Here is a 56888-nt window from a genome sequence, read left to right as displayed (position 1 = left end):
TCCGCATCGACCGCGACGCCCAAAATGGAGCGCGCCTCGGCCTTGCTCATGGGCTCATTGGGTTGGGCCGCCCTGCCCGCCACAGGCCGGATGCGCGACTGCACGGCCAGCCAGACGCCCGCAGACGCCATGCCGCCCGCGATCAGCCAGGCTCCGCGCGCGGCGGCGAACACCGCCCCGGCCAACAGGGCGGCGCTCAATAAGGTGGCGGAGATGCGCCAGTGACCGCGCCGGGCGCGCTCGGTCTGGCGGCCCAGTCGCACCATGGCCCACAGGGCCACAGCGGCCAGACCCAACCAGATCAGGCCCATGAAGCGATCAGGCCGCCGCGTCCATGGCGGCGATGGCGTCGTCCAGACCCAGGGCCTGCATCAGGTTGCGCATCTCCTGACGCGCAGCGACGTGGGCCAGGGACACCGACACCGGACGGATGTCGTTCGACAGGTCCGCCACCGTCAGGCCGAAGGGGAAGAGTTCGCGATAGATGACCCGGTCGCGCAGGCCCGGCCCGACACGGAAACCGACCCGCTTGGCCAGCTTGGCCATGCGTGAGGCCAGACGGCGCCGGTTGCGGGCCTCGGCCACGGCCAGACGGTTGGTGACGACGATCCAGTCGATCGTCACCTGACGGCCCTCAGTGACGGCGCGATGCTTGCGCGCCTCCCAGACGCTTTCCGAATAGATGGAGGGACGGATCAGATCCAGCGTCACCGGGTCCACCTCGCCCAGCAGGTCGAAGTCGACGAAGCTGTCGTTCATGGGGGTGACGATCTGGTCTGCGCGGCCGTGCGCGGCGCGCGACAGAGCCGTGTCCCCGCCCGGCGTGTCGATGACGATGACGTCGGCGACGCCCCTCGCCTCGGCGTAGGCGGCCTCGAAACGCGCCAACTGCTCCGTCTCATCGGCCTTATGCAGGGCCTTGCCGTCGCCCATGTCCGGCACAAAGGGCAGCGGCAGATCATGGCCGTTGGCCTTGGTCCAGGCGACGCGGTTGGCGAAGAACCGCTCCAGCGAACGCTGACGCAGGTCCAGATCGATGATGGCGACCTTGCGTCCGGCGTGCAGAAGGCCGGTGACGATGTGAATGGCCAGGGTGGACTTGCCCGCCCCGCCCTTTTCATTGCCGATGACGATGACCTGAGGCTGCGCCATGTGAAATCCCACTGTGATCAGCAGGCGCGACTCATCTTCGTCCGCCGCCCGCCCATGGGCCGCAAGATCAGCCTCCGCGGGCCAATCGTCAACGAAACCTTAAGCTGAGCCTGTGGACGATCAGGCTGCGGCGCCGGATCGCGCGCACCAGGGGTCCGACGCCGCCAGGTCGCGGCACAGGGTCTGAGCCTGTTCGACGGAGGCGGCGACCTTCAGCCGGATCAGACGGCGACCGGCGACCTCCACCGCCTCATAGGCGGGTTGAAGCCCGGACAGCGCCGCCCCGCCCGGCCCTCGGCTCAGCCGCGCCCAGGCCGCGCGGGCGCCGTCTTCGCTGGAATAGGCGCCGAGTTGCACCTGGCGGACGGCGGTCGCGGGCTGCGGCGCCGCAACGACCGCAGGCGGCGTCTCGAGATCAGGGTCGTTCGTCGGCGTTGACGCAGAGGCGAGGCGAACCCTGGCTGTCACGCCCTCGCGTGCGTCCCACAGTTCGTGCGGGGTCATCAGCTCGACCTTCAACGGCGCAGCTCGCTCGCGCGGCTGATCCGGCGTGGCGGTCGGCCGGGCCTCGCCCTCGTCTTCAGCCGACACTGGAATGGAGGCCACCGACTGCGCCAGGGTCTCGAAGCGATGGGGATCGGCTTCGTTCACGCCGCAGCCCGCAAGCGTCAGCGCAGCCGCCGCAAGGGCGACGACGCGGCGCGATCGATGCAGGGCGGGCTGGGCCATGCAGCCACCCTCGCCCACCCTGTTTTGAGACGGAGTTAACGACCTGCAGTCAGCCGATGGCGCCGACGCAGCCTTCGACATCGCCCGGCGCCACATCGGCGTCGGTCAGGGCCAGGCTCCAGCCGTGGTGAGTGTTCAGGCCCCAGCGACGCGCGCCCGAACCGTCGCCCGCATCGCCGCCCGCGGTGACGACGACGCGACGGCCCTTGGGCAGGGCCGGCGGATCGATCTTGCCGACAGCCAGAGACGTCGGCGTCTCGCCGCCGTAGCCGTCGAAGACGCTGAGCATCGACCATTCGCGGCGCAGGCCGATCCACCAGGGATCGTCGCCGCTGATGGACAGGACGGCCACGCCCTTGCCCTCGGCCGCATGGGCCAGGGCGGCCTGCGGATCGAGGACCAGCTTGATGTCGGCGGCGGCGCCGAAGCGCAGGCGGGCGCCGTCGACGGCCTTGGCCGGATCGATCGGGGCCCAGACCTGGACCTGCAGGCGGCCCTGGCGGGCCAGACCCCAACCGACGATCTCGCGCCACAGATGCTCGACCGCCTCGCGGTTCTCGGGTTCGCACTGCTTCAGGATGCGGGCCTGGACGGCCTGTTCGCGGTCGGGACGCAACTTGGTGTGGGGGCCGGTCGGGGCGTCCTTGGCCTTGCCCACCTGGGCGGCGACGGACAGGCGACGTTCGAACAGTTCGAGGATCTGATCGTCCAGGCTGTCGATCTCGGCGCGCAGGGCGGCCAGCGCCTTCTGTTCGGCGCTCAGTTCAACGGTTTCGGCGGGCCAGACTTGCTGGATGGCGGATTGCGACATGGGAGATGGCTTTCGGCATGGGATTTCGATGGGGAGGTCGCGTCCCGCCGACAGAAGGTCAGGCGTGAACGCGCGTACTGGCCGCTTGGGGAGAAGCGGTCGCCAGCGAGACAGTCAGGGTCTGGTTAGAAGCCCGACGCCTCAGCCGGCGTATCGAAAGCCGTAATAGCCGTAGCCAAAATAAAAGCCGGCCACCGCGCGCGAGGTGGTTTCAAGGGTCATTTGTGCGCGCAGCGAGGACATGAATCCGGTCCAGTTTCTGGATCAGGGTTGATCCGACCGGGCCTTACAACAGCAAATTTTATGCGCGGTCAAGCCTCAGGAGCCGTGAAGAGGACAAACCGTGTGCGATTGTCGCTGAAATCCTGCAGATCGTTGCGCAGAACCGACAGCCCATAGACCTCAGCCGCGCGAGCAGGCGCAACGGCGGCGCGCGAGACGTCGCCCGCCTCGGCCACCGCAGCGGCCGCGCCCCCGGTGTCGAACACCTCGACGGCCGTGATCGCCATCTCTTTCAGGGCCTTGGAGCACTGCTGCAGGGCCACCGGGTGGCTCTCGGCCGTCTTCACGTCCGACAACCGCGCCTCGGGCACGCCCAGCAGGGCCAGACGGATCGGCCGCCAGGCGTCGCTGACCGCCACAAGTCCCGCCTCTTTCACAAGCGTAGCGGCGGGCTCGACCACGCCCACGGTCGAGTTCTCGACGGGGATCAGGGCGCAGTGGCAGTCGCCGCTCAGGACGGCGTCGATCGCGCCCTGGAAGGTCTCAAAGCCGACCGCCTCGTCCCACGGGCGCAGGTCCAGGCAGGCTTCGTGGCTGAAGGCGCCCGGCGCGCCCTGATAAGCGACGCGGCCGGGCGTTTCGTCTTCTGCCGTCATGCGGCCTCGGACCGGGCCTGCCGCCCGGCCTTGAGACGCTCGGCGACCAGGAAGGCCATCTCCAGCGCCTGATCCGCGTTGAGGCGCGGGTCGCAGTGGGTGTGATAACGGCTCGACAGGTCGTCTTCCGTCACCGCCTGGGCGCCGCCGATGCACTCGGTGACATTCTGGCCGGTCATCTCCAGGTGGACGCCGCCGGGGTGGACGCCCTCGGCCTCCGCAACATCAATAAATGTGCGGACCTCGCCCATGACGCGATCGAAGGGTCGGGTCTTGTAGCCGTTGCCGGCCTTCAGCGTATTGCCGTGCATCGGGTCGATCGACCAGATGACGCGCTTGCCCGCCGCCTTCACCGCCCGCATCAGGCCCGGCAGGCGGTCGCCCACCTTGTCGTGGCCGAAGCGGCCGATCAGGGTCAGGCGGCCCGGAATGTTGTTCGGGTTCAGGGCGTCGATCAGCGGCAGCAGGTCGTCCGCCGTCATGGTCGGCCCGCACTTGACCCCGATGGGGTTGGAGATGCCGCGCATGAACTCGATGTGGGCGCCGTCCAGCTGACGCGTCCGCTCGCCGATCCACAGCATGTGGGCCGAGGTGTCGAACCATTCGCCGGTCGAACCGTCCAGGCGCGTCAGGGCGCTCTCGACGTTCAGCAGCAAGGCTTCGTGGCTGGTGAAGACCTCGACGCGCGACAGGTCGGGATGCGTCTCGGGCGTGACGCCGACCGCCTCCATGAAGGCCAGGGCCTCGGTGATCTTGTCGGCCAGTTCGCGGTAGGCCGCGCCCGCGCCGTCGTCGGCGAAGCCCAGGGTCCAGCGATGGATGTTGTAGAGGTCGGCATAGCCCCCGCCCGCAAAGGCGCGCAGCAGGTTCAGCGTCGAGGCCGACTGGTTATAGGCGCGGATCAGGCGCTGCGGATCGGGCGTGCGCTCTTCCGGCGTGAAGCCCATGCCGTTGATGATGTCGCCGCGATAGGACGGCAGTTCGACCCCGCCGATCTCCTCGATCGGAGACGAGCGCGGCTTGGCGAACTGACCGGCGATGCGGCCGACCTTCACCACCGGCTTGCGACCGGCGAAGGTCAGCACCACCGCCATCTGCAGGATCAGGCGGAAGGTGTCGCGGATGTTGTCGGTCGAGAATTCCTTGAAGCTCTCGGCGCAGTCGCCGCCCTGCAGCAGGAAGGCGTCGCCCGCCTCGACCTGGGCCAGGTGATCGGTAAGCTTGCGCGCCTCGCCCGCAAAGACGAGGGGCGGCATCGCGCGCAGCTCGTCTTCGACGCGCGCCAACTCGGCGGCGTCCGGATAGTCCGTCGGCATATGCAGGACGGGCTTGTTTCTCCAGGATTCGGGGGTCCAGCGACTAGTCATGCCGCCAAGATAGGCTTTTCCCCCGCCCGGAACAATGAAGCTTGCGCGAAATCAGCGGATCAGCGGTTTCCATGCCTCACCCGCAGGCAGGGGCGCGAACAGGGCCTCGATCTGGGCCTCTGAAACCGAAGAAAGCTCGGCCGGCGACCACTGAGGCGCATTATCCTTGTCGATGATGACGGCGCGCACGCCTTCCTGGAAATCGTGGGTCTGCACGACACGGCCGCCCAGGGCGTATTCCATCGCCATGTTGTCGGCGAAGTCGGTCAGCGTCGCGCCCGTGCGGATCTGGCGCAGCGAGACCTTCAGCGACTGCGGCGACTTGGTCTTCAGGATGTCGAGCTGCTTCTGCGCCCACTCCGACCCCTCGCCCTGAAGGGCGGCGACGATCTCTTCCACCGTGTCGAAGGCGAACAGGCGGTCGATGGCCTCGCGGTGCGGCGCCAGCGGCGACGGCCCGGCGTCTCCGGCGGCGCGATCGGCGACCGCCTTCGGATCGGCGGGCGCGGCCCGCAGGTCGACCTTCAACGCCTCGACGGCCTCGGATGCGACGAAGTGCGTATGGATGCCCAGCGCCACCGTATCCGCCGCCTTCAGCCGCGCGCCGGTCAGCGCCAGCCAGACTCCCGTCTGGCCCGGCAGACGCGGCAGGAACCAGCCGCCGCCCACGTCGGGGAACAGGCCGATGCCGGTCTCGGGCATGGCGTAGGTGGTGCGCTCGGTGGCGATGCGGACGTCGGCGGGTTCGCTGATGCCCACGCCGCCGCCCATGACGATGCCGTCCACCACCGCCGTGATCGGCTTGGGATAGACGAACATCAGATGGTTCAGCTGATACTCGGCCTTGAAGAAGGCCTTGGCCTCCGAGGCGTCCCCTGCCCCGCTCTCGGCGATCATGCGGATGTCGCCGCCCGCGCAGAAGCCGCGCTCGCCCGCGTGGTCGATCAGCACCGACTGAACCGCGTCGTCCGCGCGCCAGGCCAGCAGCGCTTCGATCATCGTCTCGCACATGGGCCGGTTCAGGGCATGGATCGCCTTGGGCCGGTTCAGGGTGATGCGACCGACACCGTTCTCGATACGGGTGATGACCTCGAGTTCGCTCATTTCGCCAGCTCGCGCGCCACGATCACGCGCATGATCTCATTGGTGCCTTCCAGGATACGGTGAACGCGCAGGTCGCGCACGATCCGCTCCAGCGGATAGTCCTTCAGATAGCCGTAGCCGCCGTGCAGCTGCAGCGCCTGATCGGCGATCTGGAAGCAGGCGTCGGTCGTCAGGCGCTTGGCCATGGCGCACCATTTGGTCTTTTCCGGGTGGCCGGTGTCGATGGCCCAGGCGCCGCGCAGCACCATCAGGCGGGCCGCCTCAAGGTCGGTCGCCATGTCCGCCAGCTCGAACTGGGTGTTCTGGAACTGGCCGATGGCCTGGCCGAACTGCTTGCGGCCGGCGACGTATTCCTGGGCCGTCTCCAGCGCCAGACGCGCCCCGCCCAGCGAGCAGGCGGCGATGTTCAGGCGCCCGCCGTCCAGACCGGCCATGGCGTATTTGAAGCCCGCGCCTTCCTCGCCCACCAGATTGGCGACCGGCACCCGGCAGTCGTCGAAGCTGACCACGGCGGTCGGCTGGGCGTTCCAGCCCATCTTCTTCTCGTTGGCGCCGAACGACAGGCCGAGCGTGCCCGCCTCGACCACCAGGGTCGAGATGCCCTTGGGCCCCTCGCCGCCGGTGCGGACCATGACGACATAGACGTCCGACGTCCCGGCGCCCGAGATGAAAGCCTTGGCGCCGTTCAGCACATAGTGGTCGCCGTCGCGCACCGCCGTCGTCCGCAACGCCGCCGCGTCCGAGCCCGAGCCCGGCTCGGTCAGGCAGTAGCTGGCGATCTTCTCCATCCCGACCAGCGACGGCACGAAGCGCGCCCGCAGATCGTCCGAGCCGAAGCTGTCGATCATCCACGTCGCCATGTTGTGGATCGAGATGAAGGCGGCCGTCGCCACGTCGCCGCGCGACAGCTCTTCAAAGATCACCGCCGCCTCGACCCGGCCCAGACCCATGCCGCCGTGTTCCTCGCCCGTATAGATGCCGGCGAAGCCCATCTCGGCGGCGGCCTTCAGCACGTCGGCCGGGAAATGCTTGTCCTCGTCCCAGCGGGCCGAGTGCGGGGCCAGTTCGGCCTCGGCGAAGGCGCGGGCCGCGTCCTGAATGGCGCGTTGATCGTCGGTGAGGGCGAAGTCCATGAAAGCTCCCGCATTACAGCCTGCCCTCTGACGGGGCGTTCGGGGCGCTTCTAACGGCTGGCGGAGCGCGCGTCACCCCGTCCCCGCCGAGGGATGGCCACGTGTGGACAGTTCGCCTTTTGCCTCTCCCCGCGCTTTGTTTTAAGCCGCGCGCATGACCATGCCCTTCCAGCCCGCCGCCTTCCCCTACGCCCGCCCGCGTCGCCTGCGTTCGCAGCCGTGGGTGCGCCGTCTGGTCGCCGAGACGACGCTGACGCCCGCCGATCTGATCTGGCCGCTGATCGTCCATGACGGCGACGAGGACCGCCAGCCGGTCGCCTCCATGCCCGGCGTCTTTCGCCTGTCGCCCAAGGAGGCCGCCAAGGCCGCCGTCGAGGCGCGCGATCTGGGCATTCCGATGGTGGCCCTGTTCCCGAACGTGAACGACGGGCTGAAGGACAATGTCGCCACCGCCGCCACCGACCCGGACGGCCTGATCCCCGACTGCATCCGCGCCATCAAGGACGCCGCGCCCGAGATCGGCGTCATGACCGACGTGGCGCTGGACTGCTACACCGACCACGGCCACGACGGGGTTCTGGAAAACGGCCGCATCGTCAATGATCCGACGCTGGAGCGGCTGGCCGAACAGGCCTTCATCCACGCCCACGCGGGCGCCGACGCCGTGGCGCCGTCCGACATGATGGACGGCCGCGTCCAGGCCATCCGCGAGGCGCTGGAAGCCAACGGACTGAGCGATGCGCTGATCATCAGCTATGCGGCCAAATACGCCTCGGCCTTCTACGGCCCGTATCGCGACGCGGTGGGTTCGTCCAAGTCGCTGACCGGCGACAAGAAGACCTATCAGATGGACTTCGCCAACGCCGAGGAGGCCCTGCGCGAAGTGGCGATGGACCTGTCGGAAGGCGCCGACGCCCTGATCGTCAAGCCGGGCCTGCCCTATCTCGATATCGTCCGACTGGTGTCGCAGACGTTCAAGGTGCCGACCTTCGCCTATCAGGTGTCGGGCGAGTACGCGATGATGCAGGCCGCCTTCGCCAACGGCTGGCTGGACCCGGACCGCGCCATCCTGGAAAGCCTGCACGCCTTCAAGCGCGCGGGGGCGTCGGGCGTCATCAGCTATTTCGCGCCGCAAGCCGCGCGGATGATGGGCTGATCTTTTCCTTCTCCCCTTGTGGGAGAAGGTGGCTCGCGTAGCGAGACGGATGAGGGGTTGCTGGACATAGGCCGACGCCAGCCCCCCCTTTCATTTCAGATTTCGGAGAGACCCCTCATCCGAGCCCTTCGGGCCCACCTTCTCCCACAAGGGGAGAAGGATCAGGCGGTGGGATCGACCGCTTTGCCGTATTTGCCCCGGAAATAGGTCAGCGCGTCGCCCGGCCGCGTGTCGAACGCCTCGACCCGGCCGACGATGACCAGATGGTCGCCCATGACGATGCGGTCGTGCGTCCGACAGGTCAGCCGCGTCACCGCGTTGAGCAGACGCGGCGGCTCTGGATCGTCGACCGCGAACTCATCGTCCGACAGGCGGCAGACGCCCCAGGCGAAACGGTCGGACATGGCCTTGTCCTCGACCGGCAGCATATGCACGGCAAACCGATCCGCCCCGGCGAAGGCGTCGTGGCGGTCGGACTTGATGTCCATGCACCACAGCACCAGCGGCGGCTCCAGCGAGACGGAGGTGAAGCTGTTCACCGTGATCCCCAGCGGCCCGTCGACCGTATGGGCCGTGACCACGCACACCCCCGTCGCGAACCCGCCCAGCGCCCGGCGATAGGCGCGAGGATCGAAATCGGCGGCAGGTGAAGCGGACGCGTCGGACATGGCCCTCAGCTAGGCCGTGAAGCCCGTATCGGCAAGGGCGCGGCGGGCCGTCGCATGGCGCCGCAACCGCTTCTTAAGCCCCTCATGGGATTTAGGGCGAACGAACACGGTTAAGACGGACCCGCCCCATGGCGCTGAATGATCGCCCGATCCTGATCAAGAAGGTGAAGAAGGTATCCGGACACGGCCACCACGGCGGCGCGTGGAAGGTGGCCTACGCCGACTTCGTCACCGCCATGATGGCTTTCTTCCTGTTGATGTGGCTGATCAACACGACCGATCCGGAGCAGAAGCGCGGCATCGCCGAATATTTCGCCCCGGCCAACGTCTCGGCCTCGACCTCGGGCTCCGGCGGCATCCTGGGCGGCACCTCGCTGGGCGATTCCGAAGGGGCCAAGGGCGCCGGCTCCAACGCCGTCATCGAACAGCTGGCCCCCGAAGCCCCCGACGCGCCGCAGGAAGCCGGCCAGAACTCCAACCTGGCCTCGGCCAGCGAGGCCGCCCTGCGCGCCGAGATCGCCCGTCGCGAGGCCGCCGACTTCGCCAGCGCCGCCGAATCCCTGCGCCAGGCCATGCAGTCCATGCCGGAACTGGCCGAACTGTCGAAACAGCTGATCATCGACCAGACGCCCGAGGGCCTGCGCATCCAGCTGGTGGATCAGGAAGGCCGCTCGATGTTCGAGAACGGCTCCTCGCGCCCCAATCCGCGCGCCCAGTTGCTGCTGCGCGCCGTGGCCAAGGTCATCAACCAACTGCCCAACCGCATCTCCATCACCGGCCACACCAACGCCGTCGCCGGCTCCAGCCGCGCCAGCAGCCCCGGCGACTGGCCCCTGTCCTCGGCCCGCGCCGACGCCTCGCGTCTGGTGCTGCAGGGTTCAGGCGTGAACACCGACCGGGTCTATTCCGTCGCAGGCAAGGCGGGGTCCGATCCCCTCTATCCCGACGACCCGTCGCTGGCGGGCAACCGCCGCATCGCCATCGTCCTGCTGCGCGAAGCGCCGGTCCTGCCGACGGACACCAGCCTGTGAGGCCGTGCGGCGACGCCCTCGCCGCACGAAGAAGGCTTGCGAAAACGGCTGGTTGCGCGCCAAATCAGAATATGAGCCGCGCGTACCCATCCAGCCCCTGTGCGGGCGCTGATTTCGTCACGGAGCGACAACCGTGACCCAGCACTTCTTCTCGCGCCAGCTCCGCTTCTTCATGACCGCCAGCGCGCCCTGCCCCTATCTGCCAGGGCAGTTCGAGCGCAAGGTCTTCGCAAACCTGCCGTTCAGCGACGGGGCCGACGTCAACGACGCCCTGACCCAGGCCGGGTTCCGCCGCAGCCAGAACATCGCCTATCGCCCGGCGTGCGAGGCCTGCATCGCCTGCGTCTCGGTACGCATTCCGGTAGCGGATTTCGAACCCTCGCGCTCACGTCGCCGCATCCTGGCGCGCAACGCCGACCTGTCACGCGACCTGGTCGAGGCCGAGGCGACGATGGAGCAGTTCGACCTGCTGCGCCGCTATCTGACCGCCCGCCACCCCGGCGGCGGCATGAGCGACATGGGCTGGCTGGACTATGTGTCGATGGTCGAGGACACCGCCGTCCGCACCCATCTGATCGAATACCGCCTGCCCAGCGAGGATGACGGCCCCGGCCGTCTGGTCGGCGTCTGCCTGACCGATCTGCTGCATGACGGCCTGTCGATGGTCTACAGCTTCTTCGATCCGGATCTGGAGCGCCGCAGCCTGGGCCGCTTCGCCATCCTCGACCACCTGCATCAGGCCGAGACCGTGGGCCTGCCCTATGTCTACCTCGGCTACTGGGTCCAGGGCTCGCCCAAGATGGACTACAAGGCTGAGTTCCGCCCTCTGGAAGCTCTGCGCCCCTGGGGCTGGGAGCGGCTGTAACGCCCTTCTCCCCTTGTGGGAGAAGGTGGCCCGTCAGGGTCGGATGAGGGGTCTCTCAACGCGAGATGGGGCGACGAGTTGATCGCCAGCCACCTTCTCCCGCAAGGGGAGAAGGGATCAGGTCGTCGGCACCGCCGTACCTGAAGCTTGAGGCGCTCCGCCCCACGGCCCGTCGTCCCGACCGCCGGCGAACTGAACCAACGCCGCGATGCGTTTCTCGATCGGCGGGTGCGTCGCGAACAGGCCTGAGAATCCCGCCTTGTCGGCCGTATTGTCCAGGAACATGCCGCGCAGTTCGTCCGGCGCCTCGACCTTCGACTGGCCCGACACCTTCCTCAGCGCCGAGATCATGGCGTCCGGGTTCTTGGTCAGCTCCACCGCCCCGGCGTCGGCCACATACTCGCGCGTCCGCGACAGGGTCATGCGGATGACGGCGGCCAGGCCGAAACCGATCACCCCGATCGCCAGACCGATCAGGATCAGGGGCATGGCGTTCTTGTTGTTCCCGCCGCGGCCGCCGCGCACATAGAACAGGCTGCGGAACACCAGTTCGGCCACCACGCTGATGATCCCTGCGAAGATCGAGGCGATCACCATGGTCCGCACGTCCTTGTTGATGACGTGGGTCAGTTCGTGCGCCAGGACGCATTCCATCTCGTCGCGGTTCAGGGTCTGCATCAGGCCGCGCGTGACGGTGACGCTGTAGTTGCCCTCGTGCAGGCCGGACGCATAGGCGTTCAGCGACGGACTTTCGATGATGCGCAGGGCGGGCGTCTTCATCCCGCGCGAGATCGCCAGGTTCTCCAGCAGATTATAGAGTTCCGGTTCGACCCGGCGCTCGACCTTTCGCGCGCCGGTCATGACGTCGATCATCATCTGGTTGCCGAAATAGGCGATGACGAACCAGATCGCCGCCGCGATGGCGGCGAAGGGCACGGTCCAGCCCAGCATGGAGGCCGCCCGCGCCAGGTCCTGGCCCAGATCGCCGCCCGAGTTGGGCAGCAGGCCGAACCCCATCATCAGCACCTGGACGCCGAACAGGATGCCGACCAGCAGCACCGGGAACCCGGCCAGCAGGATCGCTGACCGGGCGTTGTTGCGCCAGATGTGGGTCTTGAGGCCGACGGCCTGACCGAAAACCGCCATTGGGGCTTAGAACTTCACCGTCGGCGGCGCGGCGTTCAGGCCGGCGCGCTCGCTTTCGCCCACGTCGAAGAAGGGCTTGTCGGCGCCGAAGCCGAACATCCCGGCGAACAGAACGGTCGGAAACTGGCGGCGCACGGCGTTGAACTCGCTGACCGCATTGTTGAAGAAGCGACGCGCGGCGGCCAGCTTGTTCTCGATGTCCGACAAGTCCATCTGCAACTGCTGGAAGTTGGCGTTGGCCTTCAGGTCCGGATAGGCCTCGGACACGGCGAACAGACGGCCGAGCGTCGCCGTCAGCATGTTCTCGGCCTGCACCTTCTCATCGACGGTGCGAGCCCCCGCGGCGGCGGCGCGCGCCTGGGTCACGGCGTCCAGGGTGCCGCGCTCGTGCGTGGCGTAGCCCTTCACCGTCTCGACTAGGTTGGGGATCAGGTCCTGACGCTGCTTCAGCTGCACGTCGATGTCCGCGAACGACTGGTTCGCCGTCTGATCCAGCTTCACCAGCCGGTTGTAGGCGCCGACCACGACGAACAGCAGAATGACGACGATGACGCCGATGATGATCCAGGTGATCATTGAGCCTCCTCCGAAAGATCAGGCGTGAATATGGGGGGCAACCCGCGTCGCGCCTAATGAAAATCCCGACATACGCGGTCTTCTGACGCACCCAGCTTGTGCGGTGAAAGAACGGCGTACTACGTGTGATGCATGAAGATGAGAGATCAGACCCTCACCGTCCTCCTGGGAATCGGAGCGGTGGCCGCGGGGATCGCCTTCATGGCTTTCCTGGCCGCCTTCCTGTTCAGCATCTACGTGTCGTTCTTCGCCGCGTGAGGCGTCGCGCTCCTCCCCACGCCTTGGAGAGGAGCTGACGATCAGCGGAACTTCCTCAGGCCGCGCGGGCCCTGGCGGCCGGCCCCGGCGCGCTTGCCCAGCCAGTCCTTCCAGTCCGGCCAGTTGCGGCGACGGCCGCCGCCGTCGACCCATTCCGGCCCCTGTTCGGCGTTGAACACCGCCACGTCGGACAGGCCCCCCTGCTTGTAGTTCTGCAGCTTCACGCCCTTGCCACGGCCCATTTCGGGCAGTTCGGCCAGGGGGAAGATCAGCGTCTTGATGTTCTCGCCGATGGTCGCGACGTGATCGCCGACAGGCGTCTGGGGGACCCGCAGCATGGCCAGCATCTCGCCGTTCAGCACCTGCTTGCCGCCGCGCTTCTGGGCCAGAAGATCGTTTTCCGGCGCCACGAAGCCGTAACCGGCCTTTGACGCGATCAGCAGCTTCGCATCGGGTTCGTGCGCCACGACATTGATGATCTCAGCCTTCTCGTCGAGGTCGATCATCAGGCGCAACGGTTCGCCATGCCCGCGCCCGGAGGCCAGCTTGTCGGCGCCGATGGTGAAGATGCGGCCGTCCGAGGCGCCGATCAGCAGCTTGTCAGTCGTATAGGCGGGGACCAGGAAGCCCAGCTTGTCGCCTTCCTTGAACTTCAGCTCGGAGGGGTCGTCGACCTTGCCCTTGGCGGCGCGGATCCAGCCGCGATCCGACAGGATGACGGTGATCGCCTCACGCGGGATGAAGGCCTCCGGCGCGACGAAGGCCGAGGCGTCGACCGCCTCGCCGATCACGGTGCGGCGCGGCGAGATCAGCGCCTTGCGCACCGCCTCCAGCTCCTTGCCGATGGCCTTCCACTGCTTGGCCTCGGAGGACGTCAGCGCCTGCAGCGCTGCAAGTTCATCCGACAGCTCCTTGAATTCCTTCTCGATCGTCATCTCTTCGAGACGGGCCAGCTGGCGCAGGCGGGTGTCGAGGATGAAGTCGGCCTGAAGCTCGCTCAGCCCGAAGGTCGTGATCAGGGCCGCCTTGGGCTGCTCTTCCTCGCGGACGATGCGGATGACCTCGTCCAGGTTCAGGAAGACGATGCGCAGGCCTTCCAACAGGTGCAGGCGCTTCTCCACGCGGGCGATGCGCCACTGGCTGCGGCGGTTCAGCACCACGCGGCGGTGATCCAGGAAGGCCCGCAGACAGTCCTTCAGCCCCATGACGCGCGGCGTGCCGGTAGCGTCCAGCACGTTCATGTTGATGGGGAAGCGCGTCTCCAGATCGGAAAGCTTGAACAGGCTTTCCATAAGGACTTCAGGCTCTACCGTCCGAGACTTGGGCTCCAGGATCAGGCGGATGTCCTCGGCCGACTCGTCGCGCACGTCGGCCAGCAGGGGCGCCTTCTTGTTCTCGATCAGGTCGGCCAGCTGTTCGATCAGCTTGGACTTCTGCACCTGATAGGGGATTTCGGTGACGACGATGCGCCAGACGCCTCGGCCCAGATCCTCGGTGTCCCAGGCGGCACGCAGGCGCACACCGCCCCGGCCCGTCTCATAGGCGTCCAGCATGGACGCGTGGCCCTCGACCGAGACGCCGCCGGTGGGGAAGTCCGGCCCCGGCACGATCTTGACCAGGTCTTCGGTCGTGGCGTCCGGCTGCTCCAGCAGCAGATGGCAGGCGTCGATCAGTTCGCCCACGTTGTGCGGCGGGATCGAGGTGGCCATGCCCACGGCGATGCCCGACGACCCGTTGGCCAGCAGGTTGGGGAAGCCCGCCGGCAGGACCACCGGCTCCTCGTCCTGATCGTCATAGGTGGGGCGGAAGTCGACCGCGTCCTGATCGATGCCGTCCAGCAGCAGGACGGCCGCGGGCGTCAGCTTGCACTCCGTATAGCGCATGGCCGCCGCGCTATCGCCGTCGATGTTGCCGAAGTTCCCCTGGCCGTCGACCAGCGGATAGCGCTGGGCGAAATCCTGCGCCAGACGGACCAACGCCTCGTAAATCGAGGCGTCGCCGTGCGGGTGATAACCGCCCATGACCTCGCCGACGACCTTGGCGCATTTGCGCGCGGCCGCCTGCGGGTTCAGCCGCATCTGATGCATAGCGTACATGATGCGCCGGTGCACGGGCTTGAAGCCGTCACGCACGTCGGGCAGGGCGCGGTTGGTGATGGTCGACAGGGCGTAGGCCAGATAGCGGCGCGACAGCGCCTCGCCCATCGGCTCTTCAACGATGCGGCCGCCGTCCGGCGTCGGGGTGTGGATGGTCATACGGCTTCGAATCAATGATCGGACGAGGAAAGTCTAGCGCAGCCGGGGCCTGACGCCGGGATTGTCAGCGCCTATCTGTGCAGAAACGCGCGAAGGAGCCCTGATGAAGACCGCCTTGACCGACCGCCTCGGCCTGTCCTTCCCCCTGATCCAGGCGCCGATGGCCGGAACCTCGACCGCCGAACTGGCCGCCGCCGTGTCGAACGCGGGCGCGTTGGGCTCCATCGCCCTGGGGGCCATCGACGCCGAGGCGAGCCGCAAGGCCATCCGCGCGGCCAGGGCGCTGACCGAGCGGCCGTTCAACGTCAATCTGTTCTGCCATGCGCCGGTTGCGGCTGATCCGGCGCGGGACGCCGTCTGGATCGACAGCCTGCGCCCGATCTTCAGTGAGTTCGGCGCGGCCCCGCCCGAACGCCTCAACGACATCTACCAGAGCTTCCTGACCGACGACGCCAAGCTGGCCGTGCTGGTCGAGGAAAGACCCGCCGTGGTCAGCGTCCATTTCGGTCTGCCGCGCGCCGATCAGATCGCGGCGCTGAAGGCGGCGGGCTGCATCCTGATCGCCAGCGCCACCACGCCCGAGGAAGGCCGCGCCGCCGTCGCCGCCGGGTTCGACATGGTGATCGCCCAAGGGGTCGAGGCAGGCGGCCATCGCGGCGTCTTCGACCCGGCCGACGATCCGCGCTTCGCCACCCTGCCGCTGACGCGCCTGCTGGCGCGCGACCTGCCGGTTCCGGTGATCGCGGCGGGCGGGATCATGGACGGCGCGGGGATCGCGGCGGCGCTGGCGCTGGGCGCGGCCGGAGCGCAGATGGGTACAGCCTTCGCCGCCTGCCCGGAATCGGCGGCGGATGCGGCCTATCGGACGGCCTTGTCGGGGGCGGAGGCTGGGCGCACGCGGGTCAGCGCGGCCATCTCCGGCCGTCCGGCGCGCGGGGTCGAGAACGCCTTCATGCGCCGCGCCGATGAGACGAAGATCGCCGCCTATCCCTACGCCTACGATCTCGGCAAGGCGCTGAACGCGGCGGCCAGGGCGAAGGGCGACAACGGCTACGCGCCACACTGGGCCGGGCAAGGCGCGCCGCTGGGCCGCGCCCTGCCCGCCGCCGAACTGGTCGCGACGCTGCAAAGGGAAATGCGTGAGGCGATTGCGGGGTTGTCGGCGCTGAGCCGGTAAGCTCACACGCTCAAATCCCGTCTCCCCGGAACTACAGCCGCCCCGCCTCGCGCAGCTTGTCGATCATCCAGACGCGCGCGGGCGGCAGGGGCCGGTTCAGGGCGTGGAAGACGAACTGCTCAAGGAAATGCCCGGTCAGCTCCAGCCCCGCCTTCACGTCGCCCTCGCCCAGCCCCGCCTGCGCGCCCAGCATGAAGGGCGGCAGGGTCAGCAGCTTGTCGGCATAGGGGGCGCCGGCCTCGCGGCTGACGGCGCGGCCGGTGCGGGGGCTGACCCAGACCAGATCGTCCATCGACCCTGTTGAGGCGCAGCGCGACAGGTCCAGCCCAAAACCCAGATCCTCCAGCAACCCGGCCTCAAAGCGCACGAAGATGGCGGGCCAGACCTCAGGCACGGCGAACGCCCCCATCAGCGCCTCGAAGGCGTAGAAGGCGCCGGGGTGCGGCTCCCGCTCCGGCAGGGCGCCCTGCGCCACCGCAGCGGCGGCGCTCAGTCCGATCAGGGCCAGCGGGTCGTCGAACAGGGCGGCTGGGCCTTCGCCCACCGGCTCCAGCCGCGCCGATCCCAGCTGATCCGACGTCCGCGACCGCAGATCGGCCACGACCCGCGCACCGGGCTGAAGGAAAGGCCGCATCCGGCGCGACGCCCCGCCCGCGACATAGGCGGCGCGACGGCCGTGATGCTCGGTCAACAGATCGACCACCGCCCCCGTATCGCCATGCGCCCGCGCCGACAGCACGAAGGCGTCGTCCTGAACCTCCATCAGTCGGCCTTGATGGCGTCAACGACGGCGCGCGCCTTGTCGTTCGGCACGGCGAAGCTGAGGACGTATTGCTCGATCTTCCAGCCGTCGTCGGTCAGGCGCAGGATGCCCGAGCCGCGCGTCGTTCCATAGGCGTCATTGTCCAGCACCTCGTCGAACCAGGCGATGCAGCGGCAGTCGATCGGGGCGACGGTCACGGTCCGCGCCGTCGGCCGATAGGTCCAGCCCTTGCCTTGCGAGAAGTAGGGCATGGCGTAGGCCCGGAACTCCGGCAGGCTCCACCGCTCGCCCGCGTCGGTGCCGATGAAGCGGGCGTCCGGGGTGAAGGTCGCGAAATAGGCCTCGCCGTCCGCGACCGAGGCGGCGGCGTGCATGGCGTCCAGGGTGCGTTCGACCGAGGCGGTCTCGGCCGGAGCGGCGGATAGCTGGAGCATCATCAGAGCGGCGGCGATCATGGAGATGTTCTAGTCCTGCTCCAACGCTGGGGGAAGCGCATCCGTCTAGAGTCAGGCCAGCCCTTGCCCCTGCCCTCCGGCTGGGCGAAAGGTAACATCGCGTGTTGGGTTAAGGAATCTGACCAGTGACGAGTCTGGTGGAGCGGCTGACGGAGCGGGAACGGCAATGCCTGCAGCTCGTCCATGCCCACTTCAATTCCAAGCAGATCGCACGCCAGCTCGGCATCAAGCCCGGAACCGTCGACCGCCACTGCGAAAACGCCGTGAGAAAGCTGCAGGTCGACAGCCGCGTGGCCGCCGCCCTGGCGCTGGCTTCGGAAAGCCGGTCGCGCATTGGGAACGCTTCCCAAGACGGATCGGCGCCAATGTTCGAGACGGTCGATTTTGCGCTGGATCGGGTCGCTGAAAGGGCGCCCGATGACCGATCCCGAAGACATGATGCCGCCGCTGAAATGGCGCGAGTTGGAAGCCGTGTTTCACCAACTGGCTCCGACCGAAACGAAGAAGCGGATGGTCCGTCATCTGATCGAGGGGACCCGCAAACAAGCGGCGTTCCTTACGCCGACGGCCGTGATGACGGAGCTGGCCTACATCGCCGCAGCGATGCTGGACTCCAACTTCTGTCCCTCGGAGCAGGAAGCGGGCGCCTCGGAAGCCTTCTGGTCGTCTTCGGCGTCGCCGCCGCAGCGGCCTGGATCCTGACAGCTGCAGCCGGCGCCCAGAGGTTCGCCTTCGTGCTGCAGCACCTGCGGTATGGGGGGTGACCCGGCGCCCGTTCAATACGGAACGAGTGATATGAAAAGAAGCGAAGAGGCGACGCTCATCGCCACGAGAATCCAACGCGCCCTGTGCCGCGCCGAACAGGGGCAAGACCAGTCCATCGACCGACTGGGCCAACTGGCCCAGGCCCTGACGCGCGGGCGTCGCGCCGCCGGCCTCTCGACCACCGTCGGCCAGCCGGCCTTCGACGCCCTGGCGCGCGCCATGGCGGCCCAGGTCGAGGCGCAGAAGGCCATGGTCGAACTTCACGGCGCGCTCGCCGAGGTGAAAGGCCAGACGCGTTTCCGCAGCATACGTCTGGGCGGTCTGGACAAGGCGGACGACCCTGTGCCGCGCGAAACCCGTCTGGCCCTGGTTGATCGGGCGGCCTGAATCGATGAGGGTGACATGGCGGCCATGTCACCCATCTACCTCTTCACCCTCGTCTTTCTGGTTCTGACCGCGCTCCTCGCCCTGTGGCGCGGCGGGCCATGGCAACGCGCCCTCTCCATCGCCCTGGGGGTCGCCTGGCTGATTTCCCAGATCGTTCCGTTTGACTACCGCACGCCCCCCTGGGCGGCCGTGTCGGCCGACGGCTTGGTCTTCCTGCTCCTGCTTTACGGCTCTGCGCGAAGCGGAACCTGGTGGATGCCGATTGCCGCGGCCTTCCAGTTCCTGGTGCTCGCCACCCACTATGTCTTCATCACCGACATCAGGCTGGAGCAATGGGCCTATGTCTCGGCCTACTACGTCTGGAACATCGGGCTGATTGCGACGCTGTTCGTCTCCTGCCTGCTGTACCGGCGCAAAGCGCGGGCGCCGCATCCTGCAAGCCACGGAAAAACGCAAGCCGACTAGCGCGATCCCGCTTCCGGGCCGTAAACCAGACCCATGAGCAAGATGAATGCGAATTGGCGTTTCTGGATCGATCGCGGCGGCACCTTCACCGACATCGTCGCCCGCGCGCCCGACGGCGCGCTCAGGACCGGCAAGCTGCTGTCGGTCAATCCCGAGCAGTACGCCGACGCCGCTGTCGAGGGCGTCCGGCGGATGCTGGGCGCCGCGCCCGGCCCGCTGGCGGCGGGTCTGGTCGACGAGGTGCGCATGGGCACCACCGTCGCCACCAACGCCCTGCTCGAGCGCAAGGGCGAGCCGACCGTGCTGGCGATCACCGCCGGTTTCGGCGACGCCCTGCGGATCGGCTGGCAGGCCCGGCCCGACCTTTTCGCGCGCCACATCCGCCTGAACGACCAGCTTTACGACCGCGTGGTCGAGATCGACGAGCGCCTGACCGCAGATGGCGCCGTTGATCGTCCTCTGGATGAAGCGAAGGCGCGGGCGGATCTGACGGCGGCCCATGCGGCGGGCTTCCGCGCCGTGGCGATCGTCCTGGTCCACGGCTGGCGCTTTACCGATCACGAGCGACGCCTGGCCGAGATCGCGCGCGAGGTCGGCTTCAGCCAGATCTCGGTCAGCCATGAGGTCGGGGCGCTGATCAAGCTGATCGGACGCGGCGACACCACGGTGGCGGACGCCTATCTGTCGCCGATCCTGCGCGCCTATGTGGAGCGGGTCGGCGCCGATCTGGGCGCGGCGACGCCGCTGCAGTTCATGCAGTCCTCAGGCGGGCTGACGGCGGCCGACGCCTTCCGGGGCAAGGACGCCATCCTGTCGGGGCCCGCAGGCGGCGTGGTGGCGATGGCCGAGACGGCCAGGGCCGCCGGCTTCGACCGCGTCATCGGCTTCGACATGGGCGGCACCTCGACCGATGTGTCCCATTTCGCCGGGGATTATGAGCGGACCTCCGACGCCGTGGTCGCCGGGGTGCGCCTGCGCGCGCCGATGCTGAGCATCCACACCGTGGCGGCGGGCGGCGGCTCCATCTGCCGCTTCGACGGCGGGCGACTGCGAGTCGGGCCGGAATCGGCCGGCGCCTCGCCGGGACCGGCGGCCTATCGGCGCGGCGGGCCTCTGACGGTGACCGACTGCAACGTCATGATGGGCAAGCTCAGCCCCGACTTCTTCCCCGCCGTCTTCGGCCCGAACGCCGACCAGCCGCTGGACGCCGAGGCGGTGCGCGCGAAGTTCGAGGCCATGGCGGCCGAGGTCGAGGCCGCGACCGGCCGCCCCGTCACGCCCGGCGAACTGGCCGAGGGCTTCGTCACCATCGCCGTGCAGAACATGGCCGAGGCGATCCGCTCCATCTCAATTCAGCGCGGCTATGACGTCACCAAATATGTGCTGAACTGCTTCGGCGGCGCGGGCGGCCAGCACGCCTGCCTGGTGGCCGACGCCCTGGGCATGACCCAGGTGCTGCTGCACCCGTTCGCCGGGGTGCTGTCGGCCTACGGCATGGGCCTGGCCGAGGTGCGGGCCATCCGTCAGACCACCGTGGCCCTGCCCCTCTCGCCAGACGCCGACGCCGCCCTGGCCGAACAGGTCGAAACGCTGACAAAAGCCGCGTGCGGCGATCTGACGGCCCAGGACTTCGACGAGGCGGCCGTCTCGACCATCGCCCGCGCCGAGATCAAGTTCGCCGGGTCCGACACGCCCCTGACCGTGCCCTTCGGCCCAGCCGCCGACATGGCCGCCGCCTTCGAGCAGACGCACCGCCGCCGCTTCGGCTTCTTCGCCGAGGACAAGGCCCTGGTGGTCGAGACGCTGGAGGTCGAAGCCGTCGGACGCTCGGACCAGACGCCGGACGCGCCCCCGGCGCCTGATGGCGGGGCCTCGGCGCCCGAACCGGTCGCCGCCCTGACCGTCCGCATGGCGGGAGAGGATCACCAGACGCCCGTCCATCGTCGTGAGGCGCTGAAGCCCGGCGCCCATGTCGACGGCCCGGCCATCCTGTTGGAAGCCACCGGCACCACCGTCGTCGAACCCGGTTGGCGCGCCTCGGTCGATGCCGCGTCCAACCTGCTGCTGAAGCGCGTCGTCGCCCTGCCCGCCCGCACCGCCATCGGCACCGACGTCGATCCGATCATGCTGGAAGTGTTCAACAGCCGCTTCATGGCCTGCGCCGAACAGATGGGCGAGGCCCTGCGCGCCACCGCCTACTCGGTGAACATCAAGGAGCGTCTGGACTTCTCCTGCGCCGTCTTCGATGCGGGCGGGTCGCTGATCGCCAACGCCCCGCACATCCCGGTGCATCTGGGCTCGATGGGCGAAAGCATCCGCACCGTCATCGCCTCGCGCGGCGATCAGCGAGACAGTCGAGGCATGAAGGCGGGCGACGTCTACATGCTGAACGCGCCTTACAACGGCGGCACCCACCTGCCCGACATCACGGTCATCATGCCGGTGTTTCTGGACAGCGATGACGCCGCGGCCTTCTTCGTCGCGGCGCGCGGCCATCACGCCGATGTCGGCGGGATCACGCCCGGCTCCATGCCCGCCAACTCGCGCAGCGTGGACGACGAGGGCGTACTGATCGACGACTTCCTGCTGGTCGACGCCGGAAAGCTCTGCGAGGCCGAGACGCGGGCCCTGTTCGCCTCCGGTCCCTGGCCGTCGCGCAATGTCGATCAGAACCTGTCGGACCTGAAGGCCCAGGTCGCCGCCTGCACGCGCGGCGCTCAGGAGCTGATCCGCATGACCGGCGAGTTCGGCCGCGAGGTCGTCACCGCCTATATGGGCCACGTCCAGGACAACGCCGAAGAGGCCGTTCGCCGCGCCGTCGCCGCCCTGAAGCCCGGCGCCTTCGCCTATGAGATGGACGACGGCGCCGTCATCCGCGTCCGCATCGACGTAGACGCCGCGGCCCGCAGCGCGGTCGTCGACTTCACCGGAACCAGCGACCAGTTGCCGACTAACTTCAACGCCCCGCTGTCGATCGCGCGGGCAGCGACGCTCTATGTCTTCCGCACCCTGGTGGACGACGCCATTCCGCTAAACGAGGGCTGTCTGAAGCCGATCGAACTGATCGTGCCGGAAGGCTCGATGCTGAACCCGCGCTATCCCGCCGCCGTGGTGGCGGGCAACGTCGAGACCAGCCAGGCCGTGGTCGATGCGCTTTACGGCGCGCTGGGCGTTCTGGCCTCCAGCCAGGGGACGATGAACAACTTCACCTTCGGCGACGACGCGCGTCAGTATTACGAGACCATCGCCGGGGGATCGGGCGCCGGGCCTGACTTCGACGGAACCGCCGCCGTCCAGACCCATATGACCAACAGCCGCCTGACCGACCCCGAGGTGCTGGAGACACGCTTCCCCGTGCTGCTGGAGGCATTCTCCATCCGGCGCGGCTCGGGCGGCGAAGGCCTGCATCGCGGAGGCGACGGGGCCGTGCGGCGGATGCGTTTCCTGGAGCCGATGACGGCGGCCATTCTGTCCAACCACCGCCGCGTGCCGCCCTTCGGCGCAGACGGCGGCGAACCCGGCGCGGTCGGGATCAATCGGGTCGAGCGGGCCGACGGTCGGGTCGAGCCGCTGGGCGCCACGGCCGAGGTCGCCATGGCGCCCGGCGACGTCTTCGTCATCGAGACGCCCGGCGGCGGCGGCTTCGGCGCGAAAGACGCTTCCTGAGACGCCCGAACCGCGTAACCATTCGCTAGAAGTCCGTCTGGGGAGGGCGTGATCCGATGCTGGTGCTGCTGGGGATACTGATCGTGGTCGCGGGCTTCGTCGCCCGGATCAATCCGCTGATCGTCATTCTGGTCGCGGCCATCGCCACCGGGGTGCTGGCGGCGGTCGGGCCGGGCGTGGACGCGCGCGCTCTGTTTCAGGCCGGGATCGACACCATTGCGCGCTTTGGTCAGGCCTTTAATGACAACCGCTATTTCCACATCACCTGGCTGGTGCTGCCGGTGATCGGCCTGCTGGAACGCGCGGGCCTGCAGGAACGGGCGCGCGACCTGGTGACCAAGGTCAAGGCGGCCACGGCCGGTCGGCTGATGCTGATCTATCTGCTGGTGCGTCAGGCGACCTCGGCGCTGGGCCTGACCTCACTCGGCGGCCATCCCCAGATGGTGCGCCCGCTGATCGCGCCGATGGCCGAAGGCGCAGCCGAGAGCACCCACGGCGCCCTGACCGACAAGGCGCGCTTCCGCATTCGCGGCATGGCGGCGGGCACGGACAACATCGGCCTGTTCTTCGGCGAGGACATCTTCATCGCCATCGGCTCCATCGTCCTGATCGTCGGCTTTCTGGAGCAGGCCGGCATCCGGGTCGAGGCGCTGCACGTCTCCCTGTGGGCCATCCCCACGGCCATCGTCGCCTTCCTGGTCCACGGCGCGCGCCTGCTGATGTTCGATCGTCAGGTGAAGAAGGACATGGCCGCGCCCGGCGCATCCGCAGACGCGGAGGGCGGCCGATGATCACGCTGGAGCACGCCTATGTCGCGACCGGGCTGATGTTCGCGGCCTTCTCCATCCTCAGCCTGCGCGATCCGCACAATCCGACGCGCTTCCGCAACGCCCTGTTCTGGGGGCTGATCGCCCTGTCGATGCTCTTCGGCTCCTGGCTGGGCGGTCTGGGCAACGGAATCCTGGTCATCGCCCTGGTCGTCATCGGCGCCTCGGGCAAGCTGGGCGTCGGCAAGCCCGCCACCACGACGCCGGAGCAGCGCCAGGCCAGCGCCGCCCGCTGGAAGAACGCCCTGTTCGTTCCCGCCCTGATGGTGCCTCTGGTCGCCGTCGGCGGCACCCTGCTGGCCAAGCACACGGCGGCCGGCGCCTGGCTGATCTCGCCGGTGCAGACCACGCTGATCTCGCTGGGGCTGGGCTGCGTCATCGCCCTGGTCGCCGCCATGGCCTGGTTCCGGCCGCCGGTCATGGCCCCGGTGCAGGAAGGCCGGCGCCTGATGGACTCCATCGGCTGGGCGGCGCTGCTGCCGCAGATGCTGGCGTCTCTGGGCGCGGTGTTCCTGGCCGCCGATGTGGGTCAGGTGGTCGGCGACCTGATCGCACAGGTTATCCCCATGACCTCGGCCTTCATGGCGGTATTCGCCTACTGCGCAGGGATGGCCCTGTTCACCATCATCATGGGCAACGCCTTCGCCGCCTTCCCAGTCATGACCGCCGCCATCGGCCTGCCCATCGTCGTGCATCAGTTCGGCGGCGATCCCGCCATCGTCTGCGCCATCGGCATGCTGGCCGGATTCTGCGGAACGTTGATGACGCCCATGGCCGCCAACTTCAACGTGGTGCCCGCCAATCTTCTGGAGCTGCCGGACCGCAACTCGCCCCTGAACGGGGTGATCCGCGCCCAGCTTCCCACGGCGGTCGTCATGCTGTTCGCCAATATGCTGCTGATGTATTTCCTCGCTTTCCGGTTCGGATCATGACGCAAAGCCTCGACGCCGCCCTCGCCTCCCGCTTCGCCGCCACGGCCCTGGGCCATGTGACGCGCGAGTATCCCAACCACATCATGCATGTGCTGACCGGGCCTCAGGACGCCCGCACGCCGCGCGACATGCACCCGATCTTTTTCGGCAGCTTCGACTGGCACTCCTGCGTCCATGGCTGGTGGACCCTGTTCACCCTCTATCGCCTGCACCCCGGCATGGCCGAGGCGCCCGCCATCCGCGCCCTGGCCGACGAGCTGTTCACGCCGCAGAACGTCGCCGGAGAAGCCGCCTATCTGGCCCGGCCCGAAGCGCGCGGCTTCGAACGCCCCTACGGCTGGGCCTGGCTGCTGATGCTGGCGGCGGAACTGGAGCGGCACGAGACGGACGAAGGCCGCCGCTGGGCCCAGACCCTGCGCCCGCTGGCCCAGGTCTTCACCGACCGCTTCAAGGCCTTCCTGCCTCTGGCCGACTATCCGGTGCGGACGGGCACCCACTACAACACCGCTTTCGCCCTGCGGCTGACGCTGGACTATGCGGACGCTCACGACGCCGATCTGACCGCCCTGTGCCGCGCCGCCGCCCTGCGCTGGCACGGCGAGGACCGCGACTGTCAGGCGTGGGAGCCGTCGCAGGACGAGTTCCTGTCGCCCGCCCTGATGGAGGCCGCCCTGATGCGGCGCGTCCTGACGCCTGAGGCCTTCCGCGCCTGGTTCGACGCCTTCCTGCCGCGCCTTGGCGACGGCCGGCCCGCGACCCTGCTGAACCCCGCCCGCGTCAGCGACCGCACCGACGGCAAAATCGCCCATCTGGACGGACTGAATTTGAGCCGGGGCTGGTGCTGGCGCGAGATCGTCGCCGGACTGCCCGCCGAAGACCCGCGCCGCGCCGTCGGCGCCGCAGCGACGGCGGTCCACCTGAACGCCGCCCTGCCCCACGTCACGGGCGACTACATGGGCGAGCACTGGCTGGCGAGCTTCGCCCTATTGGCCCTGCTGGCGGACTGAAAGGCTTCCACGAAAAGGGGAATGGTAGGCGGCGACGGGTTCGAACCGCCGACCCTCTCGGTGTAAACGAGATGCTCTGACCAGCTGAGCTAGCCGCCCACATCACCCGACTCAATGTCGGGGACAGGCTTCATGCCCTGCGGCGGTCAGCCGTTCAAGGCGCTTTTCAAGCCCTCGCCGGGACGAAAGCGCGCGGTGCGCGAGGCGGGACGGGCGATTTCCTGGCCGGTCTGGGGGTTGCGAGCCACGCCCGCCTTGCGATCGACGGCGACGAAGCTGCCGAAGCCGACCAGCCGCACGTCGCGTCCCTGAACCAGCGAACCGGTCACCTGATCGGTGAAGGCTTCCAGGGCCAGCTTGGCCTGGTCGCGGCTGATGCCCGCCGCCTCGGCCATGCGGCCGATCAGTTCCGTCTTGGTCATGTCTGCGGCTCCCCTCTCGAACGAAGGGCGCACTTAAACGGCTGTCGGCGCGCAGGTCAAAAAAGAGGCGGTCCGGGTCGCCCCGAACCGCCTTCCTTCATCGGATCAGAGACCCGGCGTCAGTGGCTGACGCTGGCCCCCTCGCCCGCCGTCGGCGCCGGCGGCGTCGGGGTCATGGGCTCGGCCGCCTCGTCCCATTCGACGGGAGTCGGCGTGCCGGTCAAGGCCCACTTCAGCGCCTCGTCGGCGGTGGAGATCGGCACGATCTCAAGGGCCGCCTTCACGTTTTCCGGCACCTCCTCAAGGTCCTTCTCGTTCTCCTGCGGGATCAGGACGGTCTTCACGCCCGAGCGCAGGGCCGCCAGCAGCTTCTCCTTCAGGCCGCCGATGGCCGTCACCCGGCCGCGCAGGGTGATCTCGCCGGTCATGGCGATGTCCTTGCGGATCGGGATGCCGGTCAGAACCGACACCATGGCCACCGTCATGGCCACGCCGGCCGAGGGGCCGTCCTTGGGCGTGGCGCCGTCGGGAACGTGGACGTGGATGTCGGTCTTCTCGAACACCGGCGGCTTGACGCCGATGCTGAGGGCGCGGCTGCGGACGTAGGACGCCGCCGCCGAGATCGACTCCTTCATGACCTCCTTCAGGTTGCCGGTCACGGTCATGCGGCCGCGACCCGGCATCTTCAGGGCCTCGATGGTCAGGATGTCGCCGCCGAACTCGGTCCAGGCCAGGCCGGTGACGATGCCGACCTGATCTTCGGAGTCCGTCTCGCCATAGCGGAACTTCTTCACGCCCGCGTATTCGGCCAGCTTGGCCGCATCCACGGTGATCGAGGCGGCCTTGGTCTTGGCCATCTCGCGCACCGCCTTGCGGGCCAGACCGCCCAGGGCGCGTTCCAGCGAACGCACGCCCGCTTCGCGCGTGTAGTAGCGGATCAGGTCGCGGATCGTCTCGTCGGGGACGATCAGTTCGCCGTCCTTCAGGCCGTGGTCCTTGAGCTGCTTGGGCAGGACGTGGCGCTTGGCGATCTCGACCTTCTCATCCTCGGTGTAGCCCGAGACGCGGATGATCTCCATGCGGTCCAGCAGGGGCTGGGGCATGTTCAGGCTGTTGGCCGTGGTGACGAACATCACCGGCGACAGGTCGTAGTCGACCTCCAGATAGTGATCGCCGAAGGTCGAGTTCTGGGCCGGGTCCAGCACTTCCAGCAGGGCCGAGGACGGGTCGCCGCGCCAGTCGGCGCCCAGCTTGTCGATCTCGTCCAGCAGGACGAAGGCGTTGGTGGTCTTGGCCTTCTTCATCGACTGGATGATCTTGCCGGGCATGGAGCCGATGTAGGTCCGGCGGTGGCCCCGGATCTCGGCCTCGTCGCGCACGCCGCCCAGCGACATGCGGACGTATTCACGCCCCGTCGCCTTGGCGATGGACTGGGCCAGCGAGGTCTTGCCGACGCCCGGAGGACCGACCAGGCACAGGATCGGCCCCTTCAGGCTGCCAGTGCGCGCCTGAACGGCCAGATACTCGATGATCCGTTCCTTGACCTTCTCCAGGCCGTAGTGATCCTCTTCGAGGATGTCCTCGGCCTTCTGCAGGTCGATGGGCTTGGGCCGGGTCTTGGACCACGGGATCGACAGCAGCCAGTCGAGATAGTTGCGCACGACGGTCGATTCCGCCGACATCGGCGACATGTTGCGCAGCTTCTTCAACTCCGCCTCGGCCTTGATGCGGGCCTCCTTGGACAGGCGCGTCTTCTTGATGCGCTTTTCCAGCTCCAGCAGTTCGTCGCGAGCATCGTCGGTCTCGCCCAGCTCGCGCTGGATCGCCTTCATCTGCTCGTTCAGATAATATTCGCGCTGGGTCTTCTCCATCTGCCGCTTCACGCGGCTGCGGATCTTCTTCTCGACCTGCAGGACGCTGATCTCGCCTTCCATCAGGCCATAGACCTTCTCCAGCCGCGTCGGGATGACGACGGTTTCGAGCAGGGCCTGCTTGTCGGCGATCTTGACCGACAGATGGGCGGCGACCGAATCCGCCAGCTTGGACGGATCGGTGATCTGGGGGATGGCGCTGAGGGCCTCGGGCGGGACCTTCTTGTTCAGCTTCACATAGTTTTCGAACTGCTCGATCACGGCGCGCAGCAGAGCTTCGCTCTGTGATGGGTCGCCGGCCTCGTCCTCGATCTCGACGGCTTCGGCTTCGTAGTAGTCCTCACGGTCGGTGAAGCGGGTCAGGCGCGCGCGCGACTTGCCCTCGACCAGCACCTTCACGGTGCCGTCGGGCAGCTTCAGCAGTTGCAGCACCGTCGCCAGCACGCCGGTCGGATAGATGGCGTCCGTCGCCGGATCGTCGTCGACGGAGTTCTTCTGGGTGGCGAGCAGGATCTGCTTCTCGCCCTTCATGATCTCGTCGAGGGCGCGCACGGACTTCTCGCGCCCGACGAACAGGGGCACGACCATGTGCGGAAAGACGACGATGTCTCTCAGCGGCAGGACAGGGAGGATTTTGCTCTCGGTCATGATGCGTACTTTCCGGGGCCTTCGTGAATCTCCGGCCCGCCGATCCGATCCGACTTGGCGCGACTGCCGCCTCGTCTCGACTCGACCCGCTGTTTTCAGCGGCTTTCGTGTGAGTATGTGGTTCTGTCTGGACGCGGTTCAAGCGTGGCGGGCGCGCGGCCCACAGAAGCGTGAAAAAGCGTGTGATTTCAGCCGACCGCCTGAATAGTTCCTGAAACGATGAAGGGGCGGCCCGTGGCGAGCCGCCCCTTGTCTCTTGGATCGGACCGCAGCGTCAGGCGGCGCCGTCGGCCGTCTTCTTCTTGGTTTCCGAATAGATCAGCAACGGCTGGGCCTTGCCCTCGATCACCTCGGCGTTGACCACGACTTCCTCGACGCCCTCGTAGGTGGGCAGTTCGAACATGGTCTCCAGCAGCACGCCCTCCAGGATGGAGCGCAGGCCGCGCGCGCCGGTCTTGCGGGTGATCGCCTTCTTGGCCACCGCCGACAGGGCGTCGTCGGTGAAGGTCAGCGTCACGTTCTCCATCTCGAACAGGCGCTTGTACTGCTTGACCAGGGCGTTCTTCGGCTCGGTCAGGATCTTGATCAGCGCGGTCTCGTCCAGGTCCTCCAGCGTCGCCAGGACCGGCAGACGGCCGATGAACTCGGGGATCAGGCCGAAGCGCATCAGGTCGTCAGGCTCGACCTGCTTGAGGATTTCGCCGGTGCGACGCTCGTCGATCTCCTTGACCTTGGCGCCGAAGCCGATCGAGGCCCCCTCGCCGCGCGCCGAGATCACCTTCTCCAGGCCAGCGAAGGCGCCGCCGACGATGAACAGGATGTTGGCGGTGTCGACCTGCAAGAACTCCTGCTGCGGATGCTTGCGGCCGCCCTGCGGCGGCACGGAGGCGACGGTGCCTTCCATGATCTTCAGCAGGGCCTGCTGCACGCCCTCGCCCGACACGTCGCGAGTGATCGACGGGTTGTCCGACTTGCGCGAGATCTTGTCGATTTCGTCGATGTAGACGATGCCGCGCTGGGCCCGCTCGACATTGTAGTCCGACGCCTGAAGCAGCTTCAGGATGATGTTCTCGACGTCCTCGCCCACATAACCGGCCTCGGTCAGGGTGGTGGCGTCGGCCATGGTGAAGGGCACGTCGATGATGCGCGCCAGCGTCTGGGCCAGCAGCGTCTTACCCGAGCCGGTCGGCCCGATCAGCATGATGTTCGACTTGGCCAGTTCGACGTCGTTGTTCTTCGTCGCGTGGTTCAGGCGCTTGTAGTGGTTGTGGACGGCGACGCTCAGCACCTTCTTGGCGTGGGCCTGGCCGATCACGTAATCGTCGAGGACGTCGCGAATCTCCTTGGGCGTGGGCACGCCGTCCTTGGAGGTCTTGAAGGCGATCTTGTGCTCTTCGCGGATGATGTCCATGCACAGTTCGACGCATTCATCGCAGATGAAGACGGTCGGTCCGGCGATCAGCTTGCGGACTTCGTGCTGGCTCTTGCCGCAGAACGAGCAGTAGAGCGTGCTTTTGGCGTCTGTGCCGGCGGCTTTGGTCATAGACCCTTCTCACTATCCGCAATCCGCCCCGACATTGGGACGAAAGGCGCTTCCTTCACGATCGATCCAGGGAATCTATCATCGAAGGTCTTCAAAAAATGACAATCACCCATCACACGTTCCGCCACAACCCCGTTGCGGCGCTGCAACGCGCTTCGAGGAACGGACAGGACAGATAATATGGGGATCACGGCTAATGTCTGACATGGGAAGCGAAAAAGCCTTTCACCAGTCCCCCGCCCCCGGCCAGGCCATCGTCGCCTTCGATTTCGACGGCACCCTGACGATTCGCGACAGCTTCACCACCTTCCTGAAGTGGCGGGCCGGCCCCCTGCGCTGGCTTCAGGGGCTGGCGCGCCTGATCCCGGCCGTCTTCGCCTATCTGAGCGACAAGGATCGCGGCCGGATCAAGGTCGCCTCAGTGCGCGAATTCCTGACCGGCGTCGACCGCACGGCGCTGGAGGCCGAGGCCGAACGCTTCGCCCAGATCATCTGGCCGCGTTTCATGCGTCCCGACGCCCTGGCGACCTGGGAGGACTGGGGCCGTCGCGGCGCCCATCGCGTCATCGTCACCGCCTCGCCCGAAACCACCGTCGCCCCCTTCGCCCGCAGGCTGGGCGCCGAGAACCTGATCGGCACCCGCCTGGCCTTCGACGACCAGGATCAGGTGCTGGGCGCCTTCGTCGGCGGCAACTGCCGGGGCGAGGAGAAGATGCACCGCCTGCGCGCCGTCTATGGCGACGACATGGTGCTGACGGCCGCCTATGGCGACACTTCCGGCGACGCCCAGATGATCGCGGCGGCCGAGGAGAAGGGCTATCGCGTGTTCACCGCTCGTCCTTAAGCACGCCTAGGCGACCTGGCGGTCACGCCCCGCGCCCAGCCCCAGCACGACCAACAGGATGCACAAGGCGCCACACGCCGCCAAGGCCGGCGCCCATGCGTCGACGGCGTCGTGCAGGGCTCCAATCGCAATCGGGCCGCAGGCGGACATCAGATAGCCTACCGATTGGGTCATCCCTGAAAGTTGCGCGGTCTGCTCGGCCGAACGGCTTCGCAGGCCGATGAAAGCCAGGGCCAGGATGAAGGCTCCGCCGATGGCGAATCCGAACAGGGCGACCCAGATCATCGCCAGTCCCGGCGCGGCGTACAGACCCGCCAACGACATGAGGCCCAGCAGGGCGAAGCCCGTCGCCAACGCCCGCTGATCCTTCATCCGGCGCACCAGAGGAACCAGAACCAGACCCGGCGCCGCTGTGGCCAGTTGCATCACGCCGTGCAGGCCGCCTGCGACCTCCGGCGACATGCCGGCGCCCGTCAGGATCGACGGCAGCCAGGCCGCCACCGCGTAGTAGACGAAGGAGTTCACGCCGAAGAAGAGCGTCACCTGCCACGCCAGGCCCGACCGCCACACAGAGACGCCGCTCAGGCCCGTCGCCGCCTCGGACGCAGGCGCGGAACGGCGGCGCAACTGCGGCGCCCAGACCAGAGCCGCCGTCAGCGGCAATACGATCAGCGCCGCCAGCGCCCACCGCCAGTCGAACGCCTGCGCCAGTGGGACCATCACCGCCGACGCCCCGGCCGAGGCCACGCCCATGGTGACGGCGTAAAGGGTGGTCAGCTTGGTGATCTGATCGGGAAAATCCCGCTTCAACAGACTGGGCAGCAGGGTGTTGCCGATGGCGATTCCGGCGCCGAGCGCCGTCGACCCCAGATAAAGCGCCCACAGCGGCCCGGCGGACCGGATCGCTATGCCCCCGATCATGGCGATCAGCGCCAGGAAGATCGCCCGCTCCAGGCCCGCCGCCCTGGCCAGCCGCGCCGCGAACGGCGAGACGACGAAGAAGGCCAGCAGCGGCAGGGTGATCAGGAAGCCCGCTTGGCTCGCTCCCAGGTCGAACGCCTGGCCTATATCCCCAAGCAACGGCCCCGCCCCCGTGAACGTCCCGCGCAGGGTACTGGCCACCAGCAGAACGCCGGCGATGATCCAGAATGGATGCAGGGAAGCACGCGAAGTCATGACAAGCCGCCGGGGAGAGACGCCTCAGGAGGAAGGCCCGCCCACACTAGCGATGGAGCAATCGGCGAACTTCGGCTATTCAGGCATGAAGTTTCGATAATCGGTCAGATCGCCATGACCTCCCTGCACGCCTGCTTCCAGAGCTTCGACCCCGACGCCTTTCCGCAGGCCGCCATCGCCGTCAGCCTGGGCGGATCGGCCCATGACGTCGAACTGCCCTTGCACACCCATCGCAAGGCGCAACTGGTCGTGGCGCTGCAGGGCGGGGTCATGTGCCGGACGGCGGACGGCCTGTGGATGGCGCCCCTCGGCGGCGGCGTCTGGGCGCCCGGCGGCACGCCGCACAGCAACTGCGTCACCGCCAACGGCCGCGTCTGCATGCTGTTCGTCGAGCCGGACGTGCCCGGCCTGCCCGACCGATGCTGCACCCTGTCGCTCAGCCCCATGCTGATCGAGATGATCCGCCATCTGGCCCGCCAGCCCACGCCCGACTATGCGTTCGGCGGCCATCTGGACCGGATCGCCCAGGTCATCCTGGAAGAACTGCGGCGGACCGAGATCGCGGCCCTGCACCTGCCGATCCCGGCCTCCCCCGCCCTGCGCCGCATCGCCGAGGCCTTGATCGACAACCCCGGCGACCGATCCACCGTGGGCGAGTGGGCGCGCCGCGTCGCCATGAGCGAACGCACTCTGACTCGGCTGGTCGTGCGTGAAACAGCCATGAATTTCAGCCGCTGGCGCCAGCAGCTGCAGATCGTCCTGGCCTTGCAACGCCTGTCGTCCGGCGCCTCGGTTCAGAGCGTCGCCTATGACCTGGGCTATGAGTCCGCCAGCGCCTTCATCACCATGTTCAAGGCCGCCCTGGGCAAGCCCCCCGCCAAGTACATCGCGGCGGCCGCCCCCCGCGCCCTCGAACAAGCCTGAGCGCCAAAGCAATCAACGTATATTGTATCTGATTTAAGCTCATGTTCTCCTTCGGCTCGAACCGCCCGGCAAGGGCGGCGAAACCTCGGGGGAGGGAAACATGATCGTAGCCGTTCTATTGACGGCGCTGGCGGTGCTGGCCGCCTGCTACGCCGTCCAACTGGTGCGCACGGCCAAGGCGCGCGGCGCCTTGAGGCCCAGGGCCGAGGGCGTGGCGATCGGCGCTGTGGCCAACTTCTTCGACGCCCTGGGCATCGGGTCCTTCGCGCCGACGACGGCCTGGCTGCGGTTCCGCAAGCTGGTCCCCGACAGCTTCCTGCCCGCCGTGCTGAACGCCGGCCACTGTCTGCCGACGGTGATGCAGGGGCTGGTCTTCATGAAGCTGATCCAGGTCGACCCGGTGCTGCTGATCGCCTGTATCGGCGCCTCCATCCTGGGCGCGGTCATCGGCGCGCCGATCGTGCTGCGTCTGCCGGTGCGGGCGGTGCAGATGGTGGTGGGCGCAGCCTTGCTGATCGCCGCCGCCCTATACGCCATGACCAATCTGAACCTGATGCCGGCGGGCGGCGAAGCCGTATCGCTGGGCGGCGGCCTGTTCGTCGTCGCCGTCGTCGCCCACCTGATCATGGGCGCGCTGATGAGCTTCGGGATCGGCCTTTATGCGCCGTCCCTGATCATGCTCAGCCTGATGGGGATGAACCCCACGGCGGCCTTCCCCATCATGATGGGCGCCTGCGCCTTCCTGATGCCGGTGTCGAGCCTGCGATTCATCAGGAGCGAGCGCATCGACCTGCGGCTGGTGCTGGGCATGGCGATCGGGGGCATACCGGCGGTGCTGCTGGCCGCCTTCGTCATCACCTCCCTGCCGCTGACCGTGCTGCGCTGGGGCGTGGTGGCCGTGGTGCTCTATGCGGCTGTCAGCCTGTTGACGACCGCACTGAAGGCTCGCCCGGAGGCTGCCGCCGCCGAACAGGGGTGAGGCTTTCGATCAGTCCCGCCCCTCTTCCTGTCCGAACTCCTGGCGAAGGTCGGACAGGGTATGTTGCAGGTGCTCGGCCACCAGGCGGCGGACCGCTGCGGCGTCCCGGTTCAGCCACGCCTGCAGGATCTCATGATGTTCCGCCTCGGCCGTCAGGTGACGGCCCTTGTGCTCCAGGTGCTTGCGGACATAGCGGTCGGCCATGACGTGAAGACGGGCGGTGATTTCCGTGGTCAGGGCGCGTCGGCCCGGCTGCACCAGGGCCATGTGGAAGGCGCGATTCAGCGCTCCGACCGTCGGCAGACCGGCCGCCGCCGCCGCGTTGAGTTCGGCCAGCACCCGCCGGGCGGTCTCCTGCCGGGTCTCGTCGGCGCTGAGGCAGGCCTCAGCCGCCGCTTCGGGCTCCAGCTTCAGGCGCAGCTCATAGATTTCCTCAGCCTCGGCGGCGCTCATGCCGCGCACGAAGAAGCCGCGGTTGGGGTGCGACACCACCAGACCGTCCTGCTCCAGCCGCACCAGCGCTTCGCGCAGGGGAATCTTGGAGACGTTCAGATCGGCCGCCAGACCATCCTGCCGAATGGGCACGTCGGGCGCGATCGCCCCGGACACGATCATGTCGCGCACCACCTCCATCAGGCGATCGGACAGGGTGCGGACTTCAAGCGGGGATGCGGCCATGCGGGAGTTCATCGAGTCGAAAAGGCTGGGCTGGTCGCCCGGCCCAGCCATACCGCGCGACGGCCGTAATTACGATGCGGAACTCCCTCAGACGACCTGGAAGCCCGCCCAGAAGGGATCGCGACGATCCACCCAGATGGTGTTGAAACCCGTGGCGACGGCCGATCCCTCGATTGAGGGCACGATCGCCTTGTGGTCGCCCACCGTCGTTTCGGCCTCGACGCGGCCGATGAAACGGCTGCCGATATAGCTTTCGTGGACGAAGGCGTCGCCGACCTTCAACCGCCCCCTGGCGTGCAGATGCGCCAGTCGCGCCGAGGTGCCGGTGCCGCAGGGGCTGCGGTCGATGGCCTTGTCGCCATAGAAGACGGCGTTGCGGCCGTCGGCCCCCTGCCCTTTCGGCTTGTCAGCCCACAGGACATGGCTGACGCCGTTGATCGAGGGCTCGTCCGGATGCACCGGATGGAAGGCCGCCCGCACCCGCTCGCGCACCAGACCGCTCAGTTCGATGATGCGGCCGGCGCCCAGATCATCCAGCCCGGCGTAGGCGCCCTGCGGCTCGACAATGGCGTAGTAGTTGCCGCCGTAGGAGACATCGACGCTCAGCGGGCCGAGGCCCGGCACGTCGATTTCGATCCCCTCGGCCGCCAGATAGGCCGGGACGTTGCGGATGCGCACCGAGGTCACGCGATCGCCCTCGGTCTCATAGGCGATGTCGAGCACGCCCGCCGGAACCTCGACCTTCAACCGCCCCGGCGTGCGCGGCCGGATCAGACCGTGCTCCAGCCCGAAGGTGATCATCCCGATGGTCCCGTGGCCGCACATGGGCAGGCAGCCGCTGGTCTCGATGAACAATATGCCCGCATCCGCATGCGGCAGGGTCGGCGGATACAGGAAGCCGCCGCTCATCATGTCGTGGCCGCGAGGCTCGAAGCACAGGGAAGTGCGGATCCAGTCATAGCGGCTAAGGAAGTCGAGCCGCCGCTCGGCCATGCTGGCCCCTGACAGCAGGGGCGCACCGCCGGCGACCAGGCGGACCGGGTTGCCGGCGGTATGACCGTCAATGCAGAAGAAGACGTCGCGCATCGGGACTCCGGATCAGACGATCTTCACAGCCTTGCCCGAACCGATGGGGCGAGTCTCCGCCGCCTTCTCGACCATGGCGATGACCTCGGCCCGGCGCGCGCCCGCCAGCGGCATGCGCGGCATGCGGACCCGCTCGGTTCCCCGACCCATGATGGTCTCGGACAGCTTGATCGACTGCACCAGGTCCGACACCGAATCCAGGTGCAACAGCGGCATGAACCAGCGATAGATCTCCAGCGCGCGTGCGATATCGCCGTCCTTGACCGCCTTGACCAGGGCCACCGACTCTTCGGGGAAGGCGTTGGTCAGACCCGAGACCCAGCCCTTGGCGCCCAGGATCAGACCTTCCAGCGCCACATCGTCCAGGCCGACCATCAGCGAATAGCGGTCGCCCAACTCGTTGACGATGTCGGTGATGCGCCGCGAATCCGGAGCGCTTTCCTTCAGGGCCACGATGTTGGGCACGTCAGACAGACGACGCAGGTCGTCGTTGTTCAGCGTCTGCCGATACATCAGCGGATTGTTGTAAAGCATGTTGGGCAGGCCGCTGGCCGCCGCCACGGCGCGAAAATGCGCCTCCAACTCCGCCTGTGTCGGCACATAGACCATGGCCGGCAGCACCATCAGGGCGTCGACGCCGATAGCCTCGGCGTCCCTGGCGTAGCGTTCGGCCCGCGCCGTGGTCAGTTCGCTGACCCCAGTGATGATCGGCACGCGTCCTGCGGCGACCTCGACCGCCGCCTTCAGGACGGCGCGCTTCTCTTCCGGCTCCAGCGAATTGTTCTCGCCGACCGTGCCCATGACGATGATGCCGTCGACGCCGTCCTTGATCAGACCGTCCAGCACCGTCTGGGTGGCGTCCAGATCGACCCCCAGTCCTTCGTCGAATTGCGTGGTCGCCGCCGGGATCACCCCGGTCCAGTCCAACTTCGCCCCAGCCATGAACAACTCCTCCTCAAACAACAATCGTATACGATATCTGATTACAGATTAAGTCAAGCGGTCTACAGCCTCTGCGGCGCGGTCGGTCGCTTCCGGCCGGGCTCAGAACCCGAGAGCCAGGATCTGGTCGTAGAGCACCTTGGGCGTGCGCACGCCGCGCGCCAGGCTGCGGGCGCGGGCCTCATAGCGGCGCTGTGACGGCAGGCGCGCGCCCTGATCAGCGAAGGCGGCGAACAGGGTCTCGGCGCGGGCGGCGTTCGCCTCGGCGTCGCCGCCGCCCATGATGGCGGGATCAAACGCCAGAATCAGTTCGCCGTGCATCGGCGCCGCCTTGGCGCCGTCGTCGAAAGCCATGGACTCCCGGCTGGTCAGATCCCCGATCAGCGGCCCGGCCATCAGTTCGATCATGGTCGACAGGGCCGAGCCCTTGTGTCCGCCGAAGGTCAGCATGGCGCCGTCCAGGGCCTCGCGGGCGTTCGTGGTCGAACGTCCTTCGGCGTCAACGCCCCAGCCCTCGGGGATCGGCTTCCCGGCGATGTCGTGCAGCGCCATATCCCCGCGTGCGATGGCGCTCGTGGCGAAGTCGAAGACATAGGGGTGCGGCCCCGGACGCGGCCAGCCGAAGGCGATCGGATTGGTGCCCAGAAGGCCGCGCCTTCCCCCGGCGGGCGCCACCCAGGAATGGCTGGGCGTCATGGCCAGGGCCGCCACGCCCATGTCCGTCAACTGCTCGATTTCGGGCCACAGGGCCGAAAAGTGGAAGCAGTTGTTGATGACCAGGGCCGCAACCCCGACCGCCCTGGCCTTTTCCGCCAGCAGAGGCGCGGCCCGCTCGAACGCCAGCAAGGAATAGCCATGGCCCGCATCAGCCCGCACCAGGGCGGGCGAGGCGTCCGTGATGACAGGCTCCGCATCCGGCGACAACTTGCCCGAGCGGATCGTCATGACGCAGCCCGGCAGGCGATAGAGCCCGTGAGACGCACACTCGTCCCGCTCGCCGGCCGTGATGACGCGGGCCACCGCCTCAGCGTGCGGGGCCGACAGGCCGGCCCCCGTCAGCACCCGCCGCGACAGGGCGAACACCTCTTCGATCGACAGGGCGACCGTCTCCTGGGCCTCGAACACGCTCACATCGCTCTCCCGCGCCTGAATCGTATACGATACTGCTGGGGCGCGCCGGAAACATCAAGTCCGACGGGCTCAGGCCGTGAAGCGGCGTCGGCCCTTGTCGACCGTCATCCGATGCACGCCTGCGACGGCCGAGGTGCGCGCCTTGACGGTCTCCATGAAGATCCACTCGCCGCCGACGCGCTCTGGCGTGATGTCGATCATCATGTATCCGCGCCCGCTGGGCTGGGCCCAGGCCATTTCCGGATTGGCGGCGACGAAGGATCGAGCGGCGACCGACGGCGCGACGCCCAACTGCTTCTCCATCCCGTTGGAGGTCACGGCCTGACCTGCGAACTCCACGCCGGCCGGACGACCGTCTTCCGACAGAGAAAAGGCCCAGGCGTTGTGGCTGTCGCCGGACAGCATGACCAGATCGGCGTCGGCCGCCTGAGCCGCCTTGAGGAAGCGCGAGCGCGCCGCCGGATAGCCGTCCCAGCGGTCCATCCACATCGGCAAGCCGATCCGCCCTGCCCGCGCGGCGTTGGCGAAGGACCGAACGGCGCCCTCGCTCAGATCCGGCCGCAGCCAGTCCAGCGCATCCCCAGGCATGACGGTGCGGCCCATGATGGTGCCCATGCCCACCACCTGCCAGGCCGTGGTCCGGGCGTTGGTGCGCAGTTCGCGCGCCAGCCAGGCCTCCTGGGTCGAGCCCAGCATGGTGGCCGAGGCGTCCCGCCACACGCCGTCGCGGAAGGCGGTCAGGGCGGCTTCGGTCCCCTCGCGATAGGCGGCGCCGATATCGGCCTGACGCGTGCGGCCGATCAGACGCGATTCCGTGCGGTAGAGGGTCGCCAGATCGCCGATCGGATAGGATTTCCACGGCTCTTCGGAAATCGGCATCCATTCCAGATAGGCCTGGACGGCGGCGGCGCGGCGCGTGCTCCAGTCGCCTTCGGTCGCCGGTTGGTGGTTCTGGGCGCCGCCCTCCCAACTGTCGTTGGTCGATTCATGATCGTCCCAGACGCAGACCATCGGCGCCGCCGCATGCAGGGCCTGCAGGTCGGGATCAGCGCGGTAGCAGGCGAAGCGCAGGCGATAGTCGGCCAGCGCCACCATCTCATGATCATGGGCCGGCAGGACCACGCGTTCGGCGATGCGATCGTCTGCGGCGTAGGAGCCGATGCCGTATTCATAGACATAGTCGCCGACGTGCAGCCACAGGTCGACATCGTCGCGCGCCGCAGCATGGGCATAGGCGTTGAACCACCCCATGGGCAGGTTCGAGCAGGAGAACAGGCCGATGCGGAACCGCTCGGCCCGGCCGACCGGCAGGGTCCGCGCCCTGCCCGTCTGCGAGCGCGATCCATCCGGGCCGATGAAGCGGTACCAATAGGTCTGGCCGGGCTCCAACCCGTTCAGGGTGATCTTGACGGTCCAGTCGCGATAGGCGCCCGTGCGCACCACGCCGCGCGCCGCCACCTGGCGGAAGTCGGGGTCCAGCGCGATCTCGGCGTCGAGCCGCGTTTCACCCGCTTCCCCGGCGGGGACGTAGCGGCTCCACAACAGCAGGGAGTCCGGCCCCGGTTCGCCGCTGGCCACGCCGTGGGTGAAGCCCGACGCGCTCAACAGGGTCTTCGCCAGCGCCGCCCCGCCCGGCAGCGCCAGGGCCGCCAAGCCCAAGCCGCCGCCCATCACCAGCCGCCGTCGATCAAGCCTCAAGGCCATGGGATGTCCTTTGAAGAGAAAGGTCCGGGACGTCGTCCCTTGGAAAAAGGTTCGAGCGGCCGCGCCGTCGCATGACGACGCGGCCGCCCGGTCTTCAGACGTGCAGGCGGATCAGAAGACGCCCTTGATGCCGATATTCCACATCGAGCCGTAGACCGTGTACTGCTGCACCCGCTCGCGCTCGTTGGAATAGATGATGTCCGGCGCGTTGAAGATGTTGCGGCCCGCCAGCATCAGATCGAAGCGGTCGTTGAGCTTGTAGTTGACGCTGACGTTCCACAGCTCGCGCGGCGAGTGATACAGGATACCGTTGTTCGGCGTGGTCGGCGTATTGTTCAGTCCGCTGACCCGATACTTCGACTGCCAGTTGCCGTTCAGCTGGAAGTCGAAACGGCCGATGTTGTAGCGGACGCCCCAGTTGGCCGCCTGCTTCGGCGTGCCCTGACGCTCGCCATCCGGGTCCAGATAGGTGACCGAGCCGTGCAGGCCCAGACCGCGCCAGGCGCCCGGCAGGAAGGTCAGTTGCTGGTTGTATTCCAGCACCACGCCGCGATTGGTGCTGGTTCCATCCAGGTTCTGGGCGCTGCGGAAGGTGTAGCCTGCGTACTCGGCCGGATCGAAGCCGACATCCTCAGGGTTCACGGTCATGCCGGTGACCTGCATGTCGTTCATGTCCAGCTGATAGGCGGACAGGCCGATGATGCCCGCCGGCGCCAGATAATACTGCAGGCTGGCGTAATACTTGGTCGAACGCTCCGGCTTCAGTTCCGGGTTCGGAACGGTCACGATCATGGTGTCGTCATTGATCGACACCACCCCGCCCAGATTGCCGTAGTCGGGACGCAGGATCGCCTGGCTGAAGGACAGCTGGCCGACCAGCTTGTCGGTGAAGTCGTATTTGACCCCGCCGCTCCAGAACCAGTCGTCGTAGTCGCCCTTGCGGTCCTGATAGGTCCCGTCGTTGTACTGATAGAGCAGGCCTTCGATGGTGTTCACCGAATAGCCGGCGTCGGTGACCTCCTTGAGCGGGCGGATCATCGCCACGCGCGAGGCCGTCTCGGTCTTCTCATAGCGCAGACCCAGGTCGAAACGGGCGCGACCGGCGTCGGCCTGCGCCTCGACATAGGCCGAGGTGATGTCTTCCTTGACGCGCTTGTTGTTGTCGAGACGGCGCTTCAGGTTGCCGATCTCATCCGCCACGAAATACTCGGGATGCTCGCGATAGATGTCGTACATCCCGTAGTGGCTGTCGGCGCGCCAGCCCTGTGCGTTCATGTTCCCCGCATCGAAGCCGATCATCTCGAAGCGGTATTTCTGGGTCCAGGGGATGACCGCCTCAGCCGATGTCTGCGTCAGGTCGCCGGTCGAGCCGACATATTTGAACTGCTGGAACGAGCCCTCGTCGGTGCGCCAGTCGTTGCTGCGCGCGCCCAGCCCGCCCATCAGGGTGAAGTGGACGTCGCCCAGGCTCAGCCGCTTCTTCACGTCCAGGTTCAACGAATACATGTCGTTGATAGCGTCCGACTCCGCCGTGCGGATGTTGTTGCCGATGGAGATGTCGCGGTTGAAGTTCATCGGGTCGCTCCACGAACGGCCCGCTGTCTGGCGCAGATACCAGGCGTTGGACTCCGTGGAGTCGCGCTCCATCTCGAAACCGATCCCCGTCAGGTGGTTGTCGGTGCGCTGGAAGAAGCCCTTGCTGGTGTCGCGGAAGTTGAACTCCGCCGAGGAATAGCTGGCGCGCAGCGCGGCTTCCCAGGTCTCGCCCTTATATTCCAGCTTCGGCGCGATCAGATAGGTCGGCGTCCCGGCGTAGCGGTGCGAATAGCCGGTGTGCAGACGGGTGTTCCGGCCATCCGGATTGACCACAATGTGCGTGCCCGTCGACTCCGGCGTGGCGTAGGACGTCGTCGTCGTGCCGAAGGTCAGATAGGTGTACTGGTTAAAATACTCCACGTCATAGAAGGAGTAGTTGCTACGCAGCGAGAAGATCAGATCTTCGGTGAACTTGTAGTCCAGCGCCAGGTTGGCGGCCGTGCGGCTGGTCAGTTTCGGACCCGGACGCCACATGACCTGATAGGGCAGCACCCGGCCGTCGGCCAGATAGGACCAGTCGGTCTGGATGCGGTCCTGCTGCACATAGTTGGCGTTGTGGCTGGCGCTGAAGGCCACGCCCAGACGGCCGTCCATGAAGACGTCGGCATAGGAGAACTGGGCCGAGGGGTAGAGGCTGGCGTGCTTCTTGTCGTCGGGCATGTAGTGGCGCGACAGGGCCGAGTCCGAGGTCGCCACCCCGCCCAACTGGAAGCGTAGCTGACGCTCAGGCAGTTGGAAGGCGTATTTGCTGCGCAGGTTGATGCTGCCGCCCGGCGAGTCGGCGTCCATGCTGGCCAGCAGGGTGTGGTTCAGCTCGATCGTCTCGATGCCGGTGATCGACATCTGCTCGAACGAGTTCTGACGCCCCGAATTGTTGTTCGAGGTGGCCGTGGCCATGCGGGCCCCGTCCATGGTGAAGGTCGAATATTTGGGCGGCAGGCCGCCGATCCGCACGGCGGTGGCGTCGACCTCGGTGTAGTCGATCGACAGGCCCGGCATGGACTTCATGAACTCGCCCACGTCGCCCATGGTCAGGGCGCCGAAGTTGTCGGCCGGGACCACGTTCTTGGCGTTCATCGCCACGCGGCGCTCCATCAGCGCCTTGGCCTGACCGCCGCGCGCGGCGGTGACCACGATGTCCGAGACCGAGGCCACCTCATCGGCCGCGCCGTAGGACGGCGCCTGCAGTTCGACATCGACGATCGCCGTCTGACCCGCGCCCACGCTGGCGACCACGCGCGCCTCCTGCAGACCGGCGTAGCGCACCACCACCACGACCTCGCCCCCCGGCACGCCGCTCAGGCGGAAGACGCCGCCGTCGCCGGAATAGGCGATCAGGCTGGTGCCTTCGACCCGAACCTCGGCGTTGCGGATGAACTCGCCGGTCGCGGTGTCGAACACCCGGCCGCGCAGGGCGCCGGCGGCCACGGGCGACTGGGCCGCAGCCTCGCCCGAGGCCTGCGCCGCGGCGGCCTGCGGCGCGACGGCGGCGAAGGCCGCCGCCATCAGCGGATACAACAACAGGGCTCGCGGGCTGGCGCTGGCGAGATGGCGGGAACGGATCTTCATGGAAATCTACTCGAACAACTGGGGAGGAGAGGAAAAAGCGAGGGGTCGCAGGCCGCCGTGACGGCGGCCCGATGGGGTGAACGCAGCCGTCAGGCGCGGCTCAGGGGGCGGAGAGTCGTCGCAGGCGCTCTTCGGCGTCGACGGGCGCGAACGGCGCCTGCGGATCGCCGGTCCAGCGCATCAGGGCGATGTCAGCCGTCTGAGCGCCCTTGCCGCCGGAATTCGCCGCCACATAGAAGAGGCCGCGTCCCAGCGGTTGAAAGCCGACGTCCGCCTTCCAGCGCCAGCCGCGCAGGCCGGTGGCCGGGTCTTCCAGACCGTCCGGCGCCAGAGGCAGCAGCATCCCCTGCTCCCAGCCCTGGCCCGACGCGGCGGGCACACCGATCAGATCGCCGCGCGCAGGCCTGGCCTCGGCGTCGACGGCGAACAGCAGATAGTTGGGAAACTCGGGCTTGCGCCCCTGATAGACGCCCATGAACCAGCGGCCCGCTTCGGCGTCGTAGGCGAGATTCTGCACCCCATAGGTCGTATTGCCGGTGCGGACGAAATACTTGCCGTCGAGGGCGGCGGGGCCTTCACGGTGCGGCGCGGCCTCTGACAACGGCCGGGCGTAACGGTCCCAGGCGGCGATGTCGTATTGCAGCAGGACCTGATGATCGTTGTCGGCCCGCGTCACATCGCCATAGACGCCATAGGCGACGGTCAGCAGCACCGGTCCGTCCCTGCGCCCGAAGCGCGGGCCGAACGCCACGCCGTCGATGCCCGAGGCCCCGTAGCGATGATCGCGCGTGTCCGCCGTATCGCCGTCAAACCGCCCGTCGCCGTCCATGTCGGCGGCGTAATCGCGTCCGACCTCGGCCAGATGGACCGTCCTGAACAGATCGCTGCGACTGGCCTCGACCCCGACCTCATTCAGGCCCGCGACATCAATCACCGCGATGTAGAAGGCCTCGTCCGCCTTGTACTCCAGCGAGCCGTACAGCCTGCCGTCGACCGGGTTGAGCGCCAGGTCGCCCAGGTGGCCGGTCCAGCCGACCAGCGTCCCAACCAGCCGCCCCTCAAGGTCGTACTTGGCCAGCAGGTTTGTGAAGGAATAATAGATGAAGCCGCCTTCGACATCGACGGCGACCCCCTGCACATGGCCGGCATCCCAGGTCCCGCCGTTCTGGTTCAACGGCAGGCGCTCCACGGCGCGGCGGTCGGTCGACGTATCGGCGGCCTGCGCCCAACCCGGCGCGATAGCGATCAGCATGGCCGTCGCCAGCGCCAACGCCGCGATGGTCACAGGCGCTATGGCGCGCGGCGAAACACTGAACTTCATGCCTTTGAATCCCCGCCTCCGACGGAGAGGGGCTCTAGGGCGAATTCATGATGTTCGGCTCACGCTTCGACTACAGCCACGCCAAGCTTAGGCGACGATCCGGCGCCCTTCCCTCTCCATGCGGAGCATTCAACGACGGCGGCGGCGACGACCGGCGCGTATCACACGACGCGCGGGTGAAGGTCCTTGCGTCGAAGGCGGTCGACATCACCCCGATGACTCGTTTGACGGACTCAAAAACGGAAACAGTTTCGTTTTCTTCTTGCGGCAAGAGGAACCTTATGAAAACCTCCGGCTGGGCGAACACTCACGAGCGTTCTGGAGGGGACATCATGAAAATGCGCATCTGGCTGCCGGTCGCGGCGATACTGTTTCTGAGCGCCTGCGGGTCGAAACCGACCGAGAAGGGCACGGACCTCGCGAAGGCGAACACAACCTATCAGAACGAACTGATGGAGCTGTTGATGGACGCCAAGCCGGGCGCGGTGATCGAAATCCCCGCCGGCGTCTTCGCCATCGACACCGAGTTGAGCCTGGTGGTCGACGGGGTGACCATTCGCGGCCAGGGGATGGACAAGACCATCCTGAACTTCCGCAACCAGGCGGCCGGCGCCCAGGGCCTGCTGGTCACTGCCAGCAATTTCACCATTGAAAACCTGGCGATCGAGGACACCAAGGGCGACGCCATCAAGATCAACAAGGGCGAGAACATCATCGTCCGCAAGGTCCGCACGGAATGGACCCAAGGACCCAAGACGGAAAACGGCGCCTACGGCATCTACCCCGTCCAGACCAAGAACGTCCTGATCGAAGACAGCGTGGCGATCGGCGCCTCCGACGCCGGCATCTATGTCGGTCAGTCGCAGAATGTGGTGGTCCGCCGCAACCGGGCCGAGTTCAACGTCGCCGGCATCGAGATCGAGAACTGCATCGACGCCGACGTCTATGAAAACCTGGCCACCAACAACACCGGCGGCATCCTTGTCTTCAACATGCCCCAGCTTCAGCAGGCCGGCTATCGGACGCGCGTCTACAACAACCGCGCCGTCGCCAACAACACGCGCAATTTCGGCCACGCGGGCACCCCGGTCGCCAGCGTGCCCGCGGGCACGGGCGTGATCGTCAACTCCAACGATCAGGTCGAAATCTTCGACAACGACATCGCCGACAACAAGACGGCCAACATCATCATCTCGGCCCTGTTCTCCGCCGGCTATTCCGACAGCGCCATGAGCGGCGACTTCGACCCCTATCCCGAGGCCATCCTGATCAAGGACAACCGCTTCAGCGGCGGCGGCAACGCGCCCGACGGCATGGAATTCCAGGCCCTGCGCATCGCCAAGTTCGGTCCGACCGGCCGCTTCCCCGACATCCTGTGGGACGGCTACGTCAATCCCAAGCGGCTGGTGAACGGCCAGTTGCCGGCGGAGCTGCGCATCTGCATCGACAACGGCGACGCCGGGATTCTGAACGTCGACGGGCCGAACAAATACGCCAATCCGAACACCGACATGACGCCGCATCGGTGCACCCTGCCCCGCCTCTCGCCCGTCGTCCTGCCCGCAGCCTGACACGGCCCATGACCCCGCTTCGTCTGCTCGCGCTCGGCCTGCTGCTCCTGATCGGAGCGGCAGGCTGCTCCAAGCCTTCCGCCCCGGCCCAGCCTCTGGCCGAACCGACCTACTTCGACAGCGAAAACCCCAAGTCGCTCCGGGAATGGGGCATGGTCCAGACGTCGGACGGCGCTCTGATCCTGGGCGCGCGCGTGACGCCCTATGACCTGACCACGCCGCTGTTCACCGACTATGCGCAGAAGCTGCGGACCATCTGGATGCCGCCCGGCGTCGCGGCCGACTATACGGTGGACGGCCCCCTGGCCTTCCCGGTCGGCACGGTCATCACCAAGACCTTCTTCTACCAGACCGGCGCCAAGGGCCGGGTGCTGCAACAGGCGGACCCGGCGCAATTCCATGCCGGCGACGGCCTGAAGCTCAATCAGGTCCGCATGATCGAGACCCGCCTGCTGATCCGCAGGGCCGAGGGGTGGACCGCCCTGACCTATCTGTGGAACGACGCCCAAACCGACGCCGTGCTGCATCGCATCGGCGCCGTCGTGCCCCTGACCATGGTCCGTCAGGACGGCAAGGACGGAGCCTTCTCCTACATCGTTCCCAACGCCACCCAGTGCTCCGCCTGCCATGCGACCAACGTCGCCACCCGCGAAATCCAGCCGATCGGCCCCAAGGCGCGTCTGCTCAACCGCGATTTCGCCTATTCGGACGGGTCGGAGAACCAGCTGAGCCGCCTCACCGCCATGGGCTATCTGAAGGGCGTCGCCGATCCGGGTCAGGCGCCGCTTCAGGTGTCCTGGACGGACGCCGCCGCGCCGACCGAGGCGCGCGCCAGGGCCTATCTCGACGTCAACTGCGGCCATTGCCACAACCCCAAGGGGGCCGCCGCCACCTCAGGGCTCTACCTGGACGCGGCCTCGCCGCTGTCAGGGTCCGCCGGCCTGTGCAAACTGCCCGTCGCGGCGGGCGCGGGCACGGGGAACCTGCGCTTCGACATCGTGCCAGGCAAGGCGGACGAATCCATCATCGCCTACCGCATGGGCTCGACCCATCCGGCCGTCATGATGCCCGAGATCGGCCGCTCGACCCGCCATGACGAAGGCGTGGCCCTGATCCGGTCCTGGATCGATTCATTGGAGGGATCATGTCGTTAGACGCGGCCCAGACCCCTGACCCTCAGATCGCCGCGATCATGGAGCGCCAGCGCGCGGCCTTCGACAGCGGCCTGACGCGCGACCTGGCCTGGCGTCGCGCCCAGCTCGCCGCCCTCGAACGGATGATGGTCGAGAACGAGGCGGAGATCGCCTCTGCGCTGAAGGCTGATCTGGGCAAGCCGTTCGCCGAGGCCTGCACCGCCGAGATCGATCTGGTCTCCAGCGAGGCGGCGCTCGCGCGCAAACAGGTCGCCCGCTGGATCCGCCCCCAGCGGACCAGCACCCCCCTGGCGATCCAGCCCGGAAAGAGCTTCATCGAGTCGGCGCCCTACGGCGTGACCCTGATCATCGGGGCGTGGAACTATCCCTTCCAGCTGGTTCTGGCCCCCCTGGTCGGCGCCATCGCGGCGGGCAATTGCGCCGTCATCAAGCCTTCGGAGATGGCGGTCCAGTCCTCGGCCCTGCTGAAACGACTGGTCGAACGCTATCTGGACCCGCGCGCCTTCGCCGTGGTCGAAGGGGACGCGGCCGTCTCCAAGGCCCTGCTGGACCAGCGGTTCGACCTGATCTTCTACACCGGCGGCGAACGGGTCGGCCGGATCGTGATGGCGGCGGCGGCCCGTCATCTGACCCCGGTCGTGCTGGAGCTGGGCGGCCAGAACCCCTGCATCGTCGATGAAACCGCCGACCTGGCGGTAGCCGCCCGGCGCATTGTCTGGGGCCGCTTCCTGAACGCAGGCCAGATCTGCGTGGCGCCGGATCACGTCTATGTCGCCGCCTCGGTCGAGGCCCGGCTGTTGGACGAACTGAAGCACGCGGTCACGACCATGTTCGGCCTCGACCCTCGGCAAAGCCCCGACTACGGCCGCATCATCAATCCGCGCCACGCCGCGCGCCTGCAGAGGCTGCTGGCCGACGGCCGCGCCGTTACGGGCGGCCAGGCCGATGTCGACGGCTGCTATGTCGCGCCCACCATCCTGACGGATGTCGCGGCCGATGCGCCAGTGATGGCCGAGGAGATCTTCGGCCCGATCCTGCCGGTCCTGCCCTATCAGACGCTGGACGAACCCCTGGCGGCCATCAACGCCCGCGCGCCCGCGCTGGCGCTCTACGCCTTCACCCGGAACAAGACGACGGCTGACCGGATCATCGCCTCGACGCGATCCGGCTCGGCGACCGTCAACGACGCCGTGATCTTCATGGCCAATCCGAACCTGCCGTTCGGCGGCGTGGGGGCCAGCGGCATGGGCGCCTACCACGGACGCTACAGCTTCGAGGCCTTCAGCCACCGGCGCGCCGTGTTGAGGCGCGGCTTCGCCCTGGACGCCAGCATCCGCTATCCGCCCTTCACCAAGGGCAAGCTGGCCCTGTTCCGGCGCCTGGCCTGAGCCGTCGGCCCGGATCAGTCCTGCAGATAGGCCGAGAGATAGCGCTCCAGCGCCACGGTCGCCTCTTCGAACAGGCGGTCGGTCCATTCCGACTGGGCCTCGCCGCTGGTCAGGGTTTCGAACGAGGTGAAGATTTCAGTCGCCATGCGGGCGACGGCCAGGGGCGCGCCGTCATGGAAGCCGTCCAGCCCCTGCTCCCATCGCGCCGCCAGATAGGCCGCGATCTGGGCGTTGGCCTGTTCCTTGACGATGCGCAGTTCGCGCGTCGTCAGCATCAGATGGAACAGGGGGCGATAGGCGGGGTCCTCGTCCAACGTCTTGCGCAGGGCCAGCATGACCTGCAGATGGCGCTCGCGCCACGACGTGAACCGAGGGTTCTCCATGATCTCGGCGATGCGAGCGTGCAGTTGCGCCACCAGAGTCTCGAACAACTCCTTGTAGATGGCGAAGACGTTCGGGAAATAGCGATAGATCGAACTGACCGGCACATTGGCTTCAGCCGCAATGGCGCTGGTGGTGATCGTATCGACGGAGGTCGAGGCCAGGAGCTTCTCGGTCGCCGCCAACACGCGAGTGATCCGATCGCGCGCACGTTGCTGCATCGGCGCGGTGCGCCGTTCCAGCGTGGTGATGATTTCTTGCGACGCGCGCGAGGTCACTGCCGCCCTCCATTCCAATCCGCAGGCCGTCTAACACGACTGGACGCCTTTCTGTAAGCCACATCGGCGCGCAGCCCCTTGTCAAACGGAATAATATTCTGTTTCGTAAAGTTTGAGAAAACGGGGCTTTGGGAGGGGCTGCGATGATCAGGATGGAGCACTGTCTGAAGGCGACGCTTGCGGGGAGCGTGGCGCTCGCCGCCCTGGCGACGTCGGGTCTGGCCAGAGCGCAGGAGGCCAGAGCGCAGGATGTCAGGGCGCAGGATGTCAGGGCGCAGGAGGCCACGACGCTTGATGACGTCGTCGTCACCGCGCAACGGCGCGAACAAAGCCTGCAGGAAGTCCCGATCACCGTCAGCGTCGTCACGGCCAGGACCCTGGAGTCGCTGGCGGCGGACGATATGGGCGACATCTCGGCCTTCGTGCCCGGCCTGTCCGTATCGAACACCAGCCCGACGCAGGCGAACTACAGCATTCGCGGGGTCTCGACGTCGGACTTCGGCGTCGGCACCGACCCGGCGGTGGGCGTCTATGTCGACGGCGTCTATGCGGCGCGCTCGGGCGCCGGCCTGCTGGCGTTCAGCGACGTCGCCCGGATCGAGGTGCTGAAAGGGCCGCAGGGCACCCTGTTCGGCCGCAACAGCGCCGCGGGCGCCGTGTCCATCACCACCAACAAGCCCAGCGACGAATTCGAGGCGCGCCTCGGCGTCCGGCTGGGCGATTACGACAAGCGCCGCTTCGAGGGCCTGGTCAACCTGCCGATCAACGACGTCCTGGCGCTGCGGGTCAATGCGCTGGTGAACCGTCGCGACGGCTGGCTCATCGATGACGTCACCGGCCAGGACTATGACCGCGAGGACAATTGGGCCGCCCGCGCGGCCCTGCGCTGGGACGTCGGCCCCCAGACGCAGATGATCCTCAGCTGGACCCATGACGAAATCGATCAGGACGCTCGCCCGGCGATCGGCGTCGCCCCCCTGCCCGCAGCGCCCGGCCTGCCGGCCTTCCCGCCCGATCCGGCGGATTACCTCGATCCGTTCAAGGCCAAGATCCGCAACGACGTCATCGACAATCACGAGACGCGTCGCCTGGACGAAGGCACGCTGACCATCACCCACGCCTTCGGCGACATCGACTTCACCTCCCTGACCTCGGCCCGCCGCTTCAGCACCGAGAACCGCGAGGACGAGGACGGCACCAACCGGCCGGACCTGTATTTCGACACCAACAACCGCGAAAAGAACCGGTCCTGGTACCAGGAATTCCGTTTCGCCGGCGAACACGGCGCGTTCAACTGGATCGCCGGCGCCAGCTACTACAGCGAACACGCCGAACAGCGCAGCGACACCTACGCCACCACCGACAGCATCAACACCATCCTGACCAATGCGGCCGGGCAGCCGCTGTTCACGCTGGCCGACATGATTCTGGACATGGCCGGCATCCCCGCCAGCACGCTGGGCCACAGTTGGCAGGAGGACATGATCAACGAGGGTGATTTCGACGCGACCGCCCTCTTCGCCGACGTCATCTGGGCCGCCAACGACCGCCTGAACCTTACGTTCGGCCTGCGCTATACCCGCGACAAGAAGACGTTCCAGTGGCTGAACGGCCCGCGCGTCGCGCCCGAACTGGACGCCGTGCTCAACGACCCCACGATCAACTTCGTGCTGGATACCTATATGGGACCGGCGCTGGGCTATCTGTATTCCGACTTCGTCTTCGACCTGTCCGGCCTGGCCGGGGTCGAGTGCGACAACGGCGTCACCGTGCAGGAAGGCGTGGCCTGCAAGCTGTCCGATTCCTGGTCCGACCTCAGCCCGCGCTTCGTCGCCGACTATCACCTGACCGACAACGCCATGGTCTTCTTCTCCTACGCCAAGGGCTACAAGGCCGGGGGCTTCAACAGCGTCGAGGTCGCCTCGCGTTTCGACAATGAGGATGTCCAGAATTTCGAGATCGGGCTGAAGAGCAGCCTGGGCCCCAACGCCCGCCTCAACATCTCGGCCTTCCAGTATGACTACGACGGCAAGCAGTCGATCCGGCTGGTCACCCCGGCGGGGTCCAGCGTGCCGCAGTATCTGGTCGAGACCAGCGACGACACCGCCTGGGGCGTCGACATGCAGCTGGACGTCCAGCCCCTGGACGGTCTGAACCTGTTCGCCAACGCCCAGTACATCGACGCCACCTACAAGCGAAAGATGACCGACGACGGCGATCTGGCCGGGCAGCCGACCGGCGAGCCGCTGTGGTCGGCGGCGGCGGGCGCCTCCTATCGGCGGGACCTCGGCGCCGCCGGCTCGCTCGACATGCAGCTGATCCACGCCTATCGCGGCGAAGGCCGGTGCAACAAGACGTCCACGGGCCAGGGCTCTTGCCTTCAGACCCCCTGGTTCGATCCATCCGAGGCGCAGAACCGAACGGACGTTCGTCTCTACTGGCGCAACTCAAACGAGCGCTATCAGGTCGGTTTCTACGTCAACAACCTGTTCGACAACCAGTATGTGACGGGCGTGAACAACATCACCGCCACCACCTTGGGCACTCCGTTCGTGAACATCACCGAACCCAGAATGTGGGGCGTCGATTTGACCTACACCTACTGACGGGTCTCGCCTGGGGCGGCGCAAAGGCGGTCCCAGGCGGCGCCTCGGCAGGCGCGGCCGCACCACCAAAACAGTCAATTAAACTGACAAAGAACGTTAGTAAATTTGACAACATAGAAAACTGCTGCGCCAATCCCTCTGTCTCGCATTCAGAACGAGAACAAGGAGAGGGATGGAATGAAATTCTCACGCTGGCTGTATTGCGGCGCGGCCTTGGCCGCCATCGGCGCGTCGCCCGTCATGGCTCAGGAGACGGCGGGTTCGGAAGGTCCCGCCGCCGCGGTGGAAGACATCGTCGTCACCGCCCAACGCCGGGAACAACGGCTGCAGGACGTGCCCCTGGCGGTCAGCGCCTTCAGCATGGAATCGCTTGAGGACGGCAAGGTCGAGAGCCTGCTGAACCTGGACGGCAAGGTGCCCAACGTGGTCCTGGCCCCGGTCGGCGCCTATCCCTTCGCCAGCGCCTTCTACATCCGCGGCCTCGGCTACGCCGACGTCGAATCCAGCTTCGAGCCGTCGGTCGGCGTGGAGCTGGACGGCGTCTATCTGTCGCGCAACGTCGGCGCGGTGCAGGACTTCTTCGACATCGGCGGCGTGACCATACTGCGCGGGCCGCAGGGAACCCTATACGGCCGCAACACCATCGGCGGCGTGGTCAGCGTCCAGTCGCGACGCCCCTCCTTCGACTTCGGCGCCCGCGCCCAGGCGACGTTCGGCTCCAACGGCCGCCAGGAACTGCGCGCCGGCGTGGAAGGCGCCCTGATCGAGGATCAACTGGCCGGGAAATTCTCGTTCCTGACCAAGACCTACGACGGCTACATCAAGAATTACGACGGCCGCGACATGGGCGCCCAGGACGTCACCTCGATGCGCGGCGCCCTGTTGTGGACCCCGACGGCGAGCTTCGACGCCACTCTGATCGTCGACTACACCAAGGACAAGGGCACCGGCACGGCGTTCGAGAACGCCAGCCTGCCGTCCATGGTCCTGCCGGGGTTCGGCGAGCCGGCCGATACGGACGGCGATCCCTTCCTCAGCCACGTCGGCGACGACATCTTCTCGGACCTGGAGGCCCTGGGCGTCACCCTGAACGCCAACTGGGACCTCGGCCCGGTCAAGCTGACCTCCATCACCGGCTACCGCAAGACCGACACCGAGGTGCTGAGCGACTTCGACGGCACGCCTACGCCGTTCATGACCGTCCACCGCGACGAGACGCACGACCAGTTCAGCCAGGAACTGCGCCTCGCGTCCAACACCGACGGCCCCCTGACCTATGTGGTCGGCGCCTATTACATGACCCAGGAATACGACATCGCCACGGGTCAGTTCGGCACGGTGTTCGGTTCGCCGACCGCCGGATCGACCATCTACACTCAGCAGAAGGCCGATTCCTGGGCGGTGTTCGGCCAGGCCGACTATGAGGTTCTGCCCGGCCTGACCGTGACGGCCGGCGGCCGCTACAGCAAGGAAGAGAAGACCTTCACCACCCAGCCGCTGTTCTATCCGAACGCGGAGACGTTCGAAGCCAGTTTCGACGATTTCTCGCCCAAGGTCGGGGTCAGCTACAAGTGGTCGGACACCCTGATGACCTACGCCCAGTATTCGCGCGGCTTCCGCGCCGGGGGCTTCAACGGTCGCGCCGGGTCCTTCCTGGCGGTCGGTCCCTATGACTCCGAAACGGTCGACTCCTACGAAGTCGGCGTGAAGAGCGACCTGTTCAACCGCCGTCTGCGCCTGAACGCCGCCGTCTTCACCAGCGACTACCAGGACATGCAGCAAAGCGTGCAGCAGTTGATCCCCGGCACGCTGATCAACCAGACGCTGGTCGCCAATGTGGGCGCGGCCACCATCTCGGGCTTCGAGGCCGAGGCCACGGCGCTGCTGACCGACGTCTTCACCGTCTCGGCCAGCGTCGGCTATCTGGACGCCAGCTATGACGAGTTCATGGCCGATCTGGGCGACGGTCTGGGCGTCATCGACCGCACCTATCTGCCGATGCCCTACGCTCCCAAATGGAGCAACAGCGTCACCTTCAACTACAAGGACGACTTCGACTTCGGTCGGGTCACGGCCCAGGCCAGCGTGCGGCACATGACAGACATGTACACCAGCTTCAGCACCCTGAACGCCACGACGGATCTGACCATGCGTCAGTCGAACACCGTGGTGGACGGCAGCCTGTCGCTGGAACTGCCGGACGGCCGCTGGCGCGTCAGCCTGTGGGGCAAGAACCTGACGGACGAACTGGTGATCAACAACACCTTCGGCGTCGGCAACCTGCTGGCCTCGCGAGTCTATCAGCCGCCGCGCGAGATCGGTGTCGATCTCAGCCTGACGTTCTGATCATCGGGGGCCGACATCGCCAAGGCGTCGGCCCCTTCGACCTCAACTTCGTCCTTCGAGCCGCCATGACTTCCTCCTCCGAACTGATCGGACGGGCGCACGATCTGCTGCCCACGCTCAAGGCCCGCGCGGCCGAGACCGAGGCCCTGCGCCGTCCGCACGACGACACCATTCGCGACCTGATCGATGCAGGCATTGTGCAGATGCTGGTCCCCAAGCGCTGGGGCGGCGCCGAATCCGATCTGAAGACGGTTTATGAAGTCGTCGACGTCCTGGCGCAGGGCTGCATCTCGACCGCCTGGATCGCCTCCTTCTACATCGGCCACAACCTTTACGCCGCCAAGCTGACGCCCCAGGCGCAGGATGAGTTGTTCGGTCCGCGCGGCTTCGTCCTGCTGCCGGCCGCCACCGCTCCGACCATGAAGGCCGAGCCCGTCGAGGGCGGCTGGATCATCTCCGGCCGCGCGCCCTGGGGTTCGGGCGTGATGCACGCCGACTGGGTCATGGTTTCGGGCATGACGCATGAGAAGACGCCGCGCAGCTTCGTCATGCCGGTCGCGGACGTCACCGTCGTGGACACCTGGCGCTTCACGGGCATGGCCGGGACGGGCTCCAACGACATCGTCGCCGAAAACGTCTTCGTGCCCGACCACCGCTCCATCGACGGCGTCGCCCTGCGCAAGGGGGCGACGGACGGCACGGCGCTTTACGACAATCCTTTGTACGCCATCCCCCTGGTGCCCATGTCCTACACGACGATCGTTCCGGTGCTGACCGGCGGGCTGAAAGGCGCCCTGAGCGCCTTTGAAGCAATCGTCGACCGGCGCGTGCGCAACTTCTCGGGCGACGTGGTCAAGGATCAGCAGCACGCCCACATCGTCATGGGCGAGATGCAGATCGCGACGCGCGCCGTCGATGTTCTGGGCCGCGCCCACATCGACCGCACCGAGGCCCTGGTGCAGACCGGATTCACGACCGAGGATCGGATCGCCCTCAAGGGATCGGCCGCCTATCTGGCGCGCACGGGTCGGGAGGTCATGCAGGCGATGATGGCCGGCGCCGGCTCATCCAACTATCATCACGACCAGCCGATCCAGCGTTTCTGGAGAGATCTGGCGACGGTCGCCTCCCACGCCTTCTGGGACTGGGACATCGCCCGCGAACAGGTCGGGCGGCGCCATTTCGGCCTGCCGATCAGCCACCCGATCGTCTGACCTGGAGCCGCCCCCGATGACCGCACCCGACGATGACCGCATCCTCGCCCTGGCCGATCGTTTCATCGCGGCCATCCGGGCCGGCGATATCGAGGCGGTGAAGGCCTGCTATCATTCCGAAGCCGAAGTCTGGCTGAACACCGCAGGCGTCGCTGTGAACCGCGAGGCCAATCTGGCCGTCCTCGCCGCCTTCGTCGCCAAGACTTCAGAGCGTCGTTATGAGGACCGCCGCGTCCGTATCCTGCCCGGCGGCCCGAACCGCCCAGGCGGTTATGTGCAGCAGCACGTGCTGCACGCCACGCACAAGGCGGGACCGGTTCTCATCCTGCCCGCCGTTCTGGTCTGCCAGATTCAAGACGACCGCATCATCCGGCTGGAGGAGTATTTCGACTCAGCCCCGCTTATCGCCTGGCGCGCCCAGGCCGACGCGGCCGCCGCCTGATGCGCCCGCCCCCCTTCCCGCCCCAGTATCCAGGAGTTCGCGGATGACCACCGCCCCGCCCCCTTCCGCCACGTCGCCCGCCGTCTCCGCGCGTCCGCGTTACGCCATCTATGTCGTCCTCGTGCTGATGGTCGCCTACATGCTGTCCTTCATGGACCGGGTGCTGATCAGCCTGATGATCGACCCGATCCGCAGCGAACTGGGCTTGGGCGACACCCAGGTCGGCCTGCTGGTCGGTTTCGGCTTCGTGCTGCTGTATTCGATCATGGGCGTGCCGTTCGGCTCGATCGCCGACAACGGCAACCGTCGGAACTTGATGGTCGGCGGCGTCCTAGGCTGGAGCGCGGCCACCGCCCTCAGCGGCTTCGCCGGCGGCTTTCTCAGCCTTCTGGCCGCCCGCGCCATGGTGGGCATCGGCGAAGCCACCCTGTCTCCCGCCGCCTATTCCACCATCGCCGACCGCTTCGAGAAGCGAAAGCTGGGCTTCGCCGTCAGCCTCTACAACATGGGGGTCTCGCTGGGCGGAGGCGCGGCCATGCTGTTCGGGGGCGTGCTGGTCGCCTGGGCGATGGCCACGGTCATCCCCATGCCCTGGGGCGAACTGACAGGCTGGCGCCTGGCCTTCGTCGCCGTGGGCCTGCTGGGCGTTCCCCTGGCCGTCGTCATGCTGCTGACCGTGCGGGAGGCGCCGCGCCGTCAGGGCGCCGCCAAGGCTCCGCCGCTGAGCGCCCTGTGGGCCCTGGCGATGAGGCACAAGGCCGCTTTCGGCGCGGTGGTCATCGGCTACTCCATCATCGTCATCGCCGCCTACGGCGCCATGCTGTGGGCGCCCGTCCACTTCGCCCGCGCCCATGGCATGAGCCCGGCCCAACTCGGCCTGGCTTTCGGCGTCATCATCGGCCTGTTCGGCACCATCGGCCTGGCGGTCGGCGGCCTGCTCTCCGACCGATCGGCCAAGCGCGGCCATCCGGACGCCCCGGTGCGTGTGGTCGTGGCCTCGGCCATCATCCAGTTCCCCCTGATGATCGGCGCCTATCTGGTCAGCGATACGACCGTCGCCCTGATCCTGGCGGCCGCGGGCATGGCCACGGTCTCGACCATCGGCGGGCTGCAGGCTGGCACGCTGCAGATCCTGACGCCCGCCACCATGCGCGGGCGAATGACCGCCATCTATCTGCTGGTGGCCAACATGGCCGGCATGGGTCTGGGCCCGCTGCTCACCGGCTTCGTCAGCGAGCACCTGTTCGACGGCCCCACCAGCCTGGGCAAGGCCCTGGCCCTGGTGACGGCCCTGTCGCTGACGATCGGGATCTGCCTGCTGCTGCTGGCCCGCAAGGCCATCATCGCCGCCGTGCAGGACAACGACCGCGCCGAGGCGGAGGCGGTCTGAGGCTCCGGCCTATCCGGCCTAAGCACTACCCCCTCCCCGTCGGACCCGGGCGGGGGGTGGGGGGGGGTGCGGCGGGGGGGGCCGGGTGCGCTTGTGTCGCCGGGGGTGGTG

The 56888-nt window shown here is 67.3% G+C and carries 49 protein-coding genes, 1 tRNA gene and 1 pseudogene (1 of these 51 running past the window's edge); 24 read left to right on the top strand and 27 right to left on the bottom strand.

Features of this window, described 5'->3' with window-relative positions:
* From ACWGL1_RS03850 to ACWGL1_RS03815, 8 genes are all read right to left on the bottom strand, one after another.
* A protein-coding gene (locus tag ACWGL1_RS03850) for a molecular chaperone DnaJ (protein ID WP_452111232.1) crosses the window boundary here: on the bottom strand, positions 1-311 show its 5' portion. 121 nt of this gene lie to the left of the window's left edge; 311 of the gene's 432 nt are visible here — the first part of the coding sequence; the start codon lies at positions 309-311; the stop codon falls past the left edge of the window.
* A 7-nt stretch (positions 312-318) separates the two neighbouring features.
* The gene (locus ACWGL1_RS03845; RefSeq protein WP_346487588.1) at positions 319-1152 is read right to left on the bottom strand and encodes a division plane positioning ATPase MipZ; all 834 of its coding nucleotides are present in this window, start codon (positions 1150-1152) and stop codon (positions 319-321) included.
* 120 nt (positions 1153-1272) lie between these two features.
* Positions 1273-1881: an SPOR domain-containing protein gene (locus tag ACWGL1_RS03840; protein WP_452111231.1), complete on the bottom strand. Its 609-nt coding sequence runs from the start codon at positions 1879-1881 to the stop codon at positions 1273-1275.
* Positions 1882-1930: 49 nt separating this feature from the next.
* Positions 1931-2692 (bottom strand): chorismate mutase, encoded by a 762-nt coding sequence (locus tag ACWGL1_RS03835; RefSeq protein WP_343829128.1) that lies wholly within the window; start codon positions 2690-2692, stop codon positions 1931-1933.
* 311 nt (positions 2693-3003) lie between these two features.
* Positions 3004-3570, bottom strand: a complete 567-nt coding sequence (locus ACWGL1_RS03830) for a prephenate dehydratase domain-containing protein (protein WP_338575839.1) — start codon at positions 3568-3570, stop codon at positions 3004-3006.
* On the bottom strand, positions 3567-4937 hold the full coding sequence (locus ACWGL1_RS03825) for a class II 3-deoxy-7-phosphoheptulonate synthase (protein WP_312218684.1): 1371 nt from the start codon (positions 4935-4937) through the stop codon (positions 3567-3569). The genes ACWGL1_RS03830 and ACWGL1_RS03825 overlap by 4 nt, the downstream gene beginning before the upstream one ends.
* A 51-nt stretch (positions 4938-4988) precedes the next feature.
* Positions 4989-6041, bottom strand: a complete 1053-nt coding sequence (locus ACWGL1_RS03820) for an enoyl-CoA hydratase/isomerase family protein (RefSeq protein WP_452111230.1) — start codon at positions 6039-6041, stop codon at positions 4989-4991.
* A complete protein-coding gene (locus ACWGL1_RS03815; protein ID WP_452111229.1) occupies positions 6038-7174 on the bottom strand; it encodes an acyl-CoA dehydrogenase family protein in 1137 nt (378 codons plus the stop codon). The genes ACWGL1_RS03820 and ACWGL1_RS03815 overlap by 4 nt, the downstream gene beginning before the upstream one ends.
* Positions 7175-7328: 154 nt before the next feature.
* Between ACWGL1_RS03815 and hemB the strand changes: the two genes are divergently transcribed.
* Positions 7329-8330 carry a porphobilinogen synthase gene (gene hemB, locus ACWGL1_RS03810; protein WP_452111228.1) on the top strand — a complete coding sequence of 334 codons (1002 nt, stop codon included), beginning with the start codon at positions 7329-7331 and terminating at the stop codon, positions 8328-8330.
* A gap of 161 nt (positions 8331-8491) precedes the next feature.
* Here the strand turns inward: hemB and ACWGL1_RS03805 are convergent, their stop codons facing one another.
* The gene (locus tag ACWGL1_RS03805) at positions 8492-8998 is read right to left on the bottom strand and encodes a flavin reductase family protein (protein ID WP_452111227.1); all 507 of its coding nucleotides are present in this window, start codon (positions 8996-8998) and stop codon (positions 8492-8494) included.
* 128 nt (positions 8999-9126) lie between these two features.
* Here ACWGL1_RS03805 and ACWGL1_RS03800 point away from each other — a divergent pair, with 128 nt between their 5' ends.
* Both ACWGL1_RS03800 and ACWGL1_RS03795 read left to right on the top strand, forming a co-directional pair.
* Entirely contained in the window at positions 9127-10029 is a 903-nt protein-coding gene (locus tag ACWGL1_RS03800) for a flagellar motor protein MotB (protein ID WP_291781821.1), read from the top strand.
* Positions 10030-10162: 133 nt separating this feature from the next.
* Entirely contained in the window at positions 10163-10894 is a 732-nt protein-coding gene (locus ACWGL1_RS03795) for an arginyltransferase (protein ID WP_291781819.1), read from the top strand.
* A gap of 117 nt (positions 10895-11011) precedes the next feature.
* On the opposite strand, the gene ACWGL1_RS03790 is transcribed toward ACWGL1_RS03795, so the two are convergent.
* Entirely contained in the window at positions 11012-12040 is a 1029-nt protein-coding gene (locus ACWGL1_RS03790) for a M48 family metallopeptidase (protein ID WP_452111226.1), read from the bottom strand.
* Positions 12041-12046: 6 nt separating this feature from the next.
* Positions 12047-12616 (bottom strand): LemA family protein, encoded by a 570-nt coding sequence (locus tag ACWGL1_RS03785; RefSeq protein WP_291781813.1) that lies wholly within the window; start codon positions 12614-12616, stop codon positions 12047-12049.
* Positions 12617-12748: 132 nt separating this feature from the next.
* Here ACWGL1_RS03785 and ACWGL1_RS03780 point away from each other — a divergent pair, with 132 nt between their 5' ends.
* Positions 12749-12874 (top strand): hypothetical protein, encoded by a 126-nt coding sequence (locus ACWGL1_RS03780; protein ID WP_312218692.1) that lies wholly within the window; start codon positions 12749-12751, stop codon positions 12872-12874.
* Between the two features lie 41 nt (positions 12875-12915).
* Here ACWGL1_RS03780 and parC read toward each other — a convergent pair whose 3' ends face one another.
* Positions 12916-15129, bottom strand: coding sequence for a DNA topoisomerase IV subunit A (gene parC / locus ACWGL1_RS03775; protein WP_452111225.1), 2214 nt, complete (start codon positions 15127-15129; stop codon positions 12916-12918).
* 103 nt (positions 15130-15232) lie between these two features.
* Here parC and ACWGL1_RS03770 point away from each other — a divergent pair, with 103 nt between their 5' ends.
* Positions 15233-16306 carry an NAD(P)H-dependent flavin oxidoreductase gene (locus ACWGL1_RS03770; RefSeq protein WP_452111224.1) on the top strand — a complete coding sequence of 358 codons (1074 nt, stop codon included), beginning with the start codon at positions 15233-15235 and terminating at the stop codon, positions 16304-16306.
* 31 nt (positions 16307-16337) lie between these two features.
* Here ACWGL1_RS03770 and recO read toward each other — a convergent pair whose 3' ends face one another.
* Together recO and ACWGL1_RS03760 are read right to left on the bottom strand one after the other, a co-directional pair.
* Complete coding sequence (gene recO, locus ACWGL1_RS03765) at positions 16338-17069, bottom strand: DNA repair protein RecO (RefSeq protein ID WP_452111223.1); 732 nt, start codon at positions 17067-17069, stop codon at positions 16338-16340.
* A complete protein-coding gene (locus ACWGL1_RS03760) occupies positions 17069-17524 on the bottom strand; it encodes a nuclear transport factor 2 family protein (protein WP_452111222.1) in 456 nt (151 codons plus the stop codon). Before ACWGL1_RS03760 ends, recO begins: the two co-directional genes overlap by 1 nt.
* Before the next feature lie 125 nt (positions 17525-17649).
* Here ACWGL1_RS03760 and ACWGL1_RS03755 point away from each other — a divergent pair.
* The 8 genes and pseudogenes from ACWGL1_RS03755 to ACWGL1_RS03720 all read left to right on the top strand — a co-directional run.
* Positions 17650-17817: pseudogene (locus ACWGL1_RS03755) on the top strand (LuxR C-terminal-related transcriptional regulator); the annotation flags it as partial.
* Positions 17818-17941: 124 nt separating this feature from the next.
* Positions 17942-18226, top strand: coding sequence for a hypothetical protein (locus tag ACWGL1_RS03750; RefSeq protein ID WP_291781798.1), 285 nt, complete (start codon positions 17942-17944; stop codon positions 18224-18226).
* Positions 18227-18319: 93 nt separating this feature from the next.
* A complete protein-coding gene (locus ACWGL1_RS03745) occupies positions 18320-18676 on the top strand; it encodes a hypothetical protein (protein WP_291781796.1) in 357 nt (118 codons plus the stop codon).
* Positions 18677-18691: 15 nt separating this feature from the next.
* Complete coding sequence (locus ACWGL1_RS03740) at positions 18692-19141, top strand: hypothetical protein (RefSeq protein WP_338575859.1); 450 nt, start codon at positions 18692-18694, stop codon at positions 19139-19141.
* Positions 19142-19174: 33 nt separating this feature from the next.
* Positions 19175-22807, top strand: a complete 3633-nt coding sequence (locus ACWGL1_RS03735) for a hydantoinase B/oxoprolinase family protein (protein ID WP_452111221.1) — start codon at positions 19175-19177, stop codon at positions 22805-22807.
* Positions 22808-22863: 56 nt separating this feature from the next.
* Complete coding sequence (locus ACWGL1_RS03730) at positions 22864-23598, top strand: DUF969 domain-containing protein (protein WP_452111220.1); 735 nt, start codon at positions 22864-22866, stop codon at positions 23596-23598.
* Entirely contained in the window at positions 23595-24566 is a 972-nt protein-coding gene (locus ACWGL1_RS03725) for a DUF979 domain-containing protein (protein ID WP_452111219.1), read from the top strand. Before ACWGL1_RS03730 ends, ACWGL1_RS03725 begins: the two co-directional genes overlap by 4 nt.
* Complete coding sequence (locus tag ACWGL1_RS03720) at positions 24563-25573, top strand: DUF2891 domain-containing protein (protein WP_452111218.1); 1011 nt, start codon at positions 24563-24565, stop codon at positions 25571-25573. Before ACWGL1_RS03725 ends, ACWGL1_RS03720 begins: the two co-directional genes overlap by 4 nt.
* Positions 25574-25595: 22 nt before the next feature.
* On the opposite strand, the gene ACWGL1_RS03715 is transcribed toward ACWGL1_RS03720, so the two are convergent.
* The 4 genes from ACWGL1_RS03715 to clpX all read right to left on the bottom strand — a co-directional run bounded on the left by ACWGL1_RS03715 (position 25596) and on the right by clpX (position 30057).
* Positions 25596-25672, bottom strand: a tRNA-Val gene (locus ACWGL1_RS03715).
* 47 nt (positions 25673-25719) lie between these two features.
* Positions 25720-25995, bottom strand: coding sequence for an HU family DNA-binding protein (locus ACWGL1_RS03710; RefSeq protein ID WP_291781749.1), 276 nt, complete (start codon positions 25993-25995; stop codon positions 25720-25722).
* A 119-nt stretch (positions 25996-26114) separates the two neighbouring features.
* The gene (gene lon, locus ACWGL1_RS03705) at positions 26115-28514 is read right to left on the bottom strand and encodes an endopeptidase La (RefSeq protein ID WP_452111217.1); all 2400 of its coding nucleotides are present in this window, start codon (positions 28512-28514) and stop codon (positions 26115-26117) included.
* Positions 28515-28788: 274 nt separating this feature from the next.
* Positions 28789-30057 (bottom strand): ATP-dependent Clp protease ATP-binding subunit ClpX, encoded by a 1269-nt coding sequence (clpX, locus tag ACWGL1_RS03700; protein ID WP_291781745.1) that lies wholly within the window; start codon positions 30055-30057, stop codon positions 28789-28791.
* 196 nt (positions 30058-30253) lie between these two features.
* Here clpX and ACWGL1_RS03695 point away from each other — a divergent pair, with 196 nt between their 5' ends.
* Positions 30254-30901: an HAD-IB family hydrolase gene (locus tag ACWGL1_RS03695; RefSeq protein ID WP_452111216.1), complete on the top strand. Its 648-nt coding sequence runs from the start codon at positions 30254-30256 to the stop codon at positions 30899-30901.
* 6 nt (positions 30902-30907) lie between these two features.
* Here the strand turns inward: ACWGL1_RS03695 and ACWGL1_RS03690 are convergent, their stop codons facing one another.
* On the bottom strand, positions 30908-32077 hold the full coding sequence (locus tag ACWGL1_RS03690) for an MFS transporter (RefSeq protein WP_452111215.1): 1170 nt from the start codon (positions 32075-32077) through the stop codon (positions 30908-30910).
* Positions 32078-32191: 114 nt separating this feature from the next.
* Here ACWGL1_RS03690 and ACWGL1_RS03685 point away from each other — a divergent pair, with 114 nt between their 5' ends.
* Together ACWGL1_RS03685 and ACWGL1_RS03680 are read left to right on the top strand one after the other, a co-directional pair.
* A complete protein-coding gene (locus tag ACWGL1_RS03685) occupies positions 32192-33001 on the top strand; it encodes an AraC family transcriptional regulator (protein ID WP_452111214.1) in 810 nt (269 codons plus the stop codon).
* A 100-nt stretch (positions 33002-33101) separates the two neighbouring features.
* Complete coding sequence (locus tag ACWGL1_RS03680; protein ID WP_452111213.1) at positions 33102-33980, top strand: TSUP family transporter; 879 nt, start codon at positions 33102-33104, stop codon at positions 33978-33980.
* A 9-nt stretch (positions 33981-33989) separates the two neighbouring features.
* Here ACWGL1_RS03680 and ACWGL1_RS03675 read toward each other — a convergent pair whose 3' ends face one another.
* The 7 genes from ACWGL1_RS03675 to ACWGL1_RS03645 all read right to left on the bottom strand — a co-directional run bounded on the left by ACWGL1_RS03675 (position 33990) and on the right by ACWGL1_RS03645 (position 44007).
* Entirely contained in the window at positions 33990-34658 is a 669-nt protein-coding gene (locus tag ACWGL1_RS03675) for a GntR family transcriptional regulator (RefSeq protein ID WP_291781730.1), read from the bottom strand.
* Between the two features lie 87 nt (positions 34659-34745).
* Complete coding sequence (locus tag ACWGL1_RS03670) at positions 34746-35744, bottom strand: 4-hydroxyproline epimerase (protein WP_452111212.1); 999 nt, start codon at positions 35742-35744, stop codon at positions 34746-34748.
* A 12-nt stretch (positions 35745-35756) separates the two neighbouring features.
* Entirely contained in the window at positions 35757-36686 is a 930-nt protein-coding gene (locus tag ACWGL1_RS03665) for a dihydrodipicolinate synthase family protein (RefSeq protein ID WP_452111211.1), read from the bottom strand.
* Between the two features lie 102 nt (positions 36687-36788).
* Positions 36789-37817, bottom strand: coding sequence for an Ldh family oxidoreductase (locus ACWGL1_RS03660; RefSeq protein ID WP_452111210.1), 1029 nt, complete (start codon positions 37815-37817; stop codon positions 36789-36791).
* Positions 37818-37886: 69 nt separating this feature from the next.
* A complete protein-coding gene (locus tag ACWGL1_RS03655; protein ID WP_452111209.1) occupies positions 37887-39521 on the bottom strand; it encodes an alkaline phosphatase D family protein in 1635 nt (544 codons plus the stop codon).
* Positions 39522-39632: 111 nt separating this feature from the next.
* Positions 39633-42686, bottom strand: coding sequence for a TonB-dependent receptor (locus ACWGL1_RS03650; RefSeq protein ID WP_452111208.1), 3054 nt, complete (start codon positions 42684-42686; stop codon positions 39633-39635).
* 100 nt (positions 42687-42786) lie between these two features.
* A complete protein-coding gene (locus tag ACWGL1_RS03645) occupies positions 42787-44007 on the bottom strand; it encodes a hypothetical protein (protein ID WP_452111207.1) in 1221 nt (406 codons plus the stop codon).
* A 332-nt stretch (positions 44008-44339) separates the two neighbouring features.
* Here ACWGL1_RS03645 and ACWGL1_RS03640 point away from each other — a divergent pair, with 332 nt between their 5' ends.
* Genes ACWGL1_RS03640 through ACWGL1_RS03630 form a run of 3 tightly spaced genes read left to right on the top strand, consistent with a single transcriptional unit; the run spans position 44340 to position 48120 of the window.
* Positions 44340-45578, top strand: a complete 1239-nt coding sequence (locus ACWGL1_RS03640) for a parallel beta-helix domain-containing protein (protein ID WP_338575886.1) — start codon at positions 44340-44342, stop codon at positions 45576-45578.
* Positions 45579-45586: 8 nt separating this feature from the next.
* Positions 45587-46732, top strand: coding sequence for an SO2930 family diheme c-type cytochrome (locus ACWGL1_RS03635; RefSeq protein ID WP_338575888.1), 1146 nt, complete (start codon positions 45587-45589; stop codon positions 46730-46732).
* A complete protein-coding gene (locus tag ACWGL1_RS03630; RefSeq protein ID WP_452111206.1) occupies positions 46723-48120 on the top strand; it encodes an aldehyde dehydrogenase family protein in 1398 nt (465 codons plus the stop codon). Before ACWGL1_RS03635 ends, ACWGL1_RS03630 begins: the two co-directional genes overlap by 10 nt.
* Before the next feature lie 14 nt (positions 48121-48134).
* Here ACWGL1_RS03630 and ACWGL1_RS03625 read toward each other — a convergent pair whose 3' ends face one another.
* Positions 48135-48779 carry a TetR/AcrR family transcriptional regulator gene (locus ACWGL1_RS03625; RefSeq protein ID WP_338575892.1) on the bottom strand — a complete coding sequence of 215 codons (645 nt, stop codon included), beginning with the start codon at positions 48777-48779 and terminating at the stop codon, positions 48135-48137.
* 143 nt (positions 48780-48922) lie between these two features.
* Between ACWGL1_RS03625 and ACWGL1_RS03620 the strand changes: the two genes are divergently transcribed.
* The 5 genes from ACWGL1_RS03620 (at position 48923) to ACWGL1_RS03600 (ending at position 56777) form a co-directional block, all read left to right on the top strand.
* Positions 48923-51385, top strand: coding sequence for a TonB-dependent receptor (locus ACWGL1_RS03620; RefSeq protein ID WP_452111205.1), 2463 nt, complete (start codon positions 48923-48925; stop codon positions 51383-51385).
* A gap of 177 nt (positions 51386-51562) precedes the next feature.
* Positions 51563-53731 (top strand): TonB-dependent receptor, encoded by a 2169-nt coding sequence (locus ACWGL1_RS03615; RefSeq protein ID WP_452111204.1) that lies wholly within the window; start codon positions 51563-51565, stop codon positions 53729-53731.
* Between the two features lie 65 nt (positions 53732-53796).
* Positions 53797-54945 carry a hypothetical protein gene (locus tag ACWGL1_RS03610; RefSeq protein ID WP_452111203.1) on the top strand — a complete coding sequence of 383 codons (1149 nt, stop codon included), beginning with the start codon at positions 53797-53799 and terminating at the stop codon, positions 54943-54945.
* Positions 54946-54961: 16 nt separating this feature from the next.
* Positions 54962-55387 carry a nuclear transport factor 2 family protein gene (locus ACWGL1_RS03605; protein WP_452111202.1) on the top strand — a complete coding sequence of 142 codons (426 nt, stop codon included), beginning with the start codon at positions 54962-54964 and terminating at the stop codon, positions 55385-55387.
* Between the two features lie 43 nt (positions 55388-55430).
* A complete protein-coding gene (locus ACWGL1_RS03600) occupies positions 55431-56777 on the top strand; it encodes a spinster family MFS transporter (RefSeq protein WP_343829083.1) in 1347 nt (448 codons plus the stop codon).
* Positions 56778-56888: the final 111 nt, after the last annotated feature.

The organism is Brevundimonas sp. NPDC055812, assembly GCF_053616535.1.
This window is presented reverse-complemented; position numbering and strand designations above follow the sequence as displayed.

Bases quoted from the DNA above. Each gene is read 5' to 3' on its own strand.
- ACWGL1_RS03845 (WP_346487588.1), bottom strand. From the start codon at position 1,152: ATGGCGCAGCCTCAGGTCATCGTCATCGGCAATGAAAAGGGCGGGGCG.
- ACWGL1_RS03840 (WP_452111231.1), bottom strand. From the start codon at position 1,881: ATGGCCCAGCCCGCCCTGCATCGATCGCGCCGCGTCGTCGCCCTTGCG.
- ACWGL1_RS03835 (WP_343829128.1), bottom strand. From the start codon at position 2,692: ATGTCGCAATCCGCCATCCAGCAAGTCTGGCCCGCCGAAACCGTTGAA.
- ACWGL1_RS03830 (WP_338575839.1), bottom strand. From the start codon at position 3,570: ATGACGGCAGAAGACGAAACGCCCGGCCGCGTCGCTTATCAGGGCGCG.
- ACWGL1_RS03825 (WP_312218684.1), bottom strand. From the start codon at position 4,937: ATGACTAGTCGCTGGACCCCCGAATCCTGGAGAAACAAGCCCGTCCTG.
- ACWGL1_RS03820 (WP_452111230.1), bottom strand. From the start codon at position 6,041: ATGAGCGAACTCGAGGTCATCACCCGTATCGAGAACGGTGTCGGTCGC.
- ACWGL1_RS03815 (WP_452111229.1), bottom strand. From the start codon at position 7,174: ATGGACTTCGCCCTCACCGACGATCAACGCGCCATTCAGGACGCGGCC.
- hemB (WP_452111228.1), top strand. From the start codon at position 7,329: ATGACCATGCCCTTCCAGCCCGCCGCCTTCCCCTACGCCCGCCCGCGT.
- ACWGL1_RS03805 (WP_452111227.1), bottom strand. From the start codon at position 8,998: ATGTCCGACGCGTCCGCTTCACCTGCCGCCGATTTCGATCCTCGCGCC.
- ACWGL1_RS03800 (WP_291781821.1), top strand. From the start codon at position 9,127: ATGGCGCTGAATGATCGCCCGATCCTGATCAAGAAGGTGAAGAAGGTA.
- ACWGL1_RS03790 (WP_452111226.1), bottom strand. From the start codon at position 12,040: ATGGCGGTTTTCGGTCAGGCCGTCGGCCTCAAGACCCACATCTGGCGC.
- ACWGL1_RS03785 (WP_291781813.1), bottom strand. From the start codon at position 12,616: ATGATCACCTGGATCATCATCGGCGTCATCGTCGTCATTCTGCTGTTC.
- ACWGL1_RS03780 (WP_312218692.1), top strand. From the start codon at position 12,749: ATGAAGATGAGAGATCAGACCCTCACCGTCCTCCTGGGAATCGGAGCG.
- parC (WP_452111225.1), bottom strand. From the start codon at position 15,129: ATGACCATCCACACCCCGACGCCGGACGGCGGCCGCATCGTTGAAGAG.
- ACWGL1_RS03770 (WP_452111224.1), top strand. From the start codon at position 15,233: ATGAAGACCGCCTTGACCGACCGCCTCGGCCTGTCCTTCCCCCTGATC.
- recO (WP_452111223.1), bottom strand. From the start codon at position 17,069: ATGGAGGTTCAGGACGACGCCTTCGTGCTGTCGGCGCGGGCGCATGGC.
- ACWGL1_RS03760 (WP_452111222.1), bottom strand. From the start codon at position 17,524: ATGATCGCCGCCGCTCTGATGATGCTCCAGCTATCCGCCGCTCCGGCC.
- ACWGL1_RS03750 (WP_291781798.1), top strand. From the start codon at position 17,942: ATGACCGATCCCGAAGACATGATGCCGCCGCTGAAATGGCGCGAGTTG.
- ACWGL1_RS03745 (WP_291781796.1), top strand. From the start codon at position 18,320: ATGAAAAGAAGCGAAGAGGCGACGCTCATCGCCACGAGAATCCAACGC.
- ACWGL1_RS03740 (WP_338575859.1), top strand. From the start codon at position 18,692: ATGGCGGCCATGTCACCCATCTACCTCTTCACCCTCGTCTTTCTGGTT.
- ACWGL1_RS03735 (WP_452111221.1), top strand. From the start codon at position 19,175: ATGAGCAAGATGAATGCGAATTGGCGTTTCTGGATCGATCGCGGCGGC.
- ACWGL1_RS03730 (WP_452111220.1), top strand. From the start codon at position 22,864: ATGCTGGTGCTGCTGGGGATACTGATCGTGGTCGCGGGCTTCGTCGCC.
- ACWGL1_RS03725 (WP_452111219.1), top strand. From the start codon at position 23,595: ATGATCACGCTGGAGCACGCCTATGTCGCGACCGGGCTGATGTTCGCG.
- ACWGL1_RS03720 (WP_452111218.1), top strand. From the start codon at position 24,563: ATGACGCAAAGCCTCGACGCCGCCCTCGCCTCCCGCTTCGCCGCCACG.
- ACWGL1_RS03710 (WP_291781749.1), bottom strand. From the start codon at position 25,995: ATGACCAAGACGGAACTGATCGGCCGCATGGCCGAGGCGGCGGGCATC.
- lon (WP_452111217.1), bottom strand. From the start codon at position 28,514: ATGACCGAGAGCAAAATCCTCCCTGTCCTGCCGCTGAGAGACATCGTC.
- clpX (WP_291781745.1), bottom strand. From the start codon at position 30,057: ATGACCAAAGCCGCCGGCACAGACGCCAAAAGCACGCTCTACTGCTCG.
- ACWGL1_RS03695 (WP_452111216.1), top strand. From the start codon at position 30,254: ATGTCTGACATGGGAAGCGAAAAAGCCTTTCACCAGTCCCCCGCCCCC.
- ACWGL1_RS03690 (WP_452111215.1), bottom strand. From the start codon at position 32,077: ATGACTTCGCGTGCTTCCCTGCATCCATTCTGGATCATCGCCGGCGTT.
- ACWGL1_RS03685 (WP_452111214.1), top strand. From the start codon at position 32,192: ATGACCTCCCTGCACGCCTGCTTCCAGAGCTTCGACCCCGACGCCTTT.
- ACWGL1_RS03680 (WP_452111213.1), top strand. From the start codon at position 33,102: ATGATCGTAGCCGTTCTATTGACGGCGCTGGCGGTGCTGGCCGCCTGC.
- ACWGL1_RS03675 (WP_291781730.1), bottom strand. From the start codon at position 34,658: ATGGCCGCATCCCCGCTTGAAGTCCGCACCCTGTCCGATCGCCTGATG.
- ACWGL1_RS03670 (WP_452111212.1), bottom strand. From the start codon at position 35,744: ATGCGCGACGTCTTCTTCTGCATTGACGGTCATACCGCCGGCAACCCG.
- ACWGL1_RS03665 (WP_452111211.1), bottom strand. From the start codon at position 36,686: ATGGCTGGGGCGAAGTTGGACTGGACCGGGGTGATCCCGGCGGCGACC.
- ACWGL1_RS03655 (WP_452111209.1), bottom strand. From the start codon at position 39,521: ATGGCCTTGAGGCTTGATCGACGGCGGCTGGTGATGGGCGGCGGCTTG.
- ACWGL1_RS03650 (WP_452111208.1), bottom strand. From the start codon at position 42,686: ATGAAGATCCGTTCCCGCCATCTCGCCAGCGCCAGCCCGCGAGCCCTG.
- ACWGL1_RS03645 (WP_452111207.1), bottom strand. From the start codon at position 44,007: ATGAAGTTCAGTGTTTCGCCGCGCGCCATAGCGCCTGTGACCATCGCG.
- ACWGL1_RS03640 (WP_338575886.1), top strand. From the start codon at position 44,340: ATGAAAATGCGCATCTGGCTGCCGGTCGCGGCGATACTGTTTCTGAGC.
- ACWGL1_RS03635 (WP_338575888.1), top strand. From the start codon at position 45,587: ATGACCCCGCTTCGTCTGCTCGCGCTCGGCCTGCTGCTCCTGATCGGA.
- ACWGL1_RS03630 (WP_452111206.1), top strand. From the start codon at position 46,723: ATGTCGTTAGACGCGGCCCAGACCCCTGACCCTCAGATCGCCGCGATC.
- ACWGL1_RS03620 (WP_452111205.1), top strand. From the start codon at position 48,923: ATGATCAGGATGGAGCACTGTCTGAAGGCGACGCTTGCGGGGAGCGTG.
- ACWGL1_RS03615 (WP_452111204.1), top strand. From the start codon at position 51,563: ATGAAATTCTCACGCTGGCTGTATTGCGGCGCGGCCTTGGCCGCCATC.
- ACWGL1_RS03610 (WP_452111203.1), top strand. From the start codon at position 53,797: ATGACTTCCTCCTCCGAACTGATCGGACGGGCGCACGATCTGCTGCCC.
- ACWGL1_RS03605 (WP_452111202.1), top strand. From the start codon at position 54,962: ATGACCGCACCCGACGATGACCGCATCCTCGCCCTGGCCGATCGTTTC.
- ACWGL1_RS03600 (WP_343829083.1), top strand. From the start codon at position 55,431: ATGACCACCGCCCCGCCCCCTTCCGCCACGTCGCCCGCCGTCTCCGCG.